At 64.1% G+C, this 54,931-nt stretch carries 60 protein-coding genes (1 of these 60 running past the window's edge); 6 read left to right on the top strand and 54 right to left on the bottom strand.

Translation table 11 applies throughout. The features are described from left to right. A protein-coding gene (gene coq7, locus HMPREF2914_RS30670) for a 2-polyprenyl-3-methyl-6-methoxy-1,4-benzoquinone monooxygenase (RefSeq protein WP_003085224.1) crosses the window boundary here: on the top strand, positions 1–130 show its 3' end. The gene continues 518 nt to the left of window position 1, outside the view; only the last 130 of its 648 coding nucleotides appear in the window; its start codon lies off the left edge, out of view; its stop codon occupies positions 128–130. Between the two features lie 54 nt (positions 131–184). On the opposite strand, the gene speD is transcribed toward coq7, so the two are convergent. Both speD and HMPREF2914_RS30660 read right to left on the bottom strand, forming a co-directional pair. Continuing rightward, complete coding sequence (gene speD, locus HMPREF2914_RS30665; protein ID WP_003085223.1) at positions 185–979, bottom strand: adenosylmethionine decarboxylase; 795 nt, start codon at positions 977–979, stop codon at positions 185–187. A gap of 319 nt (positions 980–1,298) precedes the next feature. Beyond that, positions 1,299–1,721 (bottom strand): OsmC family protein, encoded by a 423-nt coding sequence (locus HMPREF2914_RS30660; protein ID WP_003085219.1) that lies wholly within the window; start codon positions 1,719–1,721, stop codon positions 1,299–1,301. A gap of 271 nt (positions 1,722–1,992) precedes the next feature. On the opposite strand from HMPREF2914_RS30660, the gene crp reads away from it, so the two are divergent. Continuing rightward, positions 1,993–2,637 (top strand): cAMP-activated global transcriptional regulator CRP, encoded by a 645-nt coding sequence (gene crp / locus HMPREF2914_RS30655; protein ID WP_003085214.1) that lies wholly within the window; start codon positions 1,993–1,995, stop codon positions 2,635–2,637. A 61-nt stretch (positions 2,638–2,698) separates the two neighbouring features. On the opposite strand, the gene trpC is transcribed toward crp, so the two are convergent. From trpC to HMPREF2914_RS30455, 39 genes are all read right to left on the bottom strand, one after another. After that, positions 2,699–3,535: an indole-3-glycerol phosphate synthase TrpC gene (trpC, locus tag HMPREF2914_RS30650; RefSeq protein ID WP_003085205.1), complete on the bottom strand. Its 837-nt coding sequence runs from the start codon at positions 3,533–3,535 to the stop codon at positions 2,699–2,701. Further along, positions 3,532–4,581, bottom strand: a complete 1,050-nt coding sequence (trpD, locus tag HMPREF2914_RS30645; protein ID WP_003085203.1) for an anthranilate phosphoribosyltransferase — start codon at positions 4,579–4,581, stop codon at positions 3,532–3,534. The genes trpC and trpD overlap by 4 nt, the downstream gene beginning before the upstream one ends. A gap of 1 nt (position 4,582) precedes the next feature. After that, a complete protein-coding gene (locus HMPREF2914_RS30640) occupies positions 4,583–5,188 on the bottom strand; it encodes an aminodeoxychorismate/anthranilate synthase component II (RefSeq protein ID WP_023092374.1) in 606 nt (201 codons plus the stop codon). Between the two features lie 418 nt (positions 5,189–5,606). Further along, entirely contained in the window at positions 5,607–5,837 is a 231-nt protein-coding gene (locus tag HMPREF2914_RS30635) for a hypothetical protein (protein WP_003113176.1), read from the bottom strand. Next, on the bottom strand, positions 5,834–6,136 hold the full coding sequence (locus HMPREF2914_RS30630; RefSeq protein ID WP_003113177.1) for a hypothetical protein: 303 nt from the start codon (positions 6,134–6,136) through the stop codon (positions 5,834–5,836). Before HMPREF2914_RS30630 ends, HMPREF2914_RS30635 begins: the two co-directional genes overlap by 4 nt. Continuing rightward, positions 6,136–7,188: a pyocin knob domain-containing protein gene (locus HMPREF2914_RS30625; protein WP_009315200.1), complete on the bottom strand. Its 1,053-nt coding sequence runs from the start codon at positions 7,186–7,188 to the stop codon at positions 6,136–6,138. The genes HMPREF2914_RS30630 and HMPREF2914_RS30625 overlap by 1 nt, the downstream gene beginning before the upstream one ends. A 95-nt stretch (positions 7,189–7,283) precedes the next feature. Next, positions 7,284–7,514 (bottom strand): hypothetical protein, encoded by a 231-nt coding sequence (locus tag HMPREF2914_RS30620; RefSeq protein WP_003118928.1) that lies wholly within the window; start codon positions 7,512–7,514, stop codon positions 7,284–7,286. Continuing rightward, on the bottom strand, positions 7,495–7,830 hold the full coding sequence (locus HMPREF2914_RS30615; protein WP_023085656.1) for a hypothetical protein: 336 nt from the start codon (positions 7,828–7,830) through the stop codon (positions 7,495–7,497). The genes HMPREF2914_RS30620 and HMPREF2914_RS30615 overlap by 20 nt, the downstream gene beginning before the upstream one ends. Continuing rightward, the gene (locus HMPREF2914_RS30610) at positions 7,830–8,921 is read right to left on the bottom strand and encodes a pyocin knob domain-containing protein (RefSeq protein ID WP_009315198.1); all 1,092 of its coding nucleotides are present in this window, start codon (positions 8,919–8,921) and stop codon (positions 7,830–7,832) included. Before HMPREF2914_RS30610 ends, HMPREF2914_RS30615 begins: the two co-directional genes overlap by 1 nt. Positions 8,922–8,944: 23 nt before the next feature. Continuing rightward, a complete protein-coding gene (locus HMPREF2914_RS30605; RefSeq protein ID WP_031627675.1) occupies positions 8,945–9,733 on the bottom strand; it encodes a hypothetical protein in 789 nt (262 codons plus the stop codon). 235 nt (positions 9,734–9,968) lie between these two features. Next, on the bottom strand, positions 9,969–13,583 hold the full coding sequence (locus HMPREF2914_RS30600) for a TipJ family phage tail tip protein (RefSeq protein WP_023092373.1): 3,615 nt from the start codon (positions 13,581–13,583) through the stop codon (positions 9,969–9,971). A gap of 58 nt (positions 13,584–13,641) precedes the next feature. After that, positions 13,642–14,244 (bottom strand): tail assembly protein, encoded by a 603-nt coding sequence (locus HMPREF2914_RS30595; protein ID WP_003117974.1) that lies wholly within the window; start codon positions 14,242–14,244, stop codon positions 13,642–13,644. Positions 14,245–14,298: 54 nt separating this feature from the next. After that, positions 14,299–15,069, bottom strand: a complete 771-nt coding sequence (locus HMPREF2914_RS30590) for a C40 family peptidase (protein WP_003129219.1) — start codon at positions 15,067–15,069, stop codon at positions 14,299–14,301. A gap of 2 nt (positions 15,070–15,071) precedes the next feature. Next, entirely contained in the window at positions 15,072–15,767 is a 696-nt protein-coding gene (locus tag HMPREF2914_RS30585) for a phage minor tail protein L (RefSeq protein ID WP_003118922.1), read from the bottom strand. Between the two features lie 7 nt (positions 15,768–15,774). Continuing rightward, on the bottom strand, positions 15,775–16,116 hold the full coding sequence (locus tag HMPREF2914_RS30580) for a phage tail protein (RefSeq protein WP_003113186.1): 342 nt from the start codon (positions 16,114–16,116) through the stop codon (positions 15,775–15,777). After that, positions 16,109–17,947: a phage tail tape measure protein gene (locus tag HMPREF2914_RS30575; RefSeq protein WP_023092372.1), complete on the bottom strand. Its 1,839-nt coding sequence runs from the start codon at positions 17,945–17,947 to the stop codon at positions 16,109–16,111. Before HMPREF2914_RS30575 ends, HMPREF2914_RS30580 begins: the two co-directional genes overlap by 8 nt. A 46-nt stretch (positions 17,948–17,993) precedes the next feature. After that, the gene (locus HMPREF2914_RS30570) at positions 17,994–18,248 is read right to left on the bottom strand and encodes a hypothetical protein (protein ID WP_003113188.1); all 255 of its coding nucleotides are present in this window, start codon (positions 18,246–18,248) and stop codon (positions 17,994–17,996) included. 29 nt (positions 18,249–18,277) lie between these two features. Beyond that, the gene (locus HMPREF2914_RS30565) at positions 18,278–18,625 is read right to left on the bottom strand and encodes a phage tail assembly chaperone family protein, TAC (protein WP_004352265.1); all 348 of its coding nucleotides are present in this window, start codon (positions 18,623–18,625) and stop codon (positions 18,278–18,280) included. Positions 18,626–18,636: 11 nt separating this feature from the next. Next, a complete protein-coding gene (locus HMPREF2914_RS30560; protein ID WP_003113190.1) occupies positions 18,637–19,131 on the bottom strand; it encodes a phage tail tube protein in 495 nt (164 codons plus the stop codon). A gap of 315 nt (positions 19,132–19,446) precedes the next feature. Beyond that, positions 19,447–19,704 carry a hypothetical protein gene (locus HMPREF2914_RS30550; protein ID WP_003137395.1) on the bottom strand — a complete coding sequence of 86 codons (258 nt, stop codon included), beginning with the start codon at positions 19,702–19,704 and terminating at the stop codon, positions 19,447–19,449. Beyond that, complete coding sequence (locus HMPREF2914_RS30545) at positions 19,701–20,063, bottom strand: hypothetical protein (protein ID WP_023092371.1); 363 nt, start codon at positions 20,061–20,063, stop codon at positions 19,701–19,703. The genes HMPREF2914_RS30550 and HMPREF2914_RS30545 overlap by 4 nt, the downstream gene beginning before the upstream one ends. Beyond that, complete coding sequence (locus HMPREF2914_RS30540) at positions 20,060–20,689, bottom strand: glycoside hydrolase family 19 protein (protein ID WP_003117966.1); 630 nt, start codon at positions 20,687–20,689, stop codon at positions 20,060–20,062. Before HMPREF2914_RS30540 ends, HMPREF2914_RS30545 begins: the two co-directional genes overlap by 4 nt. 32 nt (positions 20,690–20,721) lie before the next feature. Next, complete coding sequence (locus tag HMPREF2914_RS30535) at positions 20,722–21,711, bottom strand: phage late control D family protein (RefSeq protein WP_023092370.1); 990 nt, start codon at positions 21,709–21,711, stop codon at positions 20,722–20,724. A 57-nt stretch (positions 21,712–21,768) separates the two neighbouring features. Beyond that, complete coding sequence (locus tag HMPREF2914_RS30530; RefSeq protein WP_003101635.1) at positions 21,769–21,975, bottom strand: tail protein X; 207 nt, start codon at positions 21,973–21,975, stop codon at positions 21,769–21,771. After that, a complete protein-coding gene (locus HMPREF2914_RS30525) occupies positions 21,950–22,822 on the bottom strand; it encodes a phage tail protein (RefSeq protein WP_023092369.1) in 873 nt (290 codons plus the stop codon). The genes HMPREF2914_RS30530 and HMPREF2914_RS30525 overlap by 26 nt, the downstream gene beginning before the upstream one ends. A gap of 9 nt (positions 22,823–22,831) precedes the next feature. Then, positions 22,832–25,069: a phage tail length determinator protein gene (locus HMPREF2914_RS30520; RefSeq protein ID WP_023092368.1), complete on the bottom strand. Its 2,238-nt coding sequence runs from the start codon at positions 25,067–25,069 to the stop codon at positions 22,832–22,834. A 169-nt stretch (positions 25,070–25,238) separates the two neighbouring features. Continuing rightward, positions 25,239–25,583 (bottom strand): phage tail assembly protein, encoded by a 345-nt coding sequence (locus HMPREF2914_RS30515; protein ID WP_003085178.1) that lies wholly within the window; start codon positions 25,581–25,583, stop codon positions 25,239–25,241. Positions 25,584–25,597: 14 nt separating this feature from the next. After that, positions 25,598–26,101: a phage major tail tube protein gene (locus HMPREF2914_RS30510; RefSeq protein WP_023092367.1), complete on the bottom strand. Its 504-nt coding sequence runs from the start codon at positions 26,099–26,101 to the stop codon at positions 25,598–25,600. Positions 26,102–26,113: 12 nt separating this feature from the next. Further along, positions 26,114–27,274, bottom strand: a complete 1,161-nt coding sequence (locus tag HMPREF2914_RS30505; protein WP_023092366.1) for a phage tail sheath subtilisin-like domain-containing protein — start codon at positions 27,272–27,274, stop codon at positions 26,114–26,116. Between the two features lie 42 nt (positions 27,275–27,316). Beyond that, the gene (locus tag HMPREF2914_RS30500; RefSeq protein WP_016852415.1) at positions 27,317–27,757 is read right to left on the bottom strand and encodes a hypothetical protein; all 441 of its coding nucleotides are present in this window, start codon (positions 27,755–27,757) and stop codon (positions 27,317–27,319) included. Between the two features lie 7 nt (positions 27,758–27,764). After that, on the bottom strand, positions 27,765–29,882 hold the full coding sequence (locus HMPREF2914_RS30495) for a phage tail-collar fiber domain-containing protein (RefSeq protein ID WP_023092365.1): 2,118 nt from the start codon (positions 29,880–29,882) through the stop codon (positions 27,765–27,767). A 1-nt stretch (position 29,883) separates the two neighbouring features. Further along, on the bottom strand, positions 29,884–30,417 hold the full coding sequence (locus HMPREF2914_RS30490; RefSeq protein WP_023092364.1) for a phage tail protein I: 534 nt from the start codon (positions 30,415–30,417) through the stop codon (positions 29,884–29,886). Next, positions 30,410–31,297, bottom strand: coding sequence for a baseplate assembly protein (locus HMPREF2914_RS30485; RefSeq protein ID WP_023092363.1), 888 nt, complete (start codon positions 31,295–31,297; stop codon positions 30,410–30,412). Before HMPREF2914_RS30485 ends, HMPREF2914_RS30490 begins: the two co-directional genes overlap by 8 nt. Then, positions 31,294–31,620 (bottom strand): GPW/gp25 family protein, encoded by a 327-nt coding sequence (locus HMPREF2914_RS30480; RefSeq protein WP_003085143.1) that lies wholly within the window; start codon positions 31,618–31,620, stop codon positions 31,294–31,296. Before HMPREF2914_RS30480 ends, HMPREF2914_RS30485 begins: the two co-directional genes overlap by 4 nt. A gap of 152 nt (positions 31,621–31,772) precedes the next feature. Continuing rightward, positions 31,773–32,330, bottom strand: a complete 558-nt coding sequence (locus HMPREF2914_RS30475) for a phage baseplate assembly protein V (protein ID WP_003121844.1) — start codon at positions 32,328–32,330, stop codon at positions 31,773–31,775. Beyond that, entirely contained in the window at positions 32,327–32,842 is a 516-nt protein-coding gene (locus HMPREF2914_RS30470; protein WP_021263056.1) for a hypothetical protein, read from the bottom strand. The genes HMPREF2914_RS30475 and HMPREF2914_RS30470 overlap by 4 nt, the downstream gene beginning before the upstream one ends. Before the next feature lie 21 nt (positions 32,843–32,863). After that, complete coding sequence (locus HMPREF2914_RS30465) at positions 32,864–33,217, bottom strand: phage holin family protein (protein ID WP_003085137.1); 354 nt, start codon at positions 33,215–33,217, stop codon at positions 32,864–32,866. A 458-nt stretch (positions 33,218–33,675) separates the two neighbouring features. Then, on the bottom strand, positions 33,676–34,035 hold the full coding sequence (locus HMPREF2914_RS30460) for a PA0613 family protein (protein WP_023092362.1): 360 nt from the start codon (positions 34,033–34,035) through the stop codon (positions 33,676–33,678). A gap of 47 nt (positions 34,036–34,082) precedes the next feature. Next, positions 34,083–34,283 carry a TraR/DksA C4-type zinc finger protein gene (locus HMPREF2914_RS30455; protein ID WP_023092361.1) on the bottom strand — a complete coding sequence of 67 codons (201 nt, stop codon included), beginning with the start codon at positions 34,281–34,283 and terminating at the stop codon, positions 34,083–34,085. A 457-nt stretch (positions 34,284–34,740) separates the two neighbouring features. On the opposite strand from HMPREF2914_RS30455, the gene prtR reads away from it, so the two are divergent. Continuing rightward, entirely contained in the window at positions 34,741–35,511 is a 771-nt protein-coding gene (prtR, locus tag HMPREF2914_RS30450; protein WP_023092359.1) for a transcriptional regulator PrtR, read from the top strand. Positions 35,512–35,610: 99 nt separating this feature from the next. Then, positions 35,611–35,925 (top strand): pyocin genes transcriptional regulator PrtN, encoded by a 315-nt coding sequence (gene prtN, locus HMPREF2914_RS30445; protein ID WP_023092358.1) that lies wholly within the window; start codon positions 35,611–35,613, stop codon positions 35,923–35,925. Positions 35,926–36,242: 317 nt separating this feature from the next. Here the strand turns inward: prtN and trpE are convergent, their stop codons facing one another. The 10 genes from trpE to HMPREF2914_RS30395 form a co-directional block, all read right to left on the bottom strand. Continuing rightward, a complete protein-coding gene (gene trpE, locus HMPREF2914_RS30440) occupies positions 36,243–37,721 on the bottom strand; it encodes an anthranilate synthase component I (RefSeq protein ID WP_023092357.1) in 1,479 nt (492 codons plus the stop codon). Between the two features lie 68 nt (positions 37,722–37,789). Continuing rightward, positions 37,790–38,608, bottom strand: a complete 819-nt coding sequence (locus HMPREF2914_RS30435) for a phosphoglycolate phosphatase (RefSeq protein ID WP_003099532.1) — start codon at positions 38,606–38,608, stop codon at positions 37,790–37,792. Further along, positions 38,608–39,282 (bottom strand): ribulose-phosphate 3-epimerase, encoded by a 675-nt coding sequence (gene rpe, locus HMPREF2914_RS30430; RefSeq protein WP_003085122.1) that lies wholly within the window; start codon positions 39,280–39,282, stop codon positions 38,608–38,610. Before rpe ends, HMPREF2914_RS30435 begins: the two co-directional genes overlap by 1 nt. A 123-nt stretch (positions 39,283–39,405) precedes the next feature. Continuing rightward, the gene (locus tag HMPREF2914_RS30425; protein WP_023092356.1) at positions 39,406–40,236 is read right to left on the bottom strand and encodes an ABC transporter permease; all 831 of its coding nucleotides are present in this window, start codon (positions 40,234–40,236) and stop codon (positions 39,406–39,408) included. Between the two features lie 105 nt (positions 40,237–40,341). Then, the gene (locus HMPREF2914_RS30420) at positions 40,342–41,589 is read right to left on the bottom strand and encodes an ABC transporter permease (protein ID WP_014604087.1); all 1,248 of its coding nucleotides are present in this window, start codon (positions 41,587–41,589) and stop codon (positions 40,342–40,344) included. 114 nt (positions 41,590–41,703) lie between these two features. Beyond that, complete coding sequence (locus HMPREF2914_RS30415; RefSeq protein ID WP_003109043.1) at positions 41,704–42,750, bottom strand: ABC transporter substrate-binding protein; 1,047 nt, start codon at positions 42,748–42,750, stop codon at positions 41,704–41,706. Between the two features lie 55 nt (positions 42,751–42,805). Beyond that, positions 42,806–43,915: an ABC transporter ATP-binding protein gene (locus HMPREF2914_RS30410; RefSeq protein ID WP_003085109.1), complete on the bottom strand. Its 1,110-nt coding sequence runs from the start codon at positions 43,913–43,915 to the stop codon at positions 42,806–42,808. A gap of 233 nt (positions 43,916–44,148) precedes the next feature. After that, a complete protein-coding gene (locus HMPREF2914_RS30405) occupies positions 44,149–45,183 on the bottom strand; it encodes a polyamine ABC transporter substrate-binding protein (protein WP_023092355.1) in 1,035 nt (344 codons plus the stop codon). A gap of 128 nt (positions 45,184–45,311) precedes the next feature. Then, a complete protein-coding gene (locus HMPREF2914_RS30400) occupies positions 45,312–45,944 on the bottom strand; it encodes a response regulator (RefSeq protein WP_003085103.1) in 633 nt (210 codons plus the stop codon). Positions 45,945–45,989: 45 nt separating this feature from the next. Beyond that, entirely contained in the window at positions 45,990–48,383 is a 2,394-nt protein-coding gene (locus tag HMPREF2914_RS30395) for a PAS domain-containing sensor histidine kinase (protein WP_023092354.1), read from the bottom strand. Positions 48,384–48,534: 151 nt separating this feature from the next. Between HMPREF2914_RS30395 and HMPREF2914_RS30390 the strand changes: the two genes are divergently transcribed. Further along, entirely contained in the window at positions 48,535–49,596 is a 1,062-nt protein-coding gene (locus HMPREF2914_RS30390; protein ID WP_021263061.1) for an alpha/beta hydrolase family protein, read from the top strand. Here HMPREF2914_RS30390 and HMPREF2914_RS30385 read toward each other — a convergent pair whose 3' ends face one another. Genes HMPREF2914_RS30385 through HMPREF2914_RS30375 form a run of 3 tightly spaced genes read right to left on the bottom strand, consistent with a single transcriptional unit; the run spans position 49,597 to position 52,044 of the window. Next, positions 49,597–50,355, bottom strand: coding sequence for a DnaJ domain-containing protein (locus HMPREF2914_RS30385; RefSeq protein ID WP_003085097.1), 759 nt, complete (start codon positions 50,353–50,355; stop codon positions 49,597–49,599). Between the two features lies 1 nt (position 50,356). Next, a complete protein-coding gene (gene murU, locus HMPREF2914_RS30380; RefSeq protein WP_003085095.1) occupies positions 50,357–51,031 on the bottom strand; it encodes an N-acetylmuramate alpha-1-phosphate uridylyltransferase MurU in 675 nt (224 codons plus the stop codon). Continuing rightward, positions 51,028–52,044 carry an aminoglycoside phosphotransferase family protein gene (locus HMPREF2914_RS30375; RefSeq protein ID WP_003137370.1) on the bottom strand — a complete coding sequence of 339 codons (1,017 nt, stop codon included), beginning with the start codon at positions 52,042–52,044 and terminating at the stop codon, positions 51,028–51,030. Before HMPREF2914_RS30375 ends, murU begins: the two co-directional genes overlap by 4 nt. A 1,272-nt stretch (positions 52,045–53,316) precedes the next feature. Between HMPREF2914_RS30375 and ltrA the strand changes: the two genes are divergently transcribed. After that, on the top strand, positions 53,317–54,931 hold a 1,615-nt coding region (ltrA, locus tag HMPREF2914_RS30370; RefSeq protein ID WP_049266265.1), incomplete at its 3' end, for a group II intron reverse transcriptase/maturase.

The raw sequence follows: 54,931 nt of genomic DNA, 5'->3' as shown, positions 1-54,931 counted from the left end.
GATGCGTATCGACGAGGAACAGCATTCGAGCAACGCCCTGGCCGCCGGCGGCCTGCGCTTCCCGGCACCGGTGAAGCTGGGCATGAGCCTGCTGGCGAAGGTGATGACCAAGAGCACCTACCGCATCTGAATCGCACGCATGAAAAAGCCCGCTCGAAGCGGGCTTTTTCTTTCTCGTGTGCGATCAGCGCGGCATGTTGCGCGCGTAGAAGATCTCCAGCATTTCGTGCTTGAGCCGTTCCGTGACCTGCTCGCGCTGCTCCGTCGAGAGCGTCCGGGTAGCGTCGCCGAACAGGTAGTTCTCCAGTTCGAAGTCCTTGAGCAGCATCTTGGTGTGGAACAGGTTCTCCTGGTACACGTTCACGTCGGTCATCTGGTAGGCCTCGCGCGTGTCGTCGGAGAGATAGTTCTGGATCGAGTTGATCTCGTGGTCGATGAAATGCTTGCGCCCCTCGATGTCGCGGGTGAAGCCGCGGACCCGATAGTCGACCGTGACGATGTCCGAGTCGAACTGGTGGATCAGGTAGTTCAGGGCCTTCAGCGGGGAGATCACTCCGCAGGTGGAAACGTCGATGTCCACGCGGAAGGTCGCGATGCCGTCCACCGGATGGATTTCCGGGTAGGTATGCACGGTGATGTGGCTCTTGTCCAGGTGCGCCAGGATGGTGTCCGGCAGCGGGCCCGGGGACTCTTCGATCTGGCTGTCGGTCGGAGTGACCGGCTGCTCGGAGATCAGGATGGTCACGCTGGCGCCCTGGGGGTCGTAGTCCTGACGCGCGATGTTCAGGATATTGGCGCCGATGATGTCGACAACATCGGTAAGAATCTGCGTCAGACGCTCCGCGTCATACTCTTCGTCGATGTACTGCACGTAGGCCTGGAGGTCTTCGGGCGTCTCGGCGTAGCAGATGTCGTAGATGTTGAAGCTCAAGGTCTTCGTCAGGTTGTTGAACCCGTGGAGCTTGAGTTTGCTTTTCACCGTGGGGAACTCTCTCGGTTGCTTGCGGCTCTGCCGCAGGGTTGGGGCATGCCCGTCAGATGCGAACGACGCACCTGCGTAGGACGGTTAACACCTCTTCGCGATGGCGATTGTGGTTTGTTGAGTTGCACGGGCGCCGGCTGGCGCCATTGGTCACCCGACCGGGATGGCTCGGGAAACGTCTATCAGAGCGGAAGAATCTTCCGAACTGAACGGCCGCCCGACGGAATCGCGCGGCACGAAAAAAGGGGCGCATTATGCAGAGCCAATCAAGCCTCCGCCAGAGTTTGCGCCCCTTTTATGATGACCGGATGTCGTCTCAGCCGAGTTCGACGATCTCGTAGTCGTGGGTGATCTCCACCCCGCCGCGACCGAGCATGATCGACGCCGAGCAGTATTTCTCCGCCGACAGCTCCACCGCGCGCTTGACCTGGGCCTCCTTGAGACCGCGGCCCTTGACCACGAAGTGCACGTGGATCTTCGTGAACACCTTGGGCTCCTCGTCGGCCCTTTCGGCCTCGAGGAAGGCTTCGCAGCTCTCCACCGGCTGGCGCGCCTTCTTCAGGATGCTGACCACATCGAAGTTGGTGCAGCCGCCGAGGCCGATCAGGACCATCTCCATAGGGCGCACCCCGAGGTTGCGTCCGCCATGGTCCGGCGGACCGTCCATGACCACCACGTGGCCGCTACCGGACTCGCCGAGGAACATCGCCTCGCCCGCCCACTGGATACGCGCTTTCATCGTTCAGACTCCCGCCGGCAAAGGGCGCCAGCTTAGCACAGGGCCCAAGGACAGTACGGGATCACAGTCCTGATAGCTGCGTCGCAAAATCACATCGACCTTCATGGTCCGTCTGTTAAGCTGGACGCGGTTTACTGGCACACTTCCTGATCTGCCCGGTTGGGGGGAGCTCTCCGCTGAGCTCCCGGGCCCTGGCAGGTCTCTCCATAAGAACTCAAAAAAACATCGCCTTGTACGTCAGGCATATTCTTTATTCTTTCGGGACTCGGGCATGGTAGCTATTACCCACACACCCAAACTCAAACACCTAGACAAGCTGCTCGCACACTGTCACCGCCGCCGCTACACCGCAAAGAGCACCATCATCTATGCCGGCGATCGCTGCGAAACGCTGTTCTTCATCATCAAGGGTTCGGTCACCATCCTCATCGAGGACGACGACGGCCGCGAAATGATCATCGGCTACCTCAACAGCGGTGATTTCTTCGGCGAGCTGGGATTGTTCGAAAAGGAAGGCAGCGAACAGGAACGCAGCGCCTGGGTTCGTGCCAAGGTGGAATGCGAAGTCGCCGAGATCAGCTATGCGAAGTTCCGCGAACTGTCGCAGCAGGACTCGGAGATCCTCTACACCCTCGGCAGCCAGATGGCCGACCGCCTGCGCAAGACCACCCGCAAGGTGGGCGACCTGGCCTTCCTCGACGTCACCGGACGCGTCGCCCGCACCTTGCTGGACCTGTGCCAGCAACCGGACGCCATGACCCACCCGGACGGCATGCAGATCAAGATCACCCGCCAGGAGATCGGCCGGATCGTCGGCTGCTCGCGGGAAATGGTCGGACGCGTGCTGAAGAGCCTGGAGGAGCAGGGCCTGGTGCATGTGAAAGGGAAGACCATGGTGGTCTTCGGCACCCGCTGAACAGCCCCCATGAAAAAGGCCGGTCACAACCGGCCTTTTTCATGGGGTTCGACAGCGCGGATCAGTCAGGATCGGCGCCCAGCACCACGCCGCCACGCTCCTGGAAGAACAGGCGCTTCAGCTCGAGGCCAGGATCGTCGGCCCGCATGAACGCCTCGCCAACCAGGAAGGCGTAGACCTCGCTGACTTCCATCAGCTCCACGTCGGCCCGGTTGAGAATACCGCTCTCGGTGACCACCAGGCGGTCGCGGGGAATTTCCGGCAACAGGTCGAGGGTGGTTTCCAGGCTCACCTCGAAGGTGTGCAGGTTGCGGTTGTTGATGCCCACCAACGGCGTGTCCAGGGTCTTCAGTGCACGTTCCAGCTCGGTGCCGTCATGCACTTCGACCAGTACGTCGAGACCGACCGACTTGGCAGTCGCCGCCAGTTCGGCCATCAGCACGTCGTCCAGCGCCGAGACGATCAGCAGGATGCAGTCGGCACCGATCGCCCGCGCCTCGACGATCTGGTACGGATCGATCATGAAGTCCTTGCGGATCACCGGCAGCGCACAGGCGGCCCGCGCTTCCTTCAGATAGGCATCGGCGCCCTGGAAGAAGTCCACGTCGGTGAGCACCGACAGGCACGCCGCGCCACCCGCCTCGTAGCTGCGGGCGATCTCCGCCGGGACGAAGTGTTCGCGCAGCACGCCCTTGCTCGGCGATGCCTTCTTGATCTCGGCGATCACTGCCGGCTCCTTGCGCTTGGCCCGCTCCAGCAGGGCATTGGCGAAGCCGCGCGGCGCATCGGCGCTACGCGCCAGCCGCTCGACCTCGGCCAGGTTGACGCGCGCTCGGCGCTCGGCGACCTCCTCGGCCTTGCGGGCGAGGATCTTCTGCAGAACCGTCGGCACACTCACTGTGCGTTCTCCTCTCTGTAAACGGCGGTGAAGGCCACCAGTTCGTCCATCTTCTCCCGTGCCAGCCCGGTGTGCAGGGCATCGTGGGCCAGTTGAATGCCCTCGTGCAGGCTGGTCGCCAGATCGGCAGCGTACAGTGCCGGGCCGGCATTCATCACGATCAGCTCGGCGGCCTTCTGCCCGGCCTCGGTCTTGCGCCGCCCCAAAGCGTCGCGGATCAGTTCCAGCGAGGCCTGCGGACTGTCGACCTCCAGCCCCATCAGGGTCTGGCTCTTGATCCCGAAGTCCTCGGGACGCACTTCGTACTCGCGTACCTCGCCGTCCTTCAACTCGGCAATGTGGGTCGCCGCGGCCAGACTGAACTCGTCCAGCCCGTCGCGCGAATGCACCACCAGCACATGCTCGCTGCCGAGACGCTTGAGCACTTCAGCCAGCGGCTTGCACAGTTCCTGGGTGAACACCCCGACCACCTGGTGCCTGACTCCCGCCGGGTTGGTCAGTGGGCCAAGCATGTTGAACAGAGTCCGCAAGCCCAGTTCGCGGCGCGGACCGGCGGCGTACTTCATCGCCTTGTGGTGGACCTGGGCGAACATGAACCCGACGCCGACGGTGTCGATGCAACGCGCCACCTGTTCGGAGGTCAGTTCCAGGTAGATGCCGGCGGCTTCCAGCAAGTCGGCGCTGCCGCTCTTGCCGGAGACCGCGCGGTTACCGTGTTTGGCGACCTTGCCGCCAGCGGCGGCGACCACGAAGGACGCCGCCGAGGATACGTTGAAGATGTTCGCGCCATCGCCGCCGGTGCCGACCACGTCGACCACATGCTTCAGCGTAGGCAACTGCACACCGTCGGCCAGTTCGCGCATCACCGCCACCGCGCCGACGATCTCGTCGATGGTTTCGCTCTTCATCCGCATGCCCATCAGGAAGGCGCCGATCTGCGCGTCGGTGCACTGCCCGGTCATGATCTGGCGCATGACCGCCTGCATTTCCTCGGTGGTCAGGTCGAGCTGGTTGACGATGCGATTGAGGGCTCCCTTGATATCCATCTCAGTTGCCCTCCCCACGCACGCCGCCCTGCTGGCGGAGGAAGTTGGCCAGCAACTCGTGGCCCTGCTCGGTGAGGATGGACTCGGGATGGAACTGCACGCCCTCGACATTCAGGGTCTTGTGGCGTACGCCCATGATCTCGTCGAGCGATCCATCGGCATGTTGGGTCCAGGCGGTGATCTCCAGGCACTCCGGCAGGCTCTCTCGCTGCACCACCAGCGAGTGGTAGCGCGTCACCGTCAGGGGATTGGCCAGGCCGGCGAACACGCCGAGGTCCTTGTGGTGGATCGGGCTGGTCTTGCCGTGCATCACCTGCCGCGCCCGCACTACTTCGCCGCCGAAGGCCTGGCCGATGCTCTGGTGGCCAAGGCAGACACCGAGCAATGGCAGCTTGCCGGCGAAGCGCTCGATCACGGCCAGCGAGACGCCGGCCTCGTTGGGGGTGCAGGGACCGGGGGAAAGGACGATGCGCTCGGGCGCCAGGGCCTCGATCTGTTCCACGCTCAGTTCGTCGTTGCGCACCACCTTGACCTCGGCCTTGAGCTCGCCGAAGTACTGCACCAGGTTGTAGGTGAAGGAGTCGTAGTTATCGATCATCAGCAGCATGCTGGCTGTAACCTCTTGATTTCATTCTTATGCGAATCGCATCACCCGGCTTTCGCCACACCCGGTTCCCGGCGCGCTCGCGCAGGTAAGGGAGAGTGGATCGTCGGCATTATGCCTGTGGAAAACGGGGGACGCAGGGAGACGGACCGGCCAGGCCGGCGAAGAAGAAGTCAGGCGCGCCAGCGCCAACGGGCGAATGCCTTGATGAGGGAGGTGATGATGCTGCTGAGGTGGATCACGATAGCGGTCTCACGGAGCCATGTTGGGGAACATAGCCCAGTGGGGAGGATGGGTGCAACAGCGGGATGTCGGAAGAAAGAGGCTTAAGAAGCGGAAATTGTTTACCAAGCAGAGGCCCGACAGTAGCGATCTAAAATGGCGAAGCCTACACGAGGCAGGCTTGCGTCCATCAGCCAGGTCAGATGCGCGGGAGCGGATATCTAGCCTTGATCTCTTCGACCTTGGCAAGCCAGGCGCTGTAATCCGTCTCCACACCTGCACGGATCGAATCGAACTCCACTTCCGTTTTGATCGGATCGCTTTCCAAACGGTAGGCCTCGGCACGTCTGGCCAACACAGCATCATATTCTTGCTGAACCCGCTCTCTGGAAACCTGATCCGGTGTTTTCATCATTTTCCAATCGATCACTTGGGCAACTCCACGGTTCCGTCTTCAACGATATGGATGGGGACAGGGAATTTGGCAGCTTCGCTGTAGCTCCCCCGGATGGGAAACACCAATGTCAGGCATATCTCTCCGCCTGCCCTGGTAACCCTCCCGGAAAAAGGCCCCTCATGGATGGCAGAGGCTGGCAGATATCCCCCCTCCGGTAACTGCGAGAAGTCGTACATGACACCCGAGACGGCTATCGAATCTCCGGAAACCATGACATCCATATCAGTCGAGTCCTCGGGCAGGACTACAACCGGACTGAGTTCGATACGCATCAGTACCACCTCCCCACAGCCATCACCGTAATGGTGTCGTTAGCCCCCAGTGCCTGCGCCGTCGCGAAAGAAACAGAGCTGCTACCGTTGAGATAGGCTCCACGAACCCCCTGCCCTGCAGTGGCAGGCCATCCGCTGGAGGGAATCCAATTGCAGGTCACCCCGGTATTGAAGCCCGTAACGAAGGCAGCTGGTAGCTGTATCACGTTAGCTCCAAACGAAAGGCCCGGTTCGGATCTTGCCGCTGCCATCTGGGTACCATCCGCAAAGCGAACGTACCAGCCGTTGGAAGTTGTCCCGCTCTCCATCACAGCCCCGGTGGGCTTACCCGTAACAAGTCGCCTCGTTACGGTCCCCACGATATTGTCTGTCGTATAAAACCTGACCCATTCCTTCCAGGTTCCATTGGTACAGCTCCTGTACCAAACCTCTGGGAGGTTGGTATTTCTCACGAAGAACAGCTGATAGCGGGTACTGGCGTCGAATACCATCGACAGAGCGACATGGCCGTTCACACCGCTGATATTGTTGTTTCCGAGAGGCACGTTGTAAGTATTGGGGGTTATCGAGAACCATCCGCTTTCGTTCACCGTGTCCATATCCAGGGCCATGGGGGCTTGGGTCTTGGAAACACCTCCCAAAAACCCCAATGCATTGCCTACGGTAGAGGCTCCATTGATAGCACGGCCAACTTCGGTGATCCCCATGTCAGCCTGCGCCTGCGAACCGGTAGACGCTATCGCCCAAGGCTTCACTGCCGCCAGGAGGGAACCCCATTGATTGCTGAGGTCACGGAACTGATCCGCCAGTGTCTTCGAGTACCCCTGCACCGGGGTGATCGAATATGCCTGCCCGTTGGCGGTAGCTCCTTGATATGCGGGCTTGATGGTCAACACGGTGGCGCTGGTGACGTTGCCGATCTCGTACCAACGGCCATCCGGCCCTCTGAAGGCATCGCCGGCGCGCGCATTGGCGCTGAAGGCGGTGCCGCTGCCGGTCACCGTGTCCGAATTGAGGACGACGGAAACCGTGCCTGTGGAATACCAAGGCATGACGTTCTCCAGATAATGAAAAACCCGCAGTCGGCGGGCTTGATAGGGTTAGTTCGGAACCACAGGGCTGACGCCCAGGCGAGCCTGGAGTTCGGCTATTCAGGCATCGGGTATCGTGACTTGATCTCTTCCACCTTGGCGATCCAGGCGCCATAGTCCGGCTCGACGCCGGCCTTGATCGCATCGAACTCGGCTTCGGTCTTGAGCGGATCGCTTTCTTCCCGATAGGCCAGAAGGCGCTTGGCCTGAGCACTGGCCAAGGCCTGATCGCGCACATCTGCCGCGGCCTTTGCAGGGCTGACGTACTTATCCCATTGGATGTTCATAGCTGAACGCTACCTCGACTTTTCCATCCTGGTCGACCGGAATGGACTCGACCTCCCTGGGAAACTGCATCATCACTTCAGAGGTCACCTGGTGGATGTAGTGCAGGTACAGGCGGTCGCCGTCCACGAAGCGAATATCAATGAATGGCGTACCATGGTATGCCTCCGGAGGCAGGTACCCGCCAGGCTGCATTCTTCCGAAATCGTATTCGACGCCATCCAGGATAAACACCGACCCTCGCACCTGGACATCGCTGAGACGTTCCCTGTCAGGCGTGATGCCCTGCTGCAACAAAGGTTTCAACAACAGCTTCATCAATTCCACCTCCCCATGGCGACATAGCTGGCGGCCATCCCGCTGGCCACGCTGGCGGTGTCGTAGCCGTACCAGGAAAACAGCGTTTCGGTGACCGACATCGTCGAACCCCAGGGACGGGAAGCGTTGTTTCCTGCTGCTCTCATCGGGTTGACCATGACAGACGGAGGCCGGGAGAACGAGACCGGGAACCCCCACGAATAAGCAACCGGAGTGATATAGAACGACAACGTACCAGCCGGCTGGTAGGCCATGGTGGCTCCCACATTGGTAGTGGTGTTGCCCCAGCAGATCTGGGTTCCGTCGGCGTAGCGTACATACTCGTTGAAACCGACAGTCCCGCCGCGCTGGATGATGGCGCCGGATGGATTGTTCGATGCATCGAAGCTCGCCAGTCCGACAAGGTTGAACTGGCTGTACTGCAACACCCAGCGCGACCAGTTACCCCCGGCCTTGATCCGCATGTACTGGCCAGTGGCGGAATTCAACTGGTACCACTGCTGGACGGCGAAGTCCGGGTTGCCGTGCTGCATATGCAAGACATAACCCTGGGCATTGTTCACCGGCGAAGGCACCGCCGTGCCATGAGCGTATAGCCCCGAGACGGTCAGCAAATCGAGGTCCGCCGTATTCATCGCGTTGCCAGCCCAGCCCATCTGATTGGGCGCGACGCCCCCCAGGTAACTCAAGGCGTTGGCCGGCGTCGAGGCATTGTTCAGGGCCCGACCAACAGCCGAGATTCCCATGTCGGCCTGCGCCTGCTGGCCCGTCGAGGACACCGCCCAGGGTTTGATCCCTGCCAGGGTGGCTCCCCACTGGTTGTTGATATCGCGGAATTGGTCTGCCAAGTTTTTTGAATAACCATGTACTGGGACAACCGCATAAACTTGGCCGCTAGCGGTCGCGCCCTGATAATTGGGCTTGATAGAAATAACCGTTGCACTGGTCACATTGGTGATTTCGTACCACCGGCCGTCAGGGCCACGGAACGCATCGCCGGTTCGCACATTGGCGATAAAATCAGTAGCGCTTCCTAACACCGCTTCGGAATTCAGCGTGACGGAAACCGAACCTTTCGAATGCCAAGCCATAGCATTATCTCCCAAAAATCAACTCAAGCCTTTATTATTGGAATTGAAGGCATAGCATAATAAACAGCAGCTGGAATTCCAGGATAAGAACTTGGAAGCCCGGTATATGCATGCTGCATAAGCCTTGGCACTCCCTCCTCAGTGAAACCCCAGCGTATATAAATAATTGCGTTGGCCGTGCCACCAGATACCGCCACTCTGCCAAATTCCACGTCAAGCGCCATGCCTACTGCAATGTAGCTATCGGCAGGCTGCCCCCATGTCGCTGGGCGATATATGTCTATGCGGCCAGCTCCTATAATCGGTTCCCCAGATACCCTAACCCAATCTTCTGGCGCCCCGCCCAGTTCCGCACTAAAAACCAAGGGAAGTCTTAGAGAATCGAAAACGACACTTCCCGCCGAGTTTCGAACACGAAGCCCATATCCTCTCAGCAAAGGCAATGCATAGGCATAGACTCGAACTCTTACGGAGCCGGATGTATGTGCTCCATACCCCGAAAAACTCAGACTGGCGCCTGTCCAGTTTCCTGGCCCGCCTCGATACTGTACTGAGTCGAAGTAAAGAAATTTATTCTTCCAAGCTTGAACTGCTAGAACAGGAGGTGCAGCTGAGGTAACCGCATATGGAAAATCCAGTGAGAACCACTGACTTGTCTCGACTTCAATATTTCTTTCCAACAGAAGAGAAAGATTATGAAACTCTCCATCTATTACAGTCTGCCCCAGGCCATTCCTTACCAAGACCCCATACTCACTCATACCTTGGCCACCACATATAAGGTTCCAGAAGTGTGAAATAGTGAGGGCCACCAATCCTCGTAGCCCCATTGAACAACGCCATCACCCATTCGGGCCCAGACCGGACGCTTATTGTACTGATCACCAATCACATAGACTGAAGCATTGTTCGGGCCAAAGCCGGGCGTGGCAGCTTCTCCTTTCGAAACTGCATCGACCCGCCTGGAATATACAACCCGCAACGCCCTGTCAGTTATATCGACAGCGACATCCCCATTCTCTCGATAGATACGTAACCCATAGATACTCATGACTGTAGAAGCCCCATCTCAACTCTGACTTGGCCTGCACTGTCTCGCACTGTATAAGTACCTGATTTATCCAGCCTCCATATCGGCATACCATTATTTGATATTGCATTTGACTGAATGACATTTCCAATTTTCGCGTTATCTATCGCTCCGTCCTGAATCAGGGCGCTCTTGATAAACATCTGCCCGTTAACTATTGAAACCGGCGCTACCGTTGCCCCACTCGAACTGTCGAACCAGATAAACCGATCCGCCTGAAACGCCATGGTTGACACACTGGTCCCACTGTCGAACCCCAGCTGCCACCCCGCCGCATACTTTTGTCCGTTGGCATGCGCCTGGAGCTTCACGCTGTACATCGCCTTGACGTTGCCATCCAGCGAGGTGACCGCCTGGGAGGTGGTCTGGATCGCCGCGCTGTTGGTGTCGGTACGCGCCTGCACGGTGTCGATCCGCTGTGCGAGGGCGCTGTCGGCGTTAGCGCGGGCGGTCTGTTCGCTCTGTAGGCTGGCGGCGGTGCCACCGATCGAGGCCGAGAGCTGGTCCAGACGTTGCGCGGTGGCCTGGCGATCGCTGGTCGCGACCCGTTCCACCGTGGCGATTCGCCCTTCGGCATCGGCGGTGCGCGCCTCCAGTAGCGTCGTGCGAGTGGCCTGGGCCTCGTTTTCGGTGGCCCGTACGGTTTCCTCCTGGGCTGCCCGGGCAACGGTCTTCCAGCCGCGCAGGGCATCGGCCATGGCGCCATTGCCGTCATCCGCGTCGTCACGGGTCGCCGCCTGCAGTACGCCAAGGCGCGATGCCTGGGCGGTAAGGCTGCCGTCGAGTTCGCTGATTTCAGTGGTATGGCTCGCCACCTGCTGCGCCAGCCCGTTGGCGGTTTCCAGCGACTGGCCGATATCGGACCAGTAGGCCGCGTTCGGCGGCGCCGTCTTCGCCGGCACAGCCTTCAGTGCCTGGTACAACCGCTGCCCCTGTCGCACCATGTCGTTCTTCGCGTAGACCTTGGCCGGGTCGTACAGCAGAACGTCGGCGAGGTCGCCGACCTGCTTCTGCAAGCCCCCGATATCCACCTGCATCCGTTCGATATCGGAGAAGAACTGCTGGCCCAGCGCCGACTCGACGTACTCCTGGGTGATCAACTGGTTGTATTCGCTGGCGTCGCTGGAGCTGGTGCCGGTGACCCAGTTCGACCAGGCGCCGACGTTGCCGCTACGGTCGATCAAGCGACCGCGGAACGCCAGCCGTTCGCCGGCCGGTATCGGCGATACCAGGTGGGTATTGCCTGGGTAGGCGAACAGGCCCAGCGCCCGTGCGGTCTCCTCGCTGCCGCCGGGCGTGGCGGACTGCTGGATCTCGGTGTAGGCGGTGTCCGCTGCGCCGCTGGCCGGGAACCCCCACTCCAGGCCGATGCGCCAGGGGCCGGCCACGCAGCGCAGGTAGGCCAGCGCCGGCGGCGGCGTGGTCTTGCCCTCAAGAGCGGTCTCCACACTGCTGGCGTAGACCGAGCCGACCTCCATCACGTTCAAGGCGCGTACCCGCACCAGATAGCGACCGGCATAGATGCCCGGCACGTCGAAACCGAGCGCCGAGGTTCGCGGCACCCGCACCCAGTTGCCCGAGTCCTTGCGCCATTCGGCCTCGTAGGCCACCGCGTTCGGCGCGGCATCCCAGGAGGCCGACAGGCTGGTCACCGCCAACCCCTGGTCGACCTTGGTGAAAGCCTTGATCCGCACGTTCTGCGGCGGCGCCTGCACGCCCGGCGGAATGCTGGTGACCGGCGGCAGCTCGATGCGCGCACCGTTGTCGATGGCGTCGAACTTGCTCGCGTTGTGTTGCAGCGCGGTGATCTCGAAAAGATTGTCCTCCGGCCGGGTGATGCTCATGATGCGGAAGCGCTGGGTGGTCAGGCTGTTGCTCTGCAGCGCCCACTGCCCCTGGGGCCGAGGCGTCTCCGAATAGGCGGCGGTCACGGTCAGCACGCGGCCTACCACCGACTGGACGCTGCGCGCCTCGGCCTTGCCGTTCGGCAGGTTGACCAGCAGGCGATCGCCGGGTCGGGCCTCGACGTCGCGGTCGAGGGTCAGCGCGCGGCCATCCACCGCGCTCAGGCGTCCGCCGATCTGCTTGCCGGACTTGACCGGGTCGGCTACGGCGATGATCTTCCCCGGCGCCAGCCCACGGCCATCCATGCCGGTGCGGAAGGTCACCGCGTCCTGCTCCAGCTCCTCGGTCAGCAGCGCCCACTGGCCACGCCGCTGCGCCTCGCCCTCGGAGGTGCAGCCGATCGCGGTGATCTCCAACTGGCTGATGCCGTAGCGGCGCTGCGCGCGATCATTGTTCACCGCTACCGGCTGGCTCTGGTAGCCGTTGCCCGGATTGTCGTAGTTGACCAGGGCCAGGGTGTGGCGATCGCGCTGGCGGCTGCTGCTGTAGTTGAAGTGGCTGCCGTCGTCGCCACGCACGGTGTTCGACGGCGAGAAGGTGTAGGCCTCGTCCTCCGGCATGTCGGAGACCGCCACCATTTCCGCGCCGGACCAGTAGGACATGCCGCGGAAGATCGCTGCCAGGTCGCGCAGCACTGTCCAGGCTTCGGCGCGACTCTGCAGGTACAGGTTGCAGCTGAAGCGCGGCTCCTGGCCGCCCTTGCCGTCGGGCACCGACTGGTCGCAGTACTGGGCGATGCGGTACAGCGACCACTTGTCGACCATGCTCGCGTCGATCCGCCGACCGAGGCCGAAGCGCTTGTGCAACACGATGTCGTACCAGTGCCAGGCCGGGTTGCTGGTCCAGGCCGACTTGAACGAGCCGTCCCAGGTGCCGCTGTAGCTACGGGTCTGCGGATCGTAGTTGCTCGGCACCCGCACCCGCCGGCCGCGCGCTTCCACCGATATCTGCGGAATGCTCTGGAACTGGCTGGCATCGAACTCGACGAACAGCAGCGCGGTGTTCGGATAGCGCAGCTTGGCGTCGATCACCTCGGTGATCGCCTCCACCCGCATGGTGTCGGCGACGCGGTTGTTGTTCTGGTTCGGCGTCAGGCGGCGCACGCGCACCTGCCAGCCGCTCCGCGCCTCCGGCAGGTCGACACGGTGGGAGCGCTCGTAGCGGCTGGTGGACTTGTCGTCCAGCGAAGCCTTCAGCGCTTCCTGCCAGGCACCGCCGTCGACGGCGATGTCGATCGCGTAGTCGATGCGGTAGCCGACCACGTCACCGTTTTCCTGCTGGCGCTGGATGGCCGGCCAGGACAGGCGCAGGCGCACCGCCGAGAGCTGGGTGTTGTTCACCGCGCGGACCCAGGGCGCGTCACTCTTGAGTTCGACGCCGACCGCCAGTTCGTTTTCCACGGCGGGCACACCGGCAATGTGTTCCTGGTCCACCGAGCCCGGACGGAACTCCCAGGTCACTCCGGGGAAGTTCACCGAGCCGTCCGCCGCCAGCAGCGGCGTATCGTCCAGGTAGATCGAACGGCCGTCGACGCCACCGTCGAACTCGCCTTCGCCCAGTGCCAGGAGAATCTTCGCCCGCGCGATCGAGCGCACCGAGTCCGGCATCTCCACCGGCTGGCGCGGCTTCTTGCTGCCACCCTTGTGGCCCGTGATGGTCTTGTTCATGACGTTCCTTCAGGCAAAAAAACGCCCGCGCATGGCGGGCCTGTTACGGCGTTGCCGGCTACAGCCGGTCCTCGGCATAGATGCCGGCGCTGATCACCGCGCCGCCGATGCGGCGCTTGCCGTAGAGCACGCCGACCGGATGGCCCTGGGCGATGGTGTTGACCGGGCCGCCGAAGGCATAGCTGGGGGCGTTCTCGGGGGCCTCGCGGCCCTTCAGGCCCTTGGGTTGGGGGCTGAGCATCTGCATGACGCCGCCCGCCAACATGCTGACTCCAACGGTTACCAGGAACGAACTGGTTCCACCGGAGAAGAACGTCGTGAATCCACCCACGACAATCAAGGCAGCCCCCAGAATCGTCTGGAAAAGCCCCGCCTGCTTGCTCCCGATCACCAACGGCACGATGCGGATATCCTCTCGTCCGCGCATGTCCAGTTGCTCGCCGGACAGGTTGGTACGCCCACGGAACACGGCGAAGGTCAGCCCTTTCGATTCCGCCTCGCGCATGAACGTCTCGAATCCCTCCATGGTGTGCTTCAGGGCGCTCATCGCCTCGCGTACCGTGCCGCTTTCCAACAACCGACCGTGCATGCGGCCGAAGCGCTTGCCCAGAACCCCGTACAGACGGATGGTGGTGAGGCCCTGACTCAGGGTGTCACTCATGGACCTGTTCCTCTCGTGAAGAGCCGATTCCGACGGCTCGCTTGAATATGTCGTTCACTGCGGCATCCGCGTGTGCCGCAAGACCAGGCGCGTGCGTTCGATCCAGGGTCCGCCGAACACGTCTCGGGTCGACAGCCGTCCGTACAGGTGGTGCAGCAGGAACGGTCCGTCGCCGCCGAGCGCCTGGACCGGCTCGCTGTCCAGACGCCAGTCATTGCCCAGGTAGATGCCCGCGTGGTTAGGGTGCAGCGCCCTCCCGACCTGCATCACCAGCATGTCGCCGCGGCGGATTCCGGCCAGCGGCACCGGCCGGAATCCAGCCGCCGCATAGTGCTGCTCGTAGAGGCTCTCGCCGGTTTCCCACCAACCGTCGCGGCGCGGATAGTCCGGAAGCTCCAGACCTGCCTCGCGGCGGTACCAGTCGCGACAGAGGCTCCAGCAGTCGAGCACGCCGTGGGCGAACTCGCGGCCGAGCAGCGGCGCCCGATAGCCCTCCGGCGCTAGATGCGCGACATCGCCTTCCGGCCAGGACAGGATCACCCAGGGCAGACCATGCAGTTCGCAACTGACCCGATCGGCCATGCTCGGCGTGGCCGGAACGTCCGGGTGGCTGTGGACGATGGCCAGGACCTCGCCCTGGTCCTCGGCAGCGCACCAGTCCTGGTGATCGATCACGAAGTGCTCGCTGGGCGATCCGGCTGCGTTGCGACAGGCCACGTAGCGGCGTTGACGCGCACCGCGAACGATCAGCCCGCAGCATTCGCGCGGATGCTCGCGGGCGGCGTGTGCGGCGATGGCCCGCTGCAGGCTGCGGCTCAGTTCCATGCTCACATCCTGACCAGGCCGGCGCCGGCGAAGCCGCCGTGGGACAGCGGGTTGTCCGCGCCGAAGCGCAGCTTGCAATCGCTGACCCGGCCGCCGCAGCGGTCCAGCGCCGGATCGTCCACCGGATTGCCGTCGGCATCGAACATCGCCGTGCCGGTGTAGTTGCAGTCCTGCCCGCGGTACTCGTTGGTGATGCACCAGTGGCACAGCGAGGTGATCTGGCGCGCCGGGATCTGCTGGCCCTGGAAGTCCGGCGGAGCGGACAGCTCCCAGGTCACCTGGACGCTGTTCTCGGCGGTCTTCTGCTCGAGGAACCAGATGTTCAGGCGCTCCTGGGAGGGGTCGGCCTGCGGGTTGCCTTCGGCGAAGTTGGCCGCATCCAGGTAGTGCGCATAGGTCTCGCGCACGGTCAGGCGCGCGCCTACCAGGCCATCGAAGAACAGGCAGAGCGCGCTGATGCTGCCGTCGATGTTGCCCACGCTAAGGGTCGGCGAACTGGCCCGGCCGTCGCCGCGCTGCTCGAAGCCGCGCGCCTCCAGCGGCCAAGCTTGGTAGGCGTTGCCCTGCCAGTGGATCGGCCCCTGCTGCAGGTGGCCGTGGAAGCGCAGCATCTCGCCGCCGAACCCGGTGCAATCCAGGTCGAACAGGCGCACCAGCGCCCCAGGCTCGAGGGCCTGGTCATCGGCTGTGATGGTCATGCTTACCTCACGGATTGAAGACTTGCTGGAAGGTAGTGTTCAGGGTGAACACGCCGTTGCCGCGCGGCCGCAATTGCCAGCCCTGGGCGCGCACCCGTACCGGTTCGCCAGTGGGCAAGGTCCAGAGGAACGAGCGGTAGCCGCCGTGGCGCTTGAGGAAATCGCGGATCGGGCCGATCAGCGCGAGATCGCCGGTACGCGAAACCTGCCAGGTCTCGCTGAGGTTGTTCAGCCCGTCACCGAGCGCCTGGCTGTAGCCGCCGCCGTACTGCACCTGGCGTACCAGTTGGTTCGCCTGGCCGGCGGAATCGATCGAGATGTCCCAGGTAAAGCGTTCCAGATCAGCCATTCACCATCCTCCATACCAGGCCGCCGGGGCGCAGCTCCTGCGCCACCACGTTGCGCGCGGCATCGTTGATCATTCCCGCCAGCTGCTGTCCCGTACCGTCGTCGCCGCTGGCCGTCGCCGCGCCCTCGCGGCCGCCGCCCAGGCTAACGCTGGTGGAGAAATTGAAGACGTTGCCCCCCTCGCCGCCGCCGAGCGCGCGCACGCCGAGCACGCCATCGGAACCGCGACTCAGCGGCATGATGGCTTCCGGCCCACGCTCGCCGATCAGCGCCGGACGACCGCCGGCCATGCTGAACAGCGCCGGCGCGCTCTGGATGCCATCGTTGAAGGCACCGCCCCTGGCGAACCCAGGCATGCCTCCGGCGCGTTGCTTGCTGACCCAATTGGCCATGTCCGAGCCGGTATAGTCGGAAATCCGCGAGCCCGCCGTTGCGCCGCTACCGAAGAACCCGCTGACCGCACCGACGATGCCGCCAATGATCTGCAGCGTCGCCTGCCGCGCGGCGATCCGCGCCATATCCTGGATCACCGAGTCGGCGAAATCCTTGAACGACAGCTTGCCCGTGGTGGCAAAGGTGAACAGGGCGTTCTCCATATTGGTGAAAGCGTTGGTAAACAGCATGTCCATCATTCCCGAGACGTCCTGCGCCTGGTCGCGCAGGCTCGCCCAGGAGGCGTCCATCTGTTCGACCCAACTGCCCACCGGCTTGCCAGCGCTCGCCGAAGCCCCTCCAGCCGATACCTTGGAACCGTCCCCGGTCTGCCCGGAAGCAGTGGCCACCATCGCGCCGACATCCATCGCCGCTGCCGGCATTGGCGCGGTACCCTGGGCCGCGGGAGAGCCCGCAGCCGCTTGTCCCGCAGCTGCGCGGGCCTTTTCCAGTAGCGAGGTATAGGGCTTCTGGCTGGCCAGTTGCGCCTCGGTGATGCCGGCCTTGCCATTCATCCAGCCGAACAATCCGTCCAGGGCGAGCATTGAAAGCTGCCGCGCGGCGATCCGGGCGACATCGTCGATCACCGTCTTGGCGAAGTTGCTCAAGGACAGCTTTCCGGTAGTGGCGAAATTGAACAGCGACTTCTCGAGCTTCTCCGACGCATTCCTGAACAGCTCGTCGGTCATCCCGGAGATATCCTGCAGCGGCGCGCGGTAGGCGCCCCAGACACTGTTCATCTGCAACAGCCACTGCTTGAAGACCTGCGACTGGAGCGACGGCTGTTCCTTCTCGTCGTCGCCGGCCTTCGCCTGTCCCTTGCCCGCCTTGTCGTCGACCTTGGGCTTCTCGGTACCAACGCTGGCGACCCAGCCAAACAGCCCGTCCAGCAGCATCAGCGTCATCTGCCGCGAGGCGAGGCGCGCGGCATCGGCGTAGGCGGCCTTGCCCACGTTGGCAAGCGACAGCTTGCCGGTCTCGCTGAGATTGAGCAGCGCCTTGTCGAGCTTGTCGGAAGAGTTCTTCAGTAGTGCTTCGTTGAGCTTGGACAGATCCTGGAGTGGTTCGCGATAGCTCTTCCAGGCTTCGCCCAGTTCCTTCTGCCGGGTCTTCCACTCGGCCAGTACCTTGTCCTGGGCGCTCTGCACAGGCTTCTTGGCCTGACCCGCCTGGCGACTGGTCCTGCCCAGCATGTCCAGCGCCTGGTCCAGCACGCTGCTGGCAATCAGTGCCGAACTGTCCAGGCTTTTGCCGATAGCCTTGCCAGCTTTTTCCGCGCGCGCCTCCATGGCACGCATTTTCTGATCGTTGATCCTGCCAACCTTGTCCATCCCGGCCCTGTACCCTTCGCTGCGAAGGACCAGGTCGAGCGTCAGGCTGCCGTCGGTATTCGTGGCCATGATTCATGTCTTCCAGAAAAAGACCCCGCCGCAGCGGGGTGGCCTGTCATGCCCATTGATCCATCGCCTGATGCAGCGAAAGGGGCTGGAGAGCCATATGCGGACGGAACGCGTCGGGATCGGCGTCCGCTCCCAGCGCATGCCCGAGCAACGCAGCGATCCGAGCCAGCGCAAGCTCCAGCCGGTGTCCCGGATGGAGCGAGCCGCGCTTGTTCAGGTAGGCGACCCAGGCGCGGTACTCGGCGTAGCTGAGCCGCTCCTTGGCCTCGGCAATGGTCGACCCGCCGACGCCGTTCAGCACCAGCTCGTGCCAAACCTCGTCGGCGGGGGTCAGTTTTTTTCCGCGTCCTCGACCCGGTTGACCTCACCGACCGCCTGCAGCAGCAGGAAGCCCAGCGCCGGGTCGAGGTCGTAGGCCTGTTCGTAGGTCAGGCTTTCCTCTCCCGTCTCGCCCAGGCGAATGCATTCGGCGAGGTAGCGCGCGTTGCGGCTCTGCTGGTCGCCTTCGGCGGAGAACAGGCGCTCCACCGCGCCAAAACTGTTGCGTCGGACGAACACCTGGAAGGTGTCGCTGACCGCCTTCTTCCTGCCGGCGGGAACGCGGGTCCAGCTAATCTCCTTGCGCACCAGCGCCGACTCGATGAAACCGCCCGCCGCACGAAGTTCGTTGAGATTCATCTACGCGCTCCTCAAGCCGACTTCGGCGTCCACTTGCCGGCGCCGGAACGCTGGATGGTGGCCTGGGTAGCGACCAGCGTGTTGCTGGCGAAATCGAAGGGGAAGTCGCTGACGTAGCCTTCGAAGGTGAACCAGGTGCGCGCCGGCGGCAACACGAAATCGTCGCCTTCGGTGCTGACGGTCGGCTTTACGTCGATTCCGTCGGACCAGCCGATGGCCCACTTGACGCTCGTCTCGCCATCTTTCTCGGACAGCTGGAACAACCGAACGTGACTGGCCAGGCGTGGATCGGCGTTGATGCCGAGGGTCGCCTGGCCAGGGGTGCGCAGGCCTTTCTTGTACTTGCGCGAAGTGTCGCTCAGGCACGGGTCTTCGATCTGGTCGGCCGGATTGCCGCCCGGGTTGAACGAGGTCACGCCTTCGATCTCCAGGACGGTAGCGGCACCGGTACCGGATACCGGCGGAACCAGGGCGTAGATCTGGGTACCTTGAGTCAGGATGGACATGGAAAACTCTCCTTTATGCACATGAAAAGACCCGCACCAGGCGGGTCGTCTGGCCCCGTCCCCAGGACGGTCGGCCGTGGCGCGGTACGCGGTCGGCGAGGAGCCTCCACGTCCCGAGCCGTTGTCGGATGCAAACGAAAAAGCCCGGCACACGGGCCGGGCTCTGAGGTTGCAGGTGGCATCCCTGGGGGGACACACCTGTACAAGCATGACTACGTTGTACCGGCCGATTCCTGGCTCGACAACGCTGCGGAATCAATACACGGCAATATGCGCCGGACACACGTCCATCGACGTCCATATGCGCCCAGTGTCTCAGCGGCAGGCACGCAACGCCGCCTGCAATTCGAGTTCGTAGCCCTGCCGCTGGCGGCGCTCGGCGAGCAATGCGCGAACCTTGGCCTGCAGCGAATCGCCAGCCTGCAACGTGGCGCTGGCCCAGCTCGGCGGGCGCACGTCAGGTACACGGCAAGGCACTGCCAGGGGAACCTCGACGCGCACGGGGCGAGGTGTCGTCGGCGAGGCTGCGCAGCCCGCGAAAAGCAGACAAAGCCCCAGCAGGAGACGAGTCATAGTCCCAGCTCCCGGTCGATCGCCGCACCTGCCGCCTGGCAGTCCGCGCCAATGTCGGGTTCCTGGAGCAGACGCACGGCCGCGGCATACTGCTCCGCGGCCTGCGCCCTGGCCTCGCCGAGTGCCTGCTCGGCGTCCTTCGCGCGCCTCTCGGCGCTCGCCCGTACCGCCGCCAGCGCTCGCTGCTGCTCATCGAGCAAAGCCTCGAGCTGGCCGCTGGCGACACGGCTGGCAGTGAGTTGGCCCAGGGCCTCCTCCAGTTGCGGACGATAGTGGCGGGCAACCAGGCCGCCGCCGAGCAAGGCGCCGGCCAGCAGGACCAGCAACACGGCCGGCAGGAGCAGAGCGAGCCGGCTCATGACAGCACCACCCTGGCCCGCTGCCACAACGCCAGGCGCTCCGCCTGGCCATTCAGGCCGCCGTTGATGCGGCGGGTGATGGCAGCGAACTCGCCGCGGTCGGCCAGCTCGTTGAGCCCGTGACCGGCCCACCACCAGGCGGCGCTGCGGGCCGCCGGCACGGGCTGCTCCAGGCGCCAGGGCTCGGCTTCCAGCGGCTCGCCGAGGGCCTCGCCGACCAACCGGTAGTTGGCACGCCCGGTGATCTGTAGCAAGCCACGCCCACGGAAGCGCCAGCCATCGCCGGACGCTTCGTCGCCATTGCCGTTGCGCGTGGCGTAGGTGTTGTCGGCAATCGCCTGCGGATTGCGCGCCAGCCGCAAGGCCAACGCGTTGGGCTGCCCGTCGGGGCCGAGATAGCGGCTCGGCCAGGTCGCCGCCAAGCCTTGGGCGCTGTAATTGAGGTTCTCCACCAGCCGGGTCAACTGGCTGCTTTCGTGGCCGACCTGGGCGAGAAACGCGGCACGCCGCGCCGGTGTGTCGATCTCCCTCTCGTCCATGGCCCGTTGCAACGCCGCAACGAAAACGCCCGCGACGAGGCGGGCGTTGGGAAAAATGCGCAGCAATTGCTGCTCGGTCAGTTTCATCGATCCTCCTGCACTCCGATGGGTTTCAGGCGTCACCCCTTGCCGCCTCGGCCGCCGTTGCATTGCACGACAGTGGTCCATCCGCTGGAGCTGTAGGTGTGCTCCACCGAGTCGATCAGGAACTCGCCGTCGATTCCCGCCTTGAAGCCTTGGAGCAGCAGGCTGCGCTCGGCGAACAGGTCGCCACGCCCTGGCAGTTCCAGGCGCACACTGGCGCTGGAGCGGCTGAAGCTCGCCAGGCGAGCCTTCGCCGCCTGCTCGGCCTCTCCACGGCTGGCATAGAGATGCCGGTCGACATGCTCGCCCATAGCCGTAGCCGGTGCCTTCGGGTTCTTCAACTCGACGCTCTTGACCTCGCCGCTGCCGGGCAATTGGTAGCGGGTCTTCACCGCTCTCATCAGGCTGCGGTCGTCGACGGTAACGTCGAAGCTACCGACGTCAGCACGGCCCAACACCAAAGGTTCGATCCGACGCCCCGTGGCGCTCTGCCCGCTCTGTCGCGGCAGCACCATGAGCATGCCCTCGGCCAGCTTGGCGGTGCAGTCGTACTGGCGCGCCAGACGGGTGACGAAGTGGTAGTCGGACTCATTGACCTGGTCGACCCGGGCGATCGCCACCTGCAACGGACACTCCACGCGCCAGCCGTTGCGTGCGCCAACATCGCGGCAGACCTGAGCCAGGGTAGTGCCCTCCCAACCGCCGCTGCGTATCGTCTTGCCACTGCCGCGCATGTCGCCGGCCTTGGCAGTGACGGTCAGGCAGTCCGGCGGACCAGCCCACTGCAGGGTGTCCACGGTAAAGCGCCCCATGCGCATCAGTGGCTCGCCGGCATAGCCGAGATGAACCTCCAGCACCGCACCGCGCCTGGGTACGGCCACCTGTCCATCGCGATCGTCGAGCCTCAAGGTCAGGCTGTCGGACTCCATGCCCGGCTTGTCCAGCAAGGTCAGCTTGAGCAGGCGGTCATTCAGCCGCTGGGTGACGTCGGTGCCGTCGGCAACGATACGGAAACTCGGTTGCACCTGATCTCTCCAGAAAAGAAAAACCCCGCCAAGGCGGGGTTGCGGTTGAGCGGTCGATCAATCCCACAGGCGCACCTGTTCGACATTGACCACCGGCATGTCAGGGAAACTGATCAGCAAGCCGGCGCGGAATGGCTGCTGCTCATCGGCCAGCCCGGGATTGGCGTCGAGGGTCGCCTCGACGCAGCCCAACAGATGGCCATAGACGTGGTAGCAGAGGCTGTCCAGCATGTCGCCGTCAGCGGTTCGGCAGGTCGTCGCCATAGCGCTTGAACTCCAGGTCGAAGGTTTGTTTGCGGGGAGCGCCGTTGCCCAGCAGGGCGCTCTGGTTCTCGCTGATCCGCACCAGACACCAGAGGCCCATCTGCACCTCGCCGTAGCCGCTGCTCAGGATCAGCGGCTCACGCCGCTCCGCCAACCGGCGCAGCGCTTCGAGCTGCTCCAGACCGACAACCTTTTCCTGGTTGCCTACCTGTCGACGCAGCGGGAATACCGCACCCTTGAGCAGGATGCTCTCCTCGCCCATGCCGACGCTCTGCAGTGCCGGCCGCCGGCCCAGGCGCACCTGCTCGCTCCAGTTGTAGGCACTGTTGCGCTGCAGGGCGTCGAAGGCGGCAGTATTCAGGTTGAAGTAGAACGGTTGGGCATTGGCGGTCAGCGGCTGCAATACCAGCAGGTGCGGCAAGGGCGCTGCGGCCTCGCTCGGGGGCGTCGCCGAGGGTGCCAGCAGCCACGACGGCAGCACCCCCGCCAGCGTCGGACTGATGTCGCCAGCGACCTTGCCGACCGCCTGCGCGGCACTGTTCACCTGGACCTTCAGCGCATCCAGGCGTTCGTCGATACCAAGCAACGCCCGGCTCGCCCGGTCATAGGTGGAGACCACGCGGTTCACCTTGCCCTGCGCCTGGCCGATGCCGCGCATGGCACGCTGCAGCCGGGCAGCCATTTCCGGCGATACGCCGGGCAGGTTCTCCAGCTCCGCGGCTGCGCCGCGGATCTCGCTGATCGCGCCGTTCACCGGAGCGACCACCTTGTCCAGACTCTTGCGTCCGGACTCGCCGGCGCGACCCAGGTACCTCAGGCCGGCCTGCAATTGTTCCAGATATGCCATGGGGACTCCTTAGACCATCGCCGGATCGTAGAGGCTGCGCCGCTGCCGCTCGTCGGCGAAGTCGACAAGCATGCGTTGCAGGTAGGGCAGCAACTCGTCGGCCAGGCGCTGCGGCTCGTGTACGTTGCCTTGCACCGTCAGGTTGATCTGCGGCGCGAAGGTCCAGTTGGGCGCAGCCGCGACGGGCTCGGCCTGTGGTGCGGGCACCGCCGGCTTGTTGTCCGAGGCCGCCGGCGGATCGCCAGCCAGACTGCGCCCCAGGCGCCCCCCCAGTTCGCTACCGCCCCAGGCGCCGATAGCGCCGCCAACCAATCCACCGATCAGCGTACCGACCACCGGCACCACCGAGCCGATGCTCGCTCCCAGAGCGGCGCCAGCCAGGGAACCAGCCAGGGAGCCACCTGCCTCGCCATAGGCAACGGTCTTTTCGCTCTCCGACAGGTCGCTGGAGTAGACCTCAGCAACATCGATCAACGACGAGGCCACTTGCAGCGGCGCGTTGCGTATGGGCAAACGCGACAGGCGCGGCAGCTTTCCTGCCATCGCCCCCAAGCCTCCTCCAGCCGAGAAGCCAAGGGATGGAAGGGAGCGGGCCTTCACCCCACCGCCCTTGCCTCTCTTCCTGCGTGGTGTTTGACCGCGCTTTCGTTGTGCTGGCCTCCTCGCGGACTCCAGCGTAGAGTCGCCTCCCGGCACCGGCCAGTTGGTAACGAACACGCGCTGTATTTCGCTACCACCCGATACCCGGCCTGCACCCCGTTCGATCAGGTCGCCGACGGCAGCGGTCCCTCGCCGACCGAGCCGACCGCCACGCAACACGTCGATAGCGCCGCGCCCTCCCTTGTAGGCGAGATACCCGGATAACACCGCACCTGCGGCGGCGGTAAGACCGGCCGTCGTCCGCGGATAGGCTTCGAGCAGTTCCGCAGTCGACTCGCCGAGTACCGCGCTCCCCTTGGCCAGGTTGTCCAGATATGGATTCAGGGCGCTGCCCAAAGCGGTCTGCGCCCTCTCCCAACTGTCGCTGGAAGCCTTCCACAGCTCCTGGGACATCCCCTCGCGACGCCGCGCATCGCGCTCCGAAGAGCCTACGGAAGACTGCTGGGATTCGAGCAAGCCCTGGAACTCGCCGCGCGACGCTCGATAGGCTTCAAGCGCCGGCGACGCCTCACCGGCGCTGAGCTTGCCGCCCTTATCCCGATAGCGCGCAGCCAGCTCCAGGTTGGCCTCCAGCAGACTCGCTCCGTCCTTGCGCAGCGCTTCCAGGTCCCGGTCGTAGTCCTGGCCATAAGCGCGTTTCAAGCTGCCGCTGCCGACGAACTCCAGCCAGGCCTTCATCCGCACGTCCGCTTTGTCCGGCGTGGTGTTCTTTGCCTGAATCTCCAGCAAGGCACCCAGTGCACCGACATCGCCGGCCGTGGCCTCTCCCGCATTGCCCAGCGCTGACAACAAGGCAGGCAGGCGACGCGCCAGGGCCTCACTGCCGACTCTGCCTTTACCCAGGACGACCAGGCGGTCGAGGGAGGCGGACAATTGCTCTGGCGAGTCCGAACCCTGGGCCAGTTGCAACGCTCGAACCAGCCCCGCAGCCTCGGCTGAAGCAATCCCTTGGCCAAAGCCGAAGCGACCCGCCAGTCCCAGATTCATTTGCGCGGCGGCGAACCCCATGCCGGTGGCGTTCAAGTGCTCCAGCATGTCCAGCGTCGCCGTGCGTCCCAGGCCGCTCTGGCTGGCACTGTCCTGGATCAGGGATGCCAAGGCTGGCTCCCGGCCGGCGTCCAGGCCGTTGCGGATCGCCAGGTCGCGCAACCGCGCTTGATAACCGGCAGCCGTCTTGCTGGCTTCCACGACCAGTCCGGAAAATGCGCTAGCCAATGGCATTGCCTGGCTGGCCTGCTCCAGCCGTTGCAGGCCGCGGACCTGCATATCCAGGCCACGCTGCATCTCGCCCAGTCGAGCGTAGGCATCGCCCGCGGCCCTGGCCTCGATGCCGAGTCGCTTCAGTTGCTCCTGGCGTTCGCCAAGCTGCCGGGCATGCTCAGCAACGCCGCGATCCCCGACCTTGCGCATATCGGCGAGCTCTCGCTCCAGGCGTATGGCGTCTCCCAGCACATCCCTCAGGCTGGACGCCTGGCGGGCACGTTCCTGGAGACTGTCGAGCCGTGCCTTGACGGTCTCGAATGCCTTGCCCAAGGAGGGGTCGGCGATGCCGCCGATGGAGACCACCAGGTCCATGTCTTTACTCATGACGGTTCGTCTCGTCTGTTATCGATGTCCGCCTCCGCGGACCTACTGAAGTAGCGCGGGCGCCGCTCGCCTGGCGGACGGCGCCGTCGCTCACTCCTCGCCCTCGGCGAGCCACCAGAGCAGGTCGCCCAGGGTCATGCGCTCCAGTTCGCTGGCCTGGAAGCCCAGCTCAATGGCCAGGCGCCTCGCCAGTTGACGCATACGCGAAGGTGTCGTCCGTGTCGTCTTGCACCAGGCGAAAGTAGGCGCCTTGCAGCCGCTGGTAGTCGCTCAGCTTCAGCCCCTCCAGGTCCTGGCGGCTGACCTGCGCCAGCGAGGCGAACAGTTGCAGTTCGCGCTCCTCGGCATCGTCGCCGGCCACCTTGCCGGCCAGGCGGATATCACGCACGGTGGGTGCACGCAGGGTCAGCGTGTCGACGCTGACCCCGTTGCACTGTGCCGGACGCGAGAGACGAACGAGGGCGGCGTCAGCATCCAGCGTCAGCCAGCCCGGCAGTCGATTCTCTTGGGTCATGTCCGGAGCTCCTCTTACAGGCCGAGGTCGTTGCGCATGCCGGCCAACTGGTCGACACCGTTGATCGCGCGGACACCGTTGACCGGATCGATCTCGTAGACCTCGCGGCCATCGACTTCCAGCTTGTAGTAGCTGACCGCAACGGTGTACTTGAACTCGGCTTTCTCGCCGGCCTTCCAGTCGCCCGGGTCGACCTCCTTGAGCAGGCCGCGCAGGGTAGCCACCACTGGCACGCTGGCGCCCTTCTGGCCCTTGAAGGAGCCGCGGAACACGCCATTGAAAGCGCTCTGGTCGGCCAGGCCGAAGAAATTCAGTGCTTCTCGGCGGGCACCGTTGGTGGAGAACTTGGCCTCCATCGCCTCCAGGCCCATGTCGATGGATACCGGCGCATCCATGCCGCCGGCACGGTATTGCTCGGTCTTCACAGCCAGCTTGGGCAGGGTCAGGGATGGCACGTCACCGGCGAAGCTCATGCCGTCGATGAACAGGTTGGTATTGGTCAGGGTTTGCGGAATCATCACGGGCGCTCCTTAGGCGACATCCAGAACTTCGGTGAGCCACTGGTCGGTCACCTCGACACGGAAATTGGGGTTCTCGGCAGGCGGCACATCGGTGAAGCGGATGTTCCAGTACACCTTGCCCTGGGCCAGCTGGCTGGCGCTGTTCAGGTCCGGGTCGGCATAGACCTCGAAGTTGATCACCGCGCCCTGGTTCTTCAGATCGCGCATGAAGGCGCGCAGGCCCTCGGTGACATCCTTCACGTAGGTCTTGGTGATGCCGCGGTCCACCGCCCACTTGTGCCCGGCGAGGATCGCATCCATCACCAGGTCCATGGTCCGAACGCGGGTGACGAAAGCCCACTTGCTGTCGCTGGACAAGGTGCGATTGCCCCACAGGCGATAGCCATCGTCGCGAATGATCGTGGCGATATTGGCGTTGTTGAGCAGGTTGGCGCGACAGGTCTCATCACCGTCGAGGAACTCCACCGGACGGCTGGTGCCGGTGATGCCCTTGATCTCCTTGTTCGACGGCGAGGACCAGAAGCCGTACTCGGCGTCGGTCCAGGCGAACAGGCCGGCGGCGTAGGCCGAAGCCGGGGCCTTGCGTGCGGCATTGGTGGCGCTGTCCCAAACCTGCACGCCCGGGTCGACCATGAACAGGCGCTTGCTGCCGAAGTTCTTGGCGTAGGCGACGGCCGCCTCGTCGGTGCTATTGGGACCATCGAGAATGGCGATGGCCCGCAGTTTCTCGGCCAGCCCGTCCATGGCGGTGGCCACCACTTGCTGGGCCGAATGACCCGGCGCAACTAGTAGACGCGGCTGAGCATTGAAGCGGCTCTTGCCGTCTAGCAGAGCCTGCAGTCCGGTGCGCTCGCCGGCGGCGCTGACACCACCTATGACGGCGCTGGCCTGGGCCTCGGGAGTCTCCGCGGCTTCCACGCCCACCGCAACGATCACGGCCTGGGCACGATTGTAGATGGCCTCGCAGGCCAGATAGATCGACGAGCCGATGCCGAACGCCGCGGCGGCGTCCTTCTTGCTGGTGAGCAGCACCGGAACGTTGGGCTTGGCGCTTGCCTGCGCCCCCGGCGTGAACACATCGCAGAGGCCGATGACGGAGCTGGCCGGCAGCGCGATGGTGCGCGCACCGATATCGACGTTGGTTACCGTAACGCCGTGGAAGAAACTCATAGGTAGATCTCCATTAATGAAAAACCCCGCACGAGGCGGGGTTCAGGGGGTGATGAGCGATTGGAGCCAGGCAGGCGGCTCGGGCCTTGCGTTCAGGTCGGGAAACTCCGCGGCAATAGGCCAGTCGCGAAGAACGGCGCGATAGAGAGTTAGCTCACGAAGCTGCTCCTGGCTCAGAGTCGTAGTTTTTCCCAGGTCCTGCTCGTCACGATGCCGAGCGAGAGGCCCGTCGGTGAGCTGTAACTGCCGGTCGCGCCAGATGCGTTCCCGTTGGACGAGAATGTCCTTGGCCGGAGCCGGCGGATCGACGCAGATAGGGCGACCGGTGTGGTCCGTGACAATTCGTTTCCCTTCGCTCTGCGCACGAAGAAGAGCCTGGTACTCGGCGTCTTCGAGAGGATGCATTTCATCCTCCAGAGGCATGCGGGACCCATGAATTTCCTTCGAATAAAAGCCGCCCGTGGCGGCATGGAAAAAAATCATTTTCACCTCAATAGCCGATAGCCATCACTCTGATGCCATAGTTTTGAGCCAGTCCGTAGTACTCGGAGGAAACGATCACACATCCCGTGTTGCTGACGCTGACATCGGCGACCGTAACGGTCGATGCGGACGTCGCTGGTCGCCCCACCTCCTTGACAGTCGGTACGACATGCAGACAGGCGCTAGGGAATGCGATCGGGAACGTCAAGGTACGATCGATTATTCCACCGGGATGATCTCCTACGTTCACCTGCATCCACTGGACGATCAGACCGGTATCGTTGTCCTTCCACCAACCATTGAGCGCCCGGCTCGCCGTGGCCGGCACTCCGGCACCAATGTTGTTGCGTGCTCCGGCCGCTGTATTGGCGCCAAGGCCACCACGAGCGAGAGGCAAGATGCCGGAGGTGATCTGGCTGGTATCGTGGTTATGCCCTGAGGGCGGGAAAGTTGCCGGCTTACCCGGCAAAGCCGCCCAGGTAAATCCCACCTTTGGCAGGTAGCTGGCCGGATCGAAGTTTCCATCGTCCCAGTTCTGCCGCCACGGACGCCAAGAGCCCGCATAGCAGCAGCGCGAATATGTGCTTCCGTTGAGTGTTACGTAGGTCTGATAGATATGGTCTGCATGTGCGCGGTAGACAATCAGCAAACCGGCCAGCCCCACGGGATAGTTAGCTCCACCCGCCGCCCATTCCGATGTCGATTGCAACCACCATCCGGAATTGACGAAGCTGTTTATATTGACGCCATTTCCAATGGATCCGTCAGTCGTCTTCGTGAATGCACCTCCCAGGTCACAACGTTGCCAAGGCGACCAGACCCTGTTCGCCGGGTTCTGCTCCACAGGCATGGTGTAAGCGAAACGCATATACATCTCCGCAGTGCCATTGTAACTGGTGGCTATCTGCGAAGCGTTTCCGGTCTGGTCCGGATAGAACATTGACTGGATATAGAAATACCGCCCTGCAACAGGTCCGTTCGCGTGATTAGTCAGCATCAGTGGAACCATTACGACGTTCGGATCGCTCGTCGACCCAACCGAGGTAGTCAAACCACGCGCAAAGGCAGGCAAACGCTGCTCGGCCAGCACCCCGCTGACCAGCTTCGAAGCATCCAGCCCGGGAATGTCCGTCGCCGCCAGCGCCATTCCAGCAGTCACCCTTCCCTTCGTATCCACGGTCACCTTCGGATAGCTGCCCGCCGCCACACCGGTAGCGGAAAGACTCAGCGGCGCAGAAACATTGGCACTGCCGTCGAAGGTCACCGACCAGGAGGCATCGCCACTGGCTGCCAGGCTGCGCGGTGCGGCCAGCCTGCTGGATGACACGGCGTTGCCATCGACTCGCAGCGCATCGGTGATGCCATAGCCGGCCAGGGTGGTGGCCTTGTTCGCTTTCTGCGCCAGTTTTCCGTCGGTATCGGCCTTGGTATAGGCATCTCCGATCGCATAGCCGGCCAGGGTGGTCGGATTGCTGCCCTGGGTGACCACCCCGTTGGCGTTCACCGTGACCGAGCGATAGCTGCCCGCCGTCACGCCGGAAGGCGCCAGGCCAATGCTGCGGTCGGCAGAAAGATCGCCCCCACCGACCAGGCCATTGCCAGCCAGGATCTTGCGGCCCTTGAAATCGGCAGCGACCTTTTCCTTCACCCAGTCCTGAGTGGCGTAGATGATGCCGTTGTCGATCAGCAGCTGGACATTCTCCAGCCCGGAGAGTGCGATGTTCACCCGAATGGTCTGGGTCCGCGCACTGCCACTTTCCATTGCTGCCTTGTAGCTGGGCGGGCAGTTGGATACCGCGACGAACTTGCCGTCGGCATCCTGCAGGCCGATCTCGCGGATCCAGAAGCCACCTACCTCAACTGGAAGCACCACCTCGGCAACCAAGGTATTGGCGTTCTTGTCGGAAACGAACAGCCGATTCAGCTGGGCCCGATGGCGTTGGTTGATCAGGCTCTTCTGCGCCGCCGAAGGCAATGGATCCGGCGTGTCGCCCGGCGCACCGCCGGCATCGCCGATCAGCACATGAGTCGGCTGCCATTTCTTGCCTGCTGCGCTGGCCGCAGCCAGCGCAGCGGCACCTATGTCGGTGAGCAGGCCACCGTATTTCGGAGTATTGGTCGTCATGTCACTGTTTCCAGGGGAAGATTTCCAGGGTGTCGCCGTCGGTCACGGCCAGTCCGTGACGGGACCGGATTACCGGGGTGATGCGCAGGTCCAGGCGGGTCAGGTGTCGACTCACCGGGCGGACGTCATCGAGCAAGCGCTCCAGCTCCAGTGCGGTGCCTTCGTCGATGCCACGGTCACTGACGTCCACGGTGATCTCGAAGGTCCCCGGCACGCCGGTCGGGCTTCGCTGCCACCATTCGGTGACCTCGCTCAGCGCACCGATTGGCTCGACCACTTGGCGCAACGCGGTCAGCGTGCCTTTGCGCTGGTGCAGGACGAAGGACGTCGCTACCGCATTGCGCTTGGCCTCGTCGCTCCAGTCCGGGTCCCAGCGGTCCACCGAGCGCGTCCAGGCCAGGTAGGGCAGCAAGGCCGCCTCACAGCGTGCCGGATCGTTAAGCTCACGAAGCGGCACCGGCAGCTCGGCAGGCAATACATCACCCAGAGAGCGTTCCAGAGAACTCCTGTTTGGCGGCAGCAGGCGGCTACTCATCGACGCCTCCCAAGGTGATCGCGTACCCCGTGCAATAGGCCGCCTGGGTTTCATCCAGGACCACGTCGGCCGCAGGCTCCTGCAGTTCGACGCGCTGCACGCCTTCGACATGCAGGGTGGCGAACAGGGCCGAACGCCGGATGTCGCGGCCCAGGCGGCGCTGGGCGGAAATGTAGTCGCGCAGCGAAGCCTCGGCGGCGGCACGGATCAGCTCGGCCTCGGGACCGGGAAACAGGTAGAGCTGCGCCTTGACCTGATAGGGAACGATGCCTGCCGAGCGCACCGTTACCCGATCCGCGACAGGACGCACGTCCTCCACGTTCAGCGCCAGGCGCACTGCCTGCAACACCGCTTCCGGTGCCTGCCCGTTGCCTTCCACCCCGAGCACGCTGATCAGCACTTCGCAGGGCGCCGGACTGGTCGCAGAGGCATCCGCCACCCTTCCATCCGCGCCCAGCGCATGGGCTATATAGGCATTCCGCGGTCCTGCGACGGATAGCTGCTCGAACGCGAGCTGGATGCGATTGCGCAGCGACTTGTCGCTCTCGTACTGCGCCTCCACCGGCGGTACCGCCTCGGGCTGAGCGGGCCTGATCAGCAAACGCTGCACATTGAAGCCGGCACCGATCTGGTCGAGATCGGCACCGCTGGCGTATGCCAGCATCACCGCCCGCGCCGCATCGTTGATCCGCGCCCGCAGCAGCAGTTCTCGATAGGCCGCCAGTTGCAGAAGCTTGAGAACCGGATCGGACTCCACCTCCGCTGTCCATTCACCAGCCATGGCTTCGCGGAAGTCGCCCAACAGCTCCTGGTAAATCGTCTCGAAATCGAGGTTTTCGATAACCTCTGGCTCCGGCAACTGGGAAAGATCGATGATCACGCCGAGACCTCCATATTGATGTTCTCGCCCTCGAACACGCCGCTCAGGAGCAGATCCACGCGGCCATCGACGACCGCGACGACTCGCACGGCAGACAATGCGATGCGCGGTTCCCAGCGCCCCAGGGAACGGGCTACCTCGGCCTGCACGGCGCTTTTCCAGCCTTCGCTCACCGGCATGTCGACCATCCGCCGCAGCTTGCTGCCGTACTCGGGGCGCATGCGCCTGCTGCCCAACGGGGTGGTCAGGATGTCCTCGACGGACTGTTTAAGATGAGCCAGGCCGGACAGGGGTAGCCCGCTACGGCGATCCATCCCGATCATCGCCCTGCCCTCCCGCTCCGGCAGAGACAGGCCGCGCCTGGCTCCGAATGGCTGTGAGTGTTGCCCATGGCGAACTCCGCAAACGAAAAGGCCCGCTCGCGCGGGCCGGTTGAATGTTCGACGGACCGCCCTTCGGCAGCCCCGTCGTATGTTCAATGGGTGTGGTGGTTGCTGTTGCCGGCGGTGTCGATGATCGAGCCGCCGCCGAGGATGTCTCCGCTGACCGTCAGTGTCCCGGCGATCTCCACCGGTCCTTCCAGGCTGATCTTCGGCGCCTTGAGACTGACCGCCCCGTCGCTGACCCGCACCTCGCTGGCGCCGACCCTCACTTCCACGGTGCCGCTGGGCAGCTCGACGCGGTAGCGATGCGCAGCCCAGTCGTAACTCAACGAGGCGCCGTCGTCGAAACGCCAGGTCTCACTGCTGGCGCTGTTGTCCGGCGCCGTGCCCGCATCGCCGTACAGACCGGGAATAAAGGTACCCATTGACACTCCGCCCGACGGGCTGAGCAGTATCCCCTGTTCGCCTATGCTCGGCGCACGCCAGTGGCGAACCTTGCCGGCTGCCAGGGAGTGCCAGCGCAGCCAGCCGCTGGTCCAGTCGCCGGAGCGCACCCGTACCCGCGCCGCTGCCAGGTCCACGGCGACCACCACGCAGGGCAGGATCATCGCGGCGAGCATGCGGTCATGCTCCGCACTGACATAGCTCATGCCAACGCCTCCGGAGCGAAGTAGTCCGGCTCATGGCCGGGGCCGGTCTGCGGGTCGAAGCCCAGCATCAGGCTGCCCGGCGGCTGGTCCTCCCAGGCCCACTCCGGGTCTCCGAGACGCAGCGACTGCGTCCACTCGACCAGCCAGACACGCAGGCTCTTCAGCTCCTCGCGACTGCCGTCGACGGCCGAGCGTACGAAGCGCGCCGGTTCCAGAGACAGGTTCCAGGTCTGCTCGCGCAATGTCCGAACGATTCCGCAAGCAATGGATACCGCCTGGCGATCGCCATCAGGCGGCACCATTATCCGCGCCTGCAGGCGGCACAGCAGGGCGCTCTCGCCGGTACCGGGATCGCGCTCGGGCAGTAGCTCGGCTATTTCCAGGGAAACCGCCGGGGTATTTTCCGGCACGCCTGGCCAGAAGCCGATCAACTGCGCCTCCGGCAGACGCTCACGCAGTACCTGCTCGATGGCCGCGTACAGAGCCTCGAGCGTGACAGCCTGTTCAGGCATGGTTGACTCCTTCGATCAGTTTCAATGCGGGCCACGGTCGCCCGACTGTTCCTCGGGCAGCTCGCAAACCCCCAGGCGCCGGGCGGCCCAGCGTTCGTAGAGGCCGACGGCGATCTCCGCGCCGGCCGCGGCGGTCAGGCTGCCCAGCGCCGCGGCGAACAGCAGCGCGGCGCCGCAAGCCAACGCCAACAGCATCACCGCCACGCCGCAGACGATCGACGCGCCGGAGCGCAGCGCCAGGCGCCGCAACAAGGCCCAGCCGCCGAGACCGGCCTTGTCGGCACGCCACATCTCGCCGCTGACGCCGCCCAGCGCGGCGAGCAGGATCAGTACCCAGAGCGGCATTTCCGTCAGTGTCTGCGGTTCGTTGCCCATGAGTCCCTCCTTGGCAGGCAGCGCCGGGCACGTCCGCACGAACGTTTTCCCGGGCAATAAAAAACCCGGCGCCAGGGCCGGGTTCCGGTGCTTCACGAGTGCCTCCCTGGGGACGCACCTTTACAAGAATGACTACTTTTTACCGCCCGATTCCCAGCCCGGCAATGCCTTCTCGACAATCCACTGCAATAGGAGGGAGACGCACCACGATATGAGGGTGATATACCGCCCTGGGAACCTTCGCCAGGCATCCGGGCAAGTGCGTACCCACTTCCGATATGGAAAAGCCCGGCATCGACTGACGAAAAGGATGGATCCGCCAGCCCGTCCCCGCCTCTACCGTGCAGGGTCCGCTGCTGTGCATGGGGCTCGCCGCCTCCATGGGCGACAGGCATAAAAAAACCGGCCCGAAGGCCGGTTGGAAAATTCCAGGGGGGACCAGGATCCGGTCCAGGAACTCAGGCCGCCCGCCGCAACAGGCCGTCCTGGATACCCTGGTGCGCCACATGCAGGCGCAGATAAAAGGTGTTGCGGCTGCAACCGCAGTGGTGGTACTTCTGCTCGGGGAAGCTGTCGCGATTGAGATAGTGCTCCACCACCACGGTCTTCAGTTCCTCGGGTAGGCGATTTACCAGGCGATCGACCTCCGCCACACGGTCGAGGATCACCCGGCTGCCACGGTGGCCGCGGACCACCTCGCCCTTGCTGGCGATCAGCATGGCGATCAGGTTGCCGCCGGCGTAGCCGCCTCCGTTGCTGCCTGGCGCGTGCATTTCCTCGGCCCAGAGCTTGAGCATTTCATCGATGGCTTTGATCACGGTCGTGTCTCCTTTCACTGCCCGCGAGGGCTCGACATGAGGTCGGTTCAACGGCGCTCGTGGCGGTCCTGGCAGTCGATGCAGCGACTGCAACCCGATGCCGCCCGGCGGCGCGCCTGGGGAATGGGCTCGCCGCAGTCCTCGCAGTCTTCCGCGGACTCGCGGATGGCCAGCGCCGGGCGCGCCGCCAGGAGGCCGTCGAGGCGAGCCAGGACCAGTTCGTTGGCGTGATCGGCAAGGTCAGCCATGGAAAGCCTCCCTGGCGTGCCCGACGCCCGACGGCCGAATGGATGGAACATGACAGATGCGCGGCGCCGGTTCGGCGACCTGCGTTCCTCTGCGCGGAAATGGCGAGTGCGTATCTCGCGACATGGCAATGACTCCCTGTACGACGCCGCCGTACCTGAAGCAGGTCGGCGACAGAATGAATGAGCGGGACGGAGCGTCTGCATGGACGGCGCTCCGGCCCTCCAGGTGCCGGAGCGCTTTCCCGTGGCCCCGGCACCCAAGCAGTCGGCACCTGCATCGTCGGTCGCCGACAACCGGGTGCGTCCCTGCACCCATGTGAAATCTCTGAAAGGCGGGTGGGAAGTTGTGGAACTCACCCCTTCCGCTTTCTGACGGAAGAGAAATTACAACCAAAGCTATTTATCGTCAACACCTAGGCTCTTTACAGAGAATCCATCGGTCTGTAGATTGCCGAGCATGGACAAGAGCAGCCAGATCCCGCCCGACAGCTTCGCCGCTCGCCTCAAGCAGGCCATGGCGATGCGCAACCTGAAGCAGGAAACCCTCGCCGAAGCGGCAGGGGTTTCGCAGAACACCATTCACAAGCTGACCTCGGGCAAGGCCCAGAGCACCCGCAAGCTGATCGAGATCGCGGCGGCCCTGGGCGTCTCGCCGGTCTGGCTGCAGACCGGCGAAGGCACTCCAGCCGCGCGCAGTGCCGTGTCCGTGGCCGATGGCAGCCCATTGGTGCTGGAACCGCTGCATCCGTGGGACAGCGACACACCGCTGGACGAAGACGAAGTGGAACTGCCGCTGTACAAGGAAGTGGAGATGTCCGCCGGCGCCGGACGCACTGCGGTACGCGAGATAGAGGGGCGCAAGCTGCGTTTTTCCTATGCCACGCTGCGTGCCTCGGGCGTCGATCCGTCGGCGGCGATCTGCGCCCAACTCACCGGCAACAGCATGGAACCGCTGATCATGGATGGCTCCACCATCGGCGTGGACACCGCCACCACCCATATCACCGATGGCGAGATCTACGCCCTCGAACATGACGGCATGCTGCGGGTGAAGTTCGTCTATCGCCTGCCCGGCGGCGGCATTCGCCTGCGCAGCTTCAACCGCGAGGAATATCCGGACGAGGAGTACTCGCCGGAGGACATGCGCAGCCGCCAGATCAGCATGATCGGTTGGGTCTTCTGGTGGTCCACCGTACGCCACCGGCGCGGCCCGTCCCTGGTGCGGTGAGCGCCTGGCGCTCGCCCGCTCTACAACTTCAGCTATTGAACAAGAAAACAACCTGAGCTATATTTCCCTCAACGACGTGCAGCCGCAGGAGGGAATACCATGCAGCCATCCATCGCCCCTAGCACTCCGATTCCACGCCAGGAAACCGTGGAATTGGTCTACCGCATCTTCGGCGACGTCCTGGTGCCGCTGGAGCAGGTTCGCGAACGCTGGTTTCGCAACCTGAACAAGGAAAACTTCAGCAAGGCCCTGGCATGCGGGCGGATCGCCCTGCCAGTGACGACCCTCGACGATAGCCACAAGGCCATGCAGTTCGTGGCCCTCGATCACCTCGCCGCCTACGTCGACCAGCGCGCGAACCAAGCCGGAAGCGCCCGTCGAGCACAGCCAGGTGCGGATAGCGTCGCATCCTGAGCGGCCCGCCGTTGCCAGCATCGTAGGGAGCGACACCATGCTCCGCCTGGCGGATATCGCGTGGTGATGTCCCCCCTACGAAAGCGCCTTCTGCGTAGGCAAGTAATGCCGAAGGCGTCATCCGCCAACCGGACATATCGATCACTTCATCTCGAGGCGGGTTCGGCGTCCTGCCCCCTGGCGGATATCGCGCCGCGATATTCGCCCTACGAAAGCGGTTCCGCGTAGGGCGAAGCCAATGCGTGGGTCCAGCCGGGCATAAAAAAGGCGGATGACGCAAACGCCATCCGCCTTCTTTTCTTCCGCCTCGCGCCGTCTTATTCGACGCTCTGCTCGGCCAGCGCCACGGCGCGGAACATCGCCCGGCGCTTGTTGATGGTTTCTTCCCACTCCAGCGCCGGCACCGAGTCGGCAACGATACCGCCGCCGGCCTGCACGTGGAGTTCACCGTTCTTGATCACCGCGGTGCGGATGGCAATGGCGGTGTCCATGTTGCCGTTCCATGCCAGGTAGCCGACCGCGCCGCCGTAGACTCCACGCTTGACCGGCTCCAGCTCGTCGATGATCTCCATGGCGCGGATCTTCGGCGCGCCGGACAGCGTACCCGCCGGCAGGATCGCCCGCAGCGCGTCCATCGCGCTGAGCCCCTCGCGCAATTGCCCGGTGACGTTGGACACGATGTGCATGACGTTGGAGTAACGTTCGATCACCATTTTTTCGGTGACCTTCACCGCGCCGATATCGGACACCCGCCCCACGTCGTTGCGCCCCAGGTCGATCAGCATCAGGTGCTCGGCGATCTCCTTGGCGTCCGATAGCAGATCCTGCTCCAGCGCCAGGTCGGCCTCTTCGTTGATCCCGCGCGGACGGGTGCCGGCGATCGGGCGCACCGTGACCAGGCCATCCTCGACCCGTACCAGCACCTCCGGCGAGCTACCCACGACATGGAAGTCGCCGAAGTTGAAGAAGTACATGTAGGGCGTCGGATTGAAACAGCGCAGCGCGCGGTACAGGTCGATGGGCGCCGCCTTGAACTCGATGGACATGCGCTGCGACGGCACCACCTGCATGCAGTCGCCGGCCAGGATGTAGTCCTTGATCCTTCCTACCGCGTTTTCATAGTCCTCGCGGGTGAAGCTGGCACGAAACGCCGGCTCCCGGCCCTGGGCCGCCTCGAGGTCGAGGCCGCGACGCGGGGTGATCGGCTGGCGCAGACGCTCCAGCAGCTCCTCCAGACGTGCCTGGCCGCGCTCGTAGGCATTTTCCTCGGAGGGATCGGCGAGGACGATGGAGTGGATCTTCCCAGCCAGGTTGTCGAATACCACTACGGCATCGGACACCATCAACAGGATATCCGGGTTGCCCAGCGGGTCCGGGTTCGGACAGGTGGCCAGGCGTTTTTCCACGTAGCGCACGCAGTCGTAACCGAAATAGCCGACCAGGCCTCCATCGAAACGTGGCAAGCCGGGCACGGTGGGCACCTGGTAGCGCGCCTTGAACTCCTCGACGAAAGCCAGCGGGTCGGCGCAATCGAAGCGCTCGGTTTCCATGCCATCGATGCTGATCCGCACTTGATGGTCGTAGACCCGCAGCACCGTGCGACACGGCAGGCCGATGATCGAATAGCGCCCCCATTTCTCGCCGCCCTGCACCGACTCCAGCAGGTAGGAGTTCGGCGCGTCGGCCAGCTTCAGGTAGATCGACAGCGGCGTGTCGAAGTCGGCAAGGGTCTCGAAGGACAGCGGGATGCGGTTGTAGCCATCGGCGGCCAGCCGCAGGAATTCTTCGCGATTCATGATCAGCCTCATCGGAGGAGAGAACGGTCAACAGGGTGCAAACGCCGGCTATCCGGCGGAGGATGATGTCAGGCGCGCCAGCGCCAACGCGCCAGGGCCTTGATGACCTTCATCCAGAGTTTGCTGACCGCCACGGCTTGATCTCGCTGGTCGGAGGGGGAAAGGGAGTCGTCCGGCAACACTATCTCAGCGGCCTGGTCGGCGCAAGGCAGCAGGTCGCGCAGGTTGTCGATGACCAGGGTGGGCGCTTCCTCGGCGATCGGCCGGCCGTGGTTGTAGCCATAGGTCAGCGCCGCGCAGCGCACACCGGCAGCCTTGGCGGCGAGCACGTCGTTGCGCGAGTCACCGACGAACAACGCATCTTCGGGCTCGATGCCGGCCATCTTCATCACGAACAGCAGCGCCGCCGGGTCGGGCTTCTGCTGCGGCAGGGTGTCGCCGCCGATGATCCAGCGGAAATAGCGACCCAGCTTCATCTCATCCAGCAGCGGAGCGACGAAGCGCTCCGGCTTGTTGGTGATCAGCGCCATTTCCACGCCGTTGCGCTTGAGCCACTTGAGGGTGTCGACGACGCCGGGGTAGACCTCGGTGAGCGCATGACTGTCGGCATAGGCCTCCATGAACAGCGCCAGCGCGGCTTCGGTTTCTTCCTCACCAATGCCGTCATGCTCGATGCTTCCCGCCAGGGCGCGACGCACCAGCACACGCGCGCCGTTACCGATCCACTGGCGGACCTTCTCGATGCCCGCCGGTGGCCGCCCGAGGCTGGCGAGCATGCTGTCGACCGCGGCGGTGAGGTCGGGAACGGAATCGACCAACGTGCCATCCAGGTCGAACATCACCAGACGCGGCAGGCGCGTGGCGAAGAACGGCTCCGCAGCGCTCATTACTGGTGCGCCTGGGCCAGTTCGGCATGCATGGCGCGGATGACCTCGGCGTAGTCCGGGGCGTTGAAGATGGCCGAGCCGGCGACGAAGGTATCGGCGCCCGCCGCGGCGATCTCACGGATGTTCTTGACGTTGACGCCGCCATCGATCTCCAGGCGGATCTCGCGTCCGGAGGCATCGATCAGGGCGCGTGCCTCGCGCAACTTGTCGAGGGTACCGGGGATGAATTTCTGCCCGCCGAAGCCGGGGTTGACGCTCATCAGCAGGACCATGTCGACCTTGTCCATCACGTACTTCAGCACCTCCAGCGGAGTGGCCGGGTTGAACACCAGGCCCGCCTTGCAACCGCCGTCGCGGATCAGTTGCAGGGAACGGTCGATGTGCTGGGAAGCTTCCGGATGGAAGGTGATGTAGGTGGCGCCAGCTTCGATGAAGTCGCCGATGATGCGATCCACCGGGGACACCATCAGGTGCACGTCGATCGGCGCGCTCACGCCGTACTTGCGCAGCGCCGAGCAGACCATCGGGCCGATGGTCAGGTTCGGCACGTAGTGGTTGTCCATCACGTCGAAGTGAACGATGTCGGCACCGGCGGCGAGCACCTTGTCCACGTCCTCGCCCAGGCGGGCGAAATCGGCGGAAAGGATCGACGGAGCGATGGCGAAGGGTTGCATGGCGCACCTCAAAGGGGATCACGGAAGGCGCGCATTGTAGCCGTTATCGGTTTTTGGCGGTGAAAATGACGACTTTTCGCCGCAGCAGCCGACGCCCGGACCAGGCCGGGCGCGCCCTGCGCCTCAGGCGCCGGGTTGTGCTGTACGCATCTTCTCGCTGCGCCCGCGAAGCCACTCCAGGGTCAGCAACAGCAGTACGGAGAAACCGATCAGCAAGGTCGCCGCGGCGGCAATGGTGGGGCTCAGGTTCTCGCGAATGCCGCTGAACATCTGCCGCGGCAGGGTGGCCTGCTCGGGGCCGGCGAGGAAGAGGGTCACTACCACTTCGTCGAACGAGGTGGCGAAGGCGAACAGCGCGCCGGAGATCACCCCGGGAGCGATCAGCGGCAGGGTCACCCGGAAGAAGGTGGTCAGCGGCGGCGCGCCGAGGCTGGCGGCGGCGCGCACCAGGTTGTAGTTGAACCCCTGCAGGGTCGCGGAGACGGTGATGATCACGAACGGCACGCCGAGCACCGCATGCACCACGATCAGCGACAGGTAGCTGTTGCCGAGCCCGAGCGGAGCGAAGAACAGGTAGCTGGCCACGCCGATGATCACCACCGGCACCACCATCGGCGAAATCATCAGGCTCATCACCAGTGCCTTGCCGCGGAACTCGCCGCGGGTCAGGCCGATCGCCGCCAGAGTGCCGAAGACCATCGCCAGCAGGGTCGCCGCCGGAGCGACGATCAAGCTGTTGGTCAACGAGCGCATCCACTCGGCGGACTGGAAGAAGTCGGCGTACCAGCGCAGGGAGAACCCTTGCAGCGGGTAGACCAGGAAGGTACCGGAGTTGAACGACAGCGGCACGATGACCAGCACCGGCAGTACCAGGAACAGCAGTACCAGGCCGCAGAGGATGCGCAGGGAGTAGAACCACAGGCGCTCGACCGGGGACATGTAGGGACTCAGCATGACTCGCTCTCCAATGTGTTTCGTGCGGATCCCCCTCTCCCCGCCCTCCGGGCAGCCTTTTTTCCGAAGGGAGAGGGGAATCGGTTGGCCTTCTCGGAAGGCGCTCTATCCCAGGCGCAGGCGGCTGGCGCCCACCAGCCAGCTGTAGACGACGTAGAGCACCAGGGTAGCGAGCAGCAGCAGGCCGCCGAGGGCGGTGGCCATGCCCCAGTTGATGGTGCTGTTGGTATAGAAGGCGACGAAGTAGCTGACCATCTGGTCGTTCGGGCTGCCCAGCAGCGCCGGGGTGATGTAGTAGCCGATGGACAGGATGAACACCAGCAGGCAACCGGCGCCGACGCCCGCGACGGTCTGTGGGAAATACACCCGCCAGAAGCTGGCGAACGGGTGGCAGCCGAGGGAAATCGCGGCGCGCATGTAGCTCGGCGAAATGCCCTTCATCACGCTGTAGATCGGCAGGATCATGAACGGCAGCATGATGTGCACCATCGCGATGTATACGCCGGTGCGGTTGAACACCAGTTGCAGCGGCTGGTCGATCAGGCCGAGCTTGAGCAGCGCGCCGTTGATCAGGCCACCCGATTGCAGCAGGACGATCCAGGCGGCGACACGTACCAGGATCGAGGTCCAGAACGGCAGCAGGACCAGGATCATCAGCAGGTTGCTCTTGCGCGTCGGCAGGTTGGCCAGCAGGTAGGCCAGCGGGTAGGCCAGCAGCAGGCAGATGACGGTGATCACCGCGCCCATCCAGAAGGTGCGGGCGAAGATGTCCAGGTAGATGGCCTGGTCCGGGGTGGCGCGCGCCACTTCGCCGAGATCGTCGATCCGGTGGTCGAGGGCTGCGAGCAGGTAATAGGGCGTATAGCTGCTGGCGTTGCGGCGGATCACCTGCCAGTAGGCGGGGTCGCCCCAGCGCTCGTCGAGCTGCTCCATGGCGTCCTTGTAGGAAGCGGGCTCCTCCTTGAACGGCAGCTTGCGCGCGGTCTTCGCCATCAGGCTGCGATAACCGGCCAGTTCCATGTTCAGGCGCTTGGAGAGATCGCCGATGGTCTGGTTGCGACGAGCCTCGGCGAGATCCTGGCTGAGCGCCTTGTAGACGGCGTCGGCCGGCAGCGACTTGCCGTCCCAGGCGGAGATGGCCTCTACCGTCAGCGGCAACGAGCGAACCACTTCCGGGTTGGACACGCTCTTGTAGAGCAGCGCGGCGATCGGCACCAGGAAGGTCAGGACCAGGAAGGCCAGCAGGGGCAGGATCAGCGCCTGGGACTTCAGGCGGTTCATCCGCTCGGCGCGCGCCAGGCGTTGCTTGAGGGTGCTGCCGGTGGCCTGGGACATGGGCACAGCTGTGGCCATAGCGAACTCCGGAAAAAAAGCGGGCCGTCGGGAACGACCCTGGAAAGTGTGGAACGGTAGGAGGAGCCGCCGCGCGGCGGCCCCTCCGGCCCTCACTGGAGGGTCAGGCGAGGATTACCTGGCCGCCCAGGCGTTGAAGCGCTGTTCCAGTTGTTCGCCGTAGTCGGCCCAGAAGGTCACGTCCATTGCCACCTGGTTCTGGATGTTTTCCGGAGTGGTCGGCATGTCCTTCAGCAGGGCCTTGTCCAGCAGCGGCACCGCCTGCTTGTTGGCCGGACCGTAGGCGATGTTTTCCGAGTAAGTCTTCTGCTGCTGGGGCTGCACCGAGAAGGCGATGAACTTCAGGGTCTCTTCCTGTTTCTTCGCCCCCTTCGGGATGGCCCAGGCGTCGAAATCGTAGATGCCGCCGTTCCATACCACCTTCAGGTTGCTTTCCTTCTGCACCGCGGCGATCCGGCCGTTGTAGGCAGAACTCATCACCACGTCGCCGGAAGCCAGGTACTGCGGCGGCTGGGCGCCCGCCTCCCACCACTGGATGCTCGACTTGATCTCGTCGAGCTTCTTGAAGGCGCGATCCTGGCCTTCCTTGGTGGCGAGCACGCCGTAGACGTCCTTCGGCGCCACGCCGTCGGCCATCAGGGCGAATTCGAGGGTGTACTTGGCGCCCTTGCGCAGGCCGCGCTTGCCGGGGAATTTCTTGATGTCCCAGAAGTCCGCCCAACTGGTCGGCGCGCTTTTCAGCTTGTCGGCGTTGTAGGCGAGCACCGTGGACCAGACGAAGAAACCCACGCCGCACGGTTGGATGGCGCCGGGCACGAAGTCCTCGGTCTTACCGAACTGCGCCGGGTCGAGTTCCTCGAACAGGCCTTCGTCGCAGCCGCGCGACAGCTCCGGCGACTCCACTTCCACCAGGTCCCAGGAGACGCTGTTGGTATCGACCATGGCCTTGACCTTGGCCATCTCGCCGTTGTATTCGCCGGCGACGATCCTGTTGCCGGTGGCTTTCTGGTAGGGCTCGTAGAACGCCTTGATCTGGGCGCTCTTGTTGGCCCCGCCGAAGGACACCACGGTCAGGTCCACCGCCATGGCCTGGGCCGCGCAGGCCAGGCCGGCCGCCAGGGTGGCGAACTTCAGGCTGGCCGCTTTCAGGGATTTCGACATTATTGTTCTCTCCACAGTGCAGGGTTGCTTCGGTACGGTTCGGGACTGCCGGCGCTCACGCCGCCGGCAGAGGGTCGAGCGCCCTCACATGCTCGACCTGCCAGCCCAGCGGAACCACATCACCGACGCTCAGCGTCGGGTCCAGCTCGGCGATCGGCTGCTTGACGAAGAAGTCGTCGCGGCCGCAGACCTCCAGGCGCACACGCACGTGGTCGCCCAGGTAGACGAACTCGGCCACGCGGCCGGAGAAACGGTTGACGCAAGACTCGCTGGCACCGTTCAGGCGCACCCGCTCGGGGCGGATCGACAAGGTTACCGGCTCGCCCGGCTGGCCGACGTTGACCGCCAGCGCCTCGACCTTCTCGCCGCGCGGCAGTCCGACCACGCAGCGCTCGCCGTCGCAACTGAGAAGCTGCCCGGATAGACGGTTGTTCTCACCGATGAAGTTGGCCACGAAGGTGTTGCGCGGCTGCTCGTAGAGATTGCGCGGCGGCTCGATCTGCTGGATTTCGCCCTGGTGGAACACCGCCACCCGGTCGGACATGGTCAGCGCCTCGCCCTGGTCGTGGGTGACGTAGACCACGGTGACGCCGAGGCGCTGGTGCAGATGCTTGATTTCCATCTGCATGTGCTCGCGAAGTTGCTTGTCCAGCGCTCCCAGGGGCTCGTCCATCAGCACCAGTTGCGGCTCGAAGACCAGCGCGCGGGCCAGCGCCACGCGCTGCTGCTGGCCACCGGAAAGTTGCGCCGGATAACGCCCGGCGAAGGCGTCGAGCTGGACCATCGACAACGCGCGCTTGACCCTTTCCTTCACGTCGGTCTTGCTCATGCCACGGACGCTGAGGGGAAAGGCCAGGTTCTCGGCCACGGTCATGTGCGGGAACAGCGCATAGTTCTGGAACACCATGCCGATGTCGCGCTTGTGCGGAGGGACATTGTTGATCGAGCGACCGGCCAGGAGGATTTCGCCGGCGGTAGGGGTTTCGAAACCGGCCAGCATCATCAGGCTGGTGGTCTTGCCGGACCCGGAGGGGCCGAGCAGGGTGAGGAATTCGCCCTTGCGAATGTCCAGGTTGAGATCCTTCACGATGAGGGTCTCGCCGTCGTAGCTCTTCTGCACGCCACGGAAGCTGACCAGTACATCGCCGCCTTGAGTCTCGGCCATAACCGCACCTTTGTTCGTTTTATGGATGCTGTGCGAACAGCCTAGAGAACCCGGCGCAGGACGCAAATCGGCCGGCAAGAGAGTTTTCTATCAGGGGAAAGGAAAGCTCTTTGTAGGAATCGCCCTACAAAAAAGATGCACCCCGGAATGGGCCGAACCACTCTGGGAAGGGGCTTTCGAGAAGGGCAAAGGTTTGCGCGCCAGCGCTCTTCGGCTGGCGCGCAACGGCGTCCTCAGCGCTTGGCCCAGTTCTGGAAACGCTGCTCCAGGGCCTCGCCGTGCTCCGCCCAGAAGGCCACGTTCATACCCACCGCGTTCTGCATGTTCTGCGGTGCGGTCGGCAGGTTGGCAGCCACTTGCGGATCGAGCAGGCCTACCGCCTTGCGGTTGGCCGGGCCGTAGGCGATGTTCTCGGCGAAAGCCTTCTGCTGCTCCGGCTGGCTGGCGAAACGGATGAACTCCTCGGCCAACTGCTTCTTCCAAACCCCGACCGGCAGCGCCCAGAAGTCGAAATCGTAGACGCCGCCGCTCCAGACCATTGCCAGGGGCTGCTTCTCGGCCTGCGCCGCGGCGATCCGCCCGTTGTAGGCCGAACTCATCACCACCGTGCCATCGGCCAGGTCGCGCACAGGGTCCTGCCCGGACTTCCACCAATGGATATAGGGCTTCAGCTCGTCGAGCTTGCGGAATGCCCGCTCGACGCCGGCGGGCGTCGCCAGCGTCTGGTAGACGTCCTTCGGCGCCACGCCATCGGCCATCAGGGCGAACTCCAGGCTGTACTTGGCGCCCCAGCGCAGGCCGCGCTTGCCGGGAAACTTCTTCACGTCCCAGAAATCCGCCCAGCCCTGCGGGCTGCCCGCAACCTTGCCGGGGTTGTAGGCAAGCAGCGTGGTCCAGACGAAGATGCCGACTCCGCAGGGCTGCACCGCGCCGGGAACGAAATCCGCGGGATCGCCGACCTTCGCCATGTCCAGCTTCTCGAACAGACCTTCCTCGCAACCGCGCGCCAGCTCCGGCGCCTCGACTTCCACCACGTCCCAGGAGACGTGGCTGATCTCCACCATGCGCTTGAGCTTGGCCAGGTCGCCATTGTAGGAGCCATGCACCACGCGATTGCCGGTGGCGCTCTTGAAGGGTTTGTAGAACGCGGTTTCCTGGGCTTCCTTGTTGGCGCCGCCGAAGGAAATCACGGTCACGTATTCCGCCCAGGCGGGCGCGGTAACTCCGAGAAGGGCGCACAACAGGCCCGTCCTCATGGCTGGCAACATCGTTTCTTCTCCTTATCGTGTTGGCCGGCAAGCATCATTCCCTGCCGCGCGGAAGCCAGGTAGACAGCAGATCGCGAAAACCGGACCTGGCGCACAAGCCGCGAGCAAAACCTGGGCGAACGCCCCTGTCAGAGCAGGCGGTGCTCCATCGCGTAGCGCACCAGGTCGGCTACCGAATGCGCGTTGAGCTTCTGCATCAGGCGTGCCTTGTGGGTACTGATGGTTTTGTTGCTGACCGCCAGTTGCTGGGCGATCTCGTTGACGTTGGCGCCCTGCACCAGCCGCTCGAACACCGAGAACTCGCGCTCGGAGAGCAGCGCATGGGGCGGACGCGAATCGGTCAGGCCGACCTCGAAGACCATCCGATCGGCAAGGTCCGGGTCGATGTAGCGTCCGCCGCCGGCGACCCTGCGGATCGCGGTGAGCAGCAATGCCGGATCGCTGTCCTTGGTGGCATAGCCGGCAGCACCTATCTTCAGGGCGCGGGCGGCCATCTGCGCCTCGTCGTGCATCGACAGCACCAGGATCGCCGGCGGCTCGTTCAGCGCGCGAATCCGCGGAATCGCCTCGAGGCCATTGACGCCGGGCATGGAGATATCCAGCAGGACCACCTCGCAAGGCGTTCCGCGCAGGGTTTCCAGCAACTGCTCGCCATTGGTGGCCTCGCCGACCACCTGCAGGTCCTTGGCCATGCCAATCAGTTGCTTGATGCCTTCCCTGACGATCGTGTGGTCTTCAGCGACCAGGACTCGGATCACCACTCTTTGCTGCCTCACGCTGCTCCGCCTTGCCGGCGGTTGTTCTTGTCACGGGCCCGCGACGCCCAGCGGAATCCTCACGCTGAGCGTGGTGCCCTCGCCGGGGGCACTGTCGATGTCCAGCGTACCGCCCATCATCAGCACCCGCTCGCGCATGCCGACCAGGCCGAAGGAACTGCCACGCCCCACCGTGGCAACATCGAACCCGCGACCGTCGTCGCTGACGCTCAGGCACAGCTCGTCACCCTCGCGCAGCAGACGCAGTTGCACAGTATGCGCCTCGGCATGCCGCATGACATTGGTCAACGCCTCCTGGAGGATGCGGAACAGGCCGATAGCCTTGGCGTCGACCAACTGCGGCGAGTTCTCCGGCACCTCCACCAGGCAGGGAATCTGCGTGCGCGCCTCGAAGCGCCGCGCCTGCCACTCCACCGCCGAGCCGATTCCGGCGTCGAGGATCGGCGGGCGCAGTGCGGTGGCCACGTCGCGCACCAGCTGGAACAACTGAGCGATCAGCTTTTTCATGTTGCCCAGGCGTTCGCGCAGGCCCTCCTGGGCATCGGCATAGGCCAGCTCGCACATCGAGGTTTCCAGCTTCAGCACCGTCAGCACCTGGCCCAGCTCATCATGGACCTCGCGGGCGATACGCGCCTTCTCCTCCTCCCGCACCGACTCCAGGTGCGCCGACAGCTCGCGGAGCTGGGCGCGCGACTCGCCGAGTTCGAGTTCGATCTGCTTGTTCGCGGTGATGTCCCAGACCACCCCGTCCCAGACCGCACGACCATCCTCGAAACAGCGCGCCGAAGCCTTGATGTCGGCCCAGCGCAATTCGCCCTGGCGAGTGAGGATGCGGCCCTGCCAATGCCAGTCGCGATTCTCGTCGAGGGCAGTCATCTGGCTCGACCAGTAGCGCTCGCGGTCGTCGGGATGGACCAGGCCACGAATGCCGCGGCCGCTTTCGATCAGTTCGCGAGCGCTGTAGCCGACCAGCGCCTCGCTGCCCTCGCTGATATAGGCGAAGTCGGAAAACGCGCCGGCCCGCGGCCGCTCCAGGCGGAAGACCATGCCCGGCACGTTGGAGGCGATGCCCTTCATCCGCGCCTCGCTTTCCTGCAATGCCTCGCGGGCACGGCGGCGCTCGGTGACGTCGCTGAGGAACACCACCAGATACTCGGACGTGCCGAAGCGCAGGAAGCTAAGCGAGACGTCGGCCGGCAGCCAACTGCCGTCGGCGCGCAGGCAGCGGGTCTCGAAGCTGAGCGGGCCCTCCTCGCTATTGCGCGCACGACGCCAAAGATTCAACCAGCGGTCCATGTCCAGGCCGGGCTCGAAGTCGGCCAGCGGACGGTCCACGAGTTGGCCGTCGGCATGGCCGAGCATCTGTTCGGCGGCGCGGTTGGCGTAGCGTACGCGGCTGTCCCAGTTGACCCAGAGGATGCCCAGGGTGCTGTTGTCGATGGAGAACTGGGTCAGGCGCAGCGCCTCCTCGGCCGCCTGGCGCAGCTCCAGGTCGCGGCGGGCGCCGTACAGCCGGGCTTCCAGCGCATGCTGCTGGCGCCGCTGGAGGAACACCGCAGCCAGCGCGCCGGCCAGCAGCAGGCCGAGGAGGATCGACAGGTTCTGCCAGAACCCCGGCGACTCGCCGAGGCGCGGATACTTGGGTTGCAACCAGCGCTCGTGCAACTGGTCCAGGGACTTGCGCGGCAGCGAGCGCAACGCCTGGTCGACCACCATCGCCAGTTCCGGCCAGTCGCGACGGGTCGCCACCCGTAGCAGCTGCGGGTAGCCGATATCGCCAACCACCGCTAGCTCGGCGAACTCCGGTTCGCGGGTCAGGCGACTGAGTTGCGCTTCGTCGATCACCGCGTAGCGTGCCTGTCCGGCGAGCACGGCGCGCAGCACCTCGCGTTCGGAATCGGCCGACACCCATTGCAGGCTGCTATAGGTGCTGCTGAGGTAGTCGGCTACCGAACTGCCGGCACGCACGGCAACCCGGGTATCGCGCTCCAGTTGCTCCAATTCGACGCTGCCGCTGCCATCGCGCTTCCCCACCACCAGCCGGGAAACCCGCAGGTAGGGATCGGAGAACAGCCACAAGCGCAGCCCGGCTGGGGTCTGGCTGAGGCCGGGAGCGATATCCACGCGCCCAGCGCGCAGGGCATCGTCGAGCGCCGCCTGGTCGGGATAGCCCTGCCACCGCAAGGTCACCTGCATTGCCGTGGCCAGCCAGCCCATCAGCTCCACGTTGGCCCCGGAATACTGTTGCAGGCGGCGGTCGTATTGGGCATAGGGCGCTTCGGTGACCACCCCGACGCGCAATTCCCGATGCTCCGCCAGCCAGGTCCGTAGTTCCGCCGTCAGCGGCAAGGCGACCGACTCCTCCGCTCGCACGGGCAGGCTCAACAGCAGACAGAAGAAGAGCAGACAGCAACGACGCAACATGCCGGCGACACTCCACGGAATACACCGCAACGGAAGGAAAAGCGGGCATACCTTACCGCGAGCGCGACCGGCGAACCATGCGAAGGCTCGGCCTGACAAAGAAGTGCTCTGGGTTTAGGCTGCCTTCTGGATTGTCTATCGGGAATTTCCAATGCCGGCCTTCTCTCTACTGCCGAAGCCCTCCGCCCTGCTGCCGCTGCTATTGGCCGCCGCTTTCCTGCCGCCGGCTTTCGTTCAAGCCGAAGAGGAGGCCGCCAAGGACCAGCCGCCGGCCCCCGTGGAACGCCCGGCGGTCAGCGAGCGCAGCCAGGACGAGGCCAAGGGGCTGGAGCGCCAGTTGCCGGAGGACGGCCAGCAGATCCTCAAGGCCGGCGACGAAAGCTTCCTCACCCTCTGGTTGCCAGCCAACACCGCCGAGGCCGAAGGTGTAGTGATCCTGGTTCCCGGTGATGGCGAAAGTCCGGACTGGCCGCAAGCCATCGGCCCGCTAAGGCGCAAACTGCCGGATGCCGGCTGGCAGACCCTGAGCCTGGCCCTGCCCGACCCGCAGAGCACCGCGCCGGTTACCCGCCCTGCGGAATCCGCCGCCAGCGCCAGCGCCGACAAGGACGCCAGCGCCGCGGACAGCGCAAGCAAGCCTGACGTGAAAGGCGAAAGCGGCAACGCGCCGGCGCCGGAAAGCACCGCCGAAGCCGGCAGCGGCGAACCGGCGCAGAGCGAGGACCAGGCCCCTCCCCCAGCCATCGATCCGGTCGAGCAGCGCAAGGCGCACGCCGAACGGGTCATGGCGCGCCTGCAGGCGAGCATCGACCTGGCCCTGCAGCACGAACCGAAAAGCGTCGTCCTGCTCGGTCATGGCACGGGCGCCTATTGGGCGGCACGCTACCTGGCGGAGAAGGAGCCTGCGGAAATCCACAACCTGCTGCTGGTTGCCGCGGAGATACCGCGCGATTTTCGCCCGGCGCTGGAAGATATGGTGCCGAAGCTGAAACTGGCGACCGGCGACTTCTATTACCGCGACGCCCGCGCCGACCGCGAGGCGGCCAGGCTGCGCATGCAGGCCGGCAAGCGGCAGAAACACCCGGCCTACGTACAAATCGCGATGCAGGCGCTACCGGCCGACCCCAAGGCGGAGCAGGAGCAACTGTACCGACGAATCCGCGGCTGGCTCAGCCTTCACCTGCAGGCCGATGCGCAGAAACCTGCGGAGTGATCAGCGGAACCCCTCACGCTCTCGGACCAGGGCGTAGGCCGCCTGCAATTCACGGGTTTTCTCGGTAGCCGCACGCACGCGCTCGACGCTGGCGCCGGCTCCCGCCAGTTTGTCCGGATGGTGCTGGCTGATCAGCTTGCGATAGGCGCGTTTGATCAGCGCCGGCTCGCTTCCGGCCTCCACGCCGAGCAGCAGCAGGGCCTCACGGTAGCTATCCCGGGCGACAGCGCGCGTCCGCTTCGGCATGACCCGCGCCGACAAGCGTTCCGTTCGCTCCGCCGACCAACCCAGCCAGCGCCCCCATTGCAACACCAGTTGTCGCGCCGACTGGCTGAGCACGCCGCCAGCCCAGGCCATCCGCCAGCAGGCGAGCAATACTGCCTCCGCACGTTCGCCTTTCAGACGCGCGACCTCCTCCTGCAGATGGGCGATGCCGGCCTTGCCCTTGCCGAAGGACGCGATGGCACGCCGCTGGGCTCGCCTATCGAGCTTGCGCAACGCCATCTCCTCGCGCGCCTGGCGGATATGCATTTCCTCCACCCGCCCGCCGCTCTTGGCCAGATAGCCGAGCAACTGGAACAGCAGATCGTCCTCATCGTTCACCGCCCGCCCGCGCAAGCGCGCCAGCAGGCCGCGCCAGGACTCCAGGCGTAACCTGCGGTCCAGCAGTTGCCCCAGCAGGCCGCCGAGCAGGGCGCCGGGGATGCTGGCCAGGGCCCAGCCGGCTCCGGCTCCGATCAGCGTAGCGGGCCAAAGCATCTCAGGCGTGCTCCGCCAGCAATCGCTCGACTTCCGCCAGGCGCTCGTGGGTACCGACGTCGACCCAGTGCCCACGATAATGTTCGCCGCTGACCCGCCCCGCGGCGATGGCCTTGCGCAATAGCGGCGCCAGCTTGAAGGCGCCCGGCTGGCAGCCCTCGAACAGCGCGGGATGCAGTACGGCGATCCCGCTGTAGGTCAGGTTGCCGCCCGCTTCGCGGGTCTCGCCCACCCGTCCGCCGGCATCCAGGTGGAAATCGCCGGCGGGATGGTGCGCCGGGTTGTCGACCAGCACCAGATGCGCCAGGTCGCCGTCGGCAAGATGCAGCCGAGAGTAGTCGAAGTCGCTCCAGACATCGCCGTTGAGCAACAGGAACGGCTGCTCGCCGAGCAACGGCAGGGCGCGGAAGATTCCACCGCCGGTTTCCAGCGGTTCTCCCTCGGGTGAATAGGCGATCCGCCCGCCCAGGCGCGAGCCGTCGCCGAGATAGGCCTCGATCTGCTCGCCAAGCCAGGCATGGTTGATCACCCAGTCGTCGACTCCGGCCTGGCGCAGCGCCAGCAACTGACGCTCGATCAATGGCACGCCGGCGGCCTCGATCAGCGGCTTGGGCGTGTGCAGGGTGGTCGGCCGCATGCGCTCGCCACGGCCGGCGGCGAGGATCATCGCCTTCATGCCTCGGCTCCCTGCGGCAGCGAGGCCAGCAGCTCGCCCAGTTCGGCCAGCTCGGGACGGCGCGCCACGGCGGTTTCCAGATAACGGAAGAAGCGTGGCACGTCACCCAGGTAGCGCGGCTTGCCGTCGCGGTGACAAATACGGGCGAAGATGCCAATCACCTTCAGGTGGCGCTGCACGCCCATCAGGTCGCTAGCGCGGAGGAAGTCCTCGAAGCTTGGCGGCAGCGGGATGCCGGCCCAGGTCGCCTTCTTCCAGTAACGACTCAGCGCGGCATGCACGCGCGGCTCCGGCCAACTGACGAAGGCATCCTTGTACAGGCAGGTGACATCATAGGTGACCGGGCCGTGCAGGGCGTCCTGGAAATCGAGGACACCCGGGTTCGGCTCGCTGAGCATCAGGTTGCGCGGCATATAGTCGCGATGGACGAACACCCGCGGTTGCTCCAGCGCGCTGCGTACCAGCAGGTCGCAGATCCGCTGCCAGCGGGCCAGCGTCTCGCCCTCCAGCTCCACGCCGAGGTGGCGGGCCAGGTACCAGTCGGGGAACAGCTGCAGCTCGCGGCGCAGCACCGCTTCGTCGTAGGCAGGCAGGACACCGGCGACATCGACCTTCTGGAAGGCGATCAGCGCATCCAGGGCCGGTTCGAACAGCTCGTCGGCATTTCCGGGATGAAGCACGTCGAGGTAGGTCTGCCGGCCCAGGTCACTGAGCAGCAGGAAACCGTTCTCCAGATCCTGGGCGAGAATCCTCGGCACATGCACGCCGGCTCCGGCGAGCAGTCCGGCGACCTTGACGAACGGTCGGCAGTCTTCCTGGGGCGGCGGCGCGTCCATCACCACCAGGCTGCGGTCCCCTCCCTGCCAGCGGAAATAACGACGGAAGCTGGCGTCGCTACTGGCCGGGATCAGTTCGGCGGGAGGCACTTCCCCCCAACCTTCGGCAACGAACAACTCGGGCAAACAAGAGTCCAACCAGCGATTCAGCTGCTGGAAACGGGCATCATCAGACATTTACGGGGTTCTCCACGGCCCTAGCCGTTGCGCAGGTCATGCTTTATTATCCAGCATCTTGTGCGACACGCGTAGCGTGTCTCCGGCTCCAAGCTGTAGGGTCAGCTTGGGGGATTTCCGAGAGGAAATCGCACGCTTGGGTATCCATCCCCAGGAACCAAAACCCGCCCAGAAGTCCATTGCCTTCAAGGACTTGCCGCAGCGGCGGTGGCAACCCCAAGGTCGCCTAGCACTCGGAAGCGCGACTGCGAACCAGCTCTTTTCGGTTCTGGAGTGCATGCCCAATGGAGGGTGTTATGAATGAGATGAGCCAAGATACCTTCGGCATAATCATGCTCACCGGCTTGCTCCTCGTTTGTTTAGGGATGGCAGCCTGGGCGGATTGGCCGAGGATCAAAAGCCACCTCAAACGACCGCCTTCCAAGCACTAACCCCGGCCCTTGTGGCCTAACCCTTGCGGGAGAGAATCCCCGCTGGGGTTCCTCCTGCCTCAAAACAGGAGGAAATCTTCCCCGAGAGCACGCTGCACCCGCAGTACCTGCTCACATCAAACTGGAGACATGGGCGAAAGCTCTGTCTGTCATTGTCCAACCACACTCACCAGAGTGCGGGAGCGGACCCGTTGTGCGACCAACGGTAGCCTACGACGACGTGCATCGCTGGTAACGGCGTTGTGCGAAGCTCGTCCGACAACGTAGCCCCCTATCCAGGGTGCAGTCCTTCCGCGAGGCAGACTGCGGATACTCGGAGCAGTACCGGGTTGAGGCGCCAGGCTGGCTGGTATGGGCAACACATGTGAATCGCTGATAAACACCGTAAGGATAGCCATGCCAAAACTGCTGTCAGGCATGAACCAAAAGGTATGTGGTCGGTTATCTCCGTGGGATGTGGGGATACGTCGCCTTCAAGACCACCGGTGAAAAGGCGAGTCCTAACCCAGTCGTGTGACAGATAGGGAACGTGGTAAGCCCGTATCGCCGCCCTCCGGGCAGGGGAGCCGCAAGGCGAACTGTTGGCGGTGCGGGTATGGGATCGCAGAGAAAGCGAATGCCGGGTTGTAATGATCCGGATAGGGGTTGAAACATCACCCCACGGGAAACCGGGCAGACTTCTGCGTGGTCTTCCGTCGCAACAGCTCTGACAGAGACCGTCTCAATCAACCCAGGGCCAGCTTCCATCGGCCCTTAACAAACCTACCCTGGCGGGTGCCCCCACCCCGTCAGGGGCGGCGTGCACCTTCCGCTCGGGTAGTTCACTTGAGAGGAAAGCAGCATGAAAGAGCTCAGCCAACAGGCCGGGCCTGCGCTTTCCGGCGCTCCACAGCAATGGCACGACGTCGATTGGAGTCGTGTCCAGCGGAACGTCCGGGGAATGCAGGTGCGGATTGCGAAGGCTTGCCGGGAAGGCAAATGGCGCAGGGTGAAAGCCTTGCAACGGATGCTGACCCGCTCGAAGTCGGCCAGATACTTGGCCGTACGGAGAGTCACGGAAAATCAGGGGAGCCGCACGACGGGAGTCGATAAGCAACTCTGGGATACACCCAACGCGAAATGGGAAGCGGTTGGTCAGTTGAAGACGCGGGGATACAAGGCGCGGCCTCTACGGCGCGTCTTTATCCCGAAGTCGGATGGCCGGGAACGCCCTTTGGGTATCCCGACCATGACGGATAGAGCCATGCAGGCGCTATATCTGCTGGCGCTGTCTCCTGTCGCAGAAACCCGGGGCGATCCGAATAGCTACGGCTTCAGGATCGAACGCTCCACGGCGGACGCGATGGCGCAGTTGTTCGTATGCCTATCCAAACGAGCTTCCGCTCAATGGGTGCTGGACGCGGACATCGAAGGGTTCTTCGACAACATCAACCATGATTGGCTGATAAGGAATGTCCCCACGGATACACGAGTACTCCGGCAATGGTTAAAGGCCGGTGTTGTACACCGAGGGCAGTTGCACGCAACGGATGCAGGTACGCCACAAGGGGGGATCATCTCCCCAACCTTGGCAAATCTGGCGCTGGATGGGCTGGAATCACTCCTCAAGCAACATTTGGGGGTGACGAGGGCGAAGAGGCTGAAGATCAACGTGGTGCGTTACGCGGATGATTTCGTGATCACTGGCGCCTCCCCGGAGGTACTGGAAAACGAGGTCAAACCCTGGGTGGAGCAGTTCCTGGCGGTACGCGGGCTGCGGCTTTCTCCCAAGAAAACCCGCATCGTCCACATCGACGAAGGCTTCGACTTCCTTGGATGGAACTTCCGAAAGTACGACGGAACGTTGCTGATCAAACCGAGCAAGAAGAACGTCAAGGCGTTCTACGGCAAGATCAGGGAAGTGATCGACACCCACAAGACGAGTAAGCAAGAGGATTTGATCCGACTGCTGAATCCGATCCTGCGGGGGTGGGCACTTTACCATCAGCCAGTGGTGGCCAAACAGGCGTACAGCCGGATGGATAACAGGGCGTTTATTAAGCTCTGGCGCTGGGCAAAAAGGCGGCATCCAAACAAGTCCCTGGACTGGATACGGAAGAAGTATTTCCGACCGCAAGGGGAACGAGGATGGGTGTTCGCCACCACGGTTCTGGAAGCGAACGGATCAAAACGGGAGGTCGAGTTGTACCAACTTGCAGGTACACCGATCGAGCGGCACAAAAAGGTAAGTGGGGAATACAACCCCTACGACCCCCTCATGGAGGCAGCAGGCGAAAAACTGCGGATGGAACGGATGCTGAACAAGCTGAAGTACCGGAAGCAAATCGCCAGTCTATTCACCAGCCAAAATGGGTTATGCGCGCTCTGCAAACAGCCGATATCCAGGGAAACCGGGTGGCACGACCACCACATTATCTACCGTTCACAAGGCGGTGGAGACTCCCTGGAGAACCGGG

The sequence above is a fragment of the Pseudomonas sp. HMSC067G02 genome, from assembly GCF_001813485.1.
Taxonomy (GTDB): domain Bacteria; phylum Pseudomonadota; class Gammaproteobacteria; order Pseudomonadales; family Pseudomonadaceae; genus Pseudomonas; species Pseudomonas aeruginosa.
The sequence above is the reverse complement of the archived record's forward strand: the minus strand, read 5'-3'. Positions and strand labels throughout refer to the sequence as shown.

What these genes read in the sequence shown, in the direction of transcription:
- HMPREF2914_RS30660 (WP_003085219.1), bottom strand. Translation starts at nt 1,721, where the DNA reads ATGAAAGCGCGTATCCAGTGGGCGGGCGAGGCGATGTTCCTCGGCGAG.
- crp (WP_003085214.1), top strand. Translation starts at nt 1,993, where the DNA reads ATGGTAGCTATTACCCACACACCCAAACTCAAACACCTAGACAAGCTG.
- trpD (WP_003085203.1), bottom strand. Translation starts at nt 4,581, where the DNA reads ATGGATATCAAGGGAGCCCTCAATCGCATCGTCAACCAGCTCGACCTG.
- HMPREF2914_RS30640 (WP_023092374.1), bottom strand. Translation starts at nt 5,188, where the DNA reads ATGCTGCTGATGATCGATAACTACGACTCCTTCACCTACAACCTGGTG.
- HMPREF2914_RS30630 (WP_003113177.1), bottom strand. Translation starts at nt 6,136, where the DNA reads ATGCGTATCGAACTCAGTCCGGTTGTAGTCCTGCCCGAGGACTCGACT.
- HMPREF2914_RS30625 (WP_009315200.1), bottom strand. Translation starts at nt 7,188, where the DNA reads ATGCCTTGGTATTCCACAGGCACGGTTTCCGTCGTCCTCAATTCGGAC.
- HMPREF2914_RS30620 (WP_003118928.1), bottom strand. Translation starts at nt 7,514, where the DNA reads ATGAACATCCAATGGGATAAGTACGTCAGCCCTGCAAAGGCCGCGGCA.
- HMPREF2914_RS30615 (WP_023085656.1), bottom strand. Translation starts at nt 7,830, where the DNA reads ATGAAGCTGTTGTTGAAACCTTTGTTGCAGCAGGGCATCACGCCTGAC.
- HMPREF2914_RS30610 (WP_009315198.1), bottom strand. Translation starts at nt 8,921, where the DNA reads ATGGCTTGGCATTCGAAAGGTTCGGTTTCCGTCACGCTGAATTCCGAA.
- HMPREF2914_RS30600 (WP_023092373.1), bottom strand. Translation starts at nt 13,583, where the DNA reads ATGAACAAGACCATCACGGGCCACAAGGGTGGCAGCAAGAAGCCGCGC.
- HMPREF2914_RS30595 (WP_003117974.1), bottom strand. Translation starts at nt 14,244, where the DNA reads ATGAGTGACACCCTGAGTCAGGGCCTCACCACCATCCGTCTGTACGGG.
- HMPREF2914_RS30590 (WP_003129219.1), bottom strand. Translation starts at nt 15,069, where the DNA reads ATGGAACTGAGCCGCAGCCTGCAGCGGGCCATCGCCGCACACGCCGCC.
- HMPREF2914_RS30585 (WP_003118922.1), bottom strand. Translation starts at nt 15,767, where the DNA reads ATGACCATCACAGCCGATGACCAGGCCCTCGAGCCTGGGGCGCTGGTG.
- HMPREF2914_RS30580 (WP_003113186.1), bottom strand. Translation starts at nt 16,116, where the DNA reads ATGGCTGATCTGGAACGCTTTACCTGGGACATCTCGATCGATTCCGCC.
- HMPREF2914_RS30575 (WP_023092372.1), bottom strand. Translation starts at nt 17,947, where the DNA reads ATGGCCACGAATACCGACGGCAGCCTGACGCTCGACCTGGTCCTTCGC.
- HMPREF2914_RS30565 (WP_004352265.1), bottom strand. Translation starts at nt 18,625, where the DNA reads ATGAATCTCAACGAACTTCGTGCGGCGGGCGGTTTCATCGAGTCGGCG.
- HMPREF2914_RS30560 (WP_003113190.1), bottom strand. Translation starts at nt 19,131, where the DNA reads ATGTCCATCCTGACTCAAGGTACCCAGATCTACGCCCTGGTTCCGCCG.
- HMPREF2914_RS30550 (WP_003137395.1), bottom strand. Translation starts at nt 19,704, where the DNA reads ATGACTCGTCTCCTGCTGGGGCTTTGTCTGCTTTTCGCGGGCTGCGCA.
- HMPREF2914_RS30545 (WP_023092371.1), bottom strand. Translation starts at nt 20,063, where the DNA reads ATGAGCCGGCTCGCTCTGCTCCTGCCGGCCGTGTTGCTGGTCCTGCTG.
- HMPREF2914_RS30540 (WP_003117966.1), bottom strand. Translation starts at nt 20,689, where the DNA reads ATGAAACTGACCGAGCAGCAATTGCTGCGCATTTTTCCCAACGCCCGC.
- HMPREF2914_RS30530 (WP_003101635.1), bottom strand. Translation starts at nt 21,975, where the DNA reads ATGGCGACGACCTGCCGAACCGCTGACGGCGACATGCTGGACAGCCTC.
- HMPREF2914_RS30525 (WP_023092369.1), bottom strand. Translation starts at nt 22,822, where the DNA reads ATGGCATATCTGGAACAATTGCAGGCCGGCCTGAGGTACCTGGGTCGC.
- HMPREF2914_RS30520 (WP_023092368.1), bottom strand. Translation starts at nt 25,069, where the DNA reads ATGAGTAAAGACATGGACCTGGTGGTCTCCATCGGCGGCATCGCCGAC.
- HMPREF2914_RS30515 (WP_003085178.1), bottom strand. Translation starts at nt 25,583, where the DNA reads ATGACCCAAGAGAATCGACTGCCGGGCTGGCTGACGCTGGATGCTGAC.
- HMPREF2914_RS30510 (WP_023092367.1), bottom strand. Translation starts at nt 26,101, where the DNA reads ATGATTCCGCAAACCCTGACCAATACCAACCTGTTCATCGACGGCATG.
- HMPREF2914_RS30505 (WP_023092366.1), bottom strand. Translation starts at nt 27,274, where the DNA reads ATGAGTTTCTTCCACGGCGTTACGGTAACCAACGTCGATATCGGTGCG.
- HMPREF2914_RS30500 (WP_016852415.1), bottom strand. Translation starts at nt 27,757, where the DNA reads ATGATTTTTTTCCATGCCGCCACGGGCGGCTTTTATTCGAAGGAAATT.
- HMPREF2914_RS30495 (WP_023092365.1), bottom strand. Translation starts at nt 29,882, where the DNA reads ATGACGACCAATACTCCGAAATACGGTGGCCTGCTCACCGACATAGGT.
- HMPREF2914_RS30490 (WP_023092364.1), bottom strand. Translation starts at nt 30,417, where the DNA reads ATGAGTAGCCGCCTGCTGCCGCCAAACAGGAGTTCTCTGGAACGCTCT.
- HMPREF2914_RS30480 (WP_003085143.1), bottom strand. Translation starts at nt 31,620, where the DNA reads ATGATCGGGATGGATCGCCGTAGCGGGCTACCCCTGTCCGGCCTGGCT.
- HMPREF2914_RS30475 (WP_003121844.1), bottom strand. Translation starts at nt 32,330, where the DNA reads ATGAGCTATGTCAGTGCGGAGCATGACCGCATGCTCGCCGCGATGATC.
- HMPREF2914_RS30470 (WP_021263056.1), bottom strand. Translation starts at nt 32,842, where the DNA reads ATGCCTGAACAGGCTGTCACGCTCGAGGCTCTGTACGCGGCCATCGAG.
- HMPREF2914_RS30465 (WP_003085137.1), bottom strand. Translation starts at nt 33,217, where the DNA reads ATGGGCAACGAACCGCAGACACTGACGGAAATGCCGCTCTGGGTACTG.
- HMPREF2914_RS30455 (WP_023092361.1), bottom strand. Translation starts at nt 34,283, where the DNA reads ATGGCTGACCTTGCCGATCACGCCAACGAACTGGTCCTGGCTCGCCTC.
- prtR (WP_023092359.1), top strand. Translation starts at nt 34,741, where the DNA reads ATGGACAAGAGCAGCCAGATCCCGCCCGACAGCTTCGCCGCTCGCCTC.
- prtN (WP_023092358.1), top strand. Translation starts at nt 35,611, where the DNA reads ATGCAGCCATCCATCGCCCCTAGCACTCCGATTCCACGCCAGGAAACC.
- trpE (WP_023092357.1), bottom strand. Translation starts at nt 37,721, where the DNA reads ATGAATCGCGAAGAATTCCTGCGGCTGGCCGCCGATGGCTACAACCGC.
- HMPREF2914_RS30435 (WP_003099532.1), bottom strand. Translation starts at nt 38,608, where the DNA reads ATGAGCGCTGCGGAGCCGTTCTTCGCCACGCGCCTGCCGCGTCTGGTG.
- rpe (WP_003085122.1), bottom strand. Translation starts at nt 39,282, where the DNA reads ATGCAACCCTTCGCCATCGCTCCGTCGATCCTTTCCGCCGATTTCGCC.
- HMPREF2914_RS30425 (WP_023092356.1), bottom strand. Translation starts at nt 40,236, where the DNA reads ATGCTGAGTCCCTACATGTCCCCGGTCGAGCGCCTGTGGTTCTACTCC.
- HMPREF2914_RS30420 (WP_014604087.1), bottom strand. Translation starts at nt 41,589, where the DNA reads ATGGCCACAGCTGTGCCCATGTCCCAGGCCACCGGCAGCACCCTCAAG.
- HMPREF2914_RS30415 (WP_003109043.1), bottom strand. Translation starts at nt 42,750, where the DNA reads ATGTCGAAATCCCTGAAAGCGGCCAGCCTGAAGTTCGCCACCCTGGCG.
- HMPREF2914_RS30410 (WP_003085109.1), bottom strand. Translation starts at nt 43,915, where the DNA reads ATGGCCGAGACTCAAGGCGGCGATGTACTGGTCAGCTTCCGTGGCGTG.
- HMPREF2914_RS30405 (WP_023092355.1), bottom strand. Translation starts at nt 45,183, where the DNA reads ATGTTGCCAGCCATGAGGACGGGCCTGTTGTGCGCCCTTCTCGGAGTT.
- HMPREF2914_RS30395 (WP_023092354.1), bottom strand. Translation starts at nt 48,383, where the DNA reads ATGTTGCGTCGTTGCTGTCTGCTCTTCTTCTGTCTGCTGTTGAGCCTG.
- HMPREF2914_RS30390 (WP_021263061.1), top strand. Translation starts at nt 48,535, where the DNA reads ATGCCGGCCTTCTCTCTACTGCCGAAGCCCTCCGCCCTGCTGCCGCTG.
- HMPREF2914_RS30385 (WP_003085097.1), bottom strand. Translation starts at nt 50,355, where the DNA reads ATGCTTTGGCCCGCTACGCTGATCGGAGCCGGAGCCGGCTGGGCCCTG.
- murU (WP_003085095.1), bottom strand. Translation starts at nt 51,031, where the DNA reads ATGAAGGCGATGATCCTCGCCGCCGGCCGTGGCGAGCGCATGCGGCCG.
- HMPREF2914_RS30375 (WP_003137370.1), bottom strand. Translation starts at nt 52,044, where the DNA reads ATGTCTGATGATGCCCGTTTCCAGCAGCTGAATCGCTGGTTGGACTCT.